The 56,199-nt window shown below is 68.6% G+C and carries 49 protein-coding genes, 1 tRNA gene and 1 CRISPR repeat array (2 of these 51 running past the window's edge); of the genes, 23 read left to right on the top strand and 27 right to left on the bottom strand.

The features are described from left to right. Positions 1-229, top strand: partial view of a hypothetical protein gene (locus JUB11_RS02750; RefSeq protein WP_207455957.1) — the 3' portion only. It extends 26 nt beyond the left edge of the window; 229 of the gene's 255 nt are visible here — the last part of the coding sequence; its start codon lies off the left edge, out of view; its stop codon occupies positions 227-229. A gap of 152 nt (positions 230-381) precedes the next feature. Here the strand turns inward: JUB11_RS02750 and JUB11_RS02745 are convergent, their stop codons facing one another. The 3 genes from JUB11_RS02745 to ybaK form a co-directional block, all read right to left on the bottom strand. Further along, positions 382-1,329 carry a replication protein RepA gene (locus JUB11_RS02745; RefSeq protein ID WP_207455955.1) on the bottom strand — a complete coding sequence of 316 codons (948 nt, stop codon included), beginning with the start codon at positions 1,327-1,329 and terminating at the stop codon, positions 382-384. Positions 1,330-2,253: 924 nt separating this feature from the next. Next, complete coding sequence (locus JUB11_RS02740; RefSeq protein WP_207455954.1) at positions 2,254-2,640, bottom strand: response regulator; 387 nt, start codon at positions 2,638-2,640, stop codon at positions 2,254-2,256. Positions 2,641-2,783: 143 nt separating this feature from the next. Continuing rightward, positions 2,784-3,266 carry a Cys-tRNA(Pro) deacylase gene (gene ybaK, locus JUB11_RS02735; RefSeq protein WP_207455953.1) on the bottom strand — a complete coding sequence of 161 codons (483 nt, stop codon included), beginning with the start codon at positions 3,264-3,266 and terminating at the stop codon, positions 2,784-2,786. Between the two features lie 206 nt (positions 3,267-3,472). Between ybaK and JUB11_RS02730 the strand changes: the two genes are divergently transcribed. Beyond that, the gene (locus JUB11_RS02730) at positions 3,473-4,198 is read left to right on the top strand and encodes a helix-turn-helix domain-containing protein (RefSeq protein WP_247886788.1); all 726 of its coding nucleotides are present in this window, start codon (positions 3,473-3,475) and stop codon (positions 4,196-4,198) included. 15 nt (positions 4,199-4,213) lie between these two features. Here the strand turns inward: JUB11_RS02730 and folE are convergent, their stop codons facing one another. After that, positions 4,214-4,831: a GTP cyclohydrolase I FolE gene (gene folE / locus JUB11_RS02725; protein ID WP_207456013.1), complete on the bottom strand. Its 618-nt coding sequence runs from the start codon at positions 4,829-4,831 to the stop codon at positions 4,214-4,216. Between the two features lie 290 nt (positions 4,832-5,121). Beyond that, entirely contained in the window at positions 5,122-5,514 is a 393-nt protein-coding gene (gene apaG, locus JUB11_RS02720) for a Co2+/Mg2+ efflux protein ApaG (RefSeq protein WP_207455951.1), read from the bottom strand. Between the two features lie 418 nt (positions 5,515-5,932). Between apaG and JUB11_RS02715 the strand changes: the two genes are divergently transcribed. Continuing rightward, positions 5,933-6,541 carry an N-acetyltransferase gene (locus tag JUB11_RS02715; protein WP_207455950.1) on the top strand — a complete coding sequence of 203 codons (609 nt, stop codon included), beginning with the start codon at positions 5,933-5,935 and terminating at the stop codon, positions 6,539-6,541. A gap of 97 nt (positions 6,542-6,638) precedes the next feature. Then, positions 6,639-6,712 (top strand) — tRNA-Gly (locus JUB11_RS02710). Positions 6,713-6,836: 124 nt separating this feature from the next. Here JUB11_RS02710 and JUB11_RS02705 read toward each other — a convergent pair. The 5 genes from JUB11_RS02705 to JUB11_RS02685 form a co-directional block, all read right to left on the bottom strand. Beyond that, on the bottom strand, positions 6,837-7,193 hold the full coding sequence (locus tag JUB11_RS02705) for a type II toxin-antitoxin system PemK/MazF family toxin (RefSeq protein ID WP_207455948.1): 357 nt from the start codon (positions 7,191-7,193) through the stop codon (positions 6,837-6,839). Then, the gene (locus JUB11_RS02700; protein WP_207455947.1) at positions 7,190-7,432 is read right to left on the bottom strand and encodes a DUF2281 domain-containing protein; all 243 of its coding nucleotides are present in this window, start codon (positions 7,430-7,432) and stop codon (positions 7,190-7,192) included. The genes JUB11_RS02705 and JUB11_RS02700 overlap by 4 nt, the downstream gene beginning before the upstream one ends. A 245-nt stretch (positions 7,433-7,677) precedes the next feature. After that, a complete protein-coding gene (locus JUB11_RS02695) occupies positions 7,678-8,058 on the bottom strand; it encodes a HEPN domain-containing protein (RefSeq protein ID WP_207455946.1) in 381 nt (126 codons plus the stop codon). Then, positions 8,045-8,377 carry a nucleotidyltransferase domain-containing protein gene (locus JUB11_RS02690; RefSeq protein WP_207455945.1) on the bottom strand — a complete coding sequence of 111 codons (333 nt, stop codon included), beginning with the start codon at positions 8,375-8,377 and terminating at the stop codon, positions 8,045-8,047. Before JUB11_RS02690 ends, JUB11_RS02695 begins: the two co-directional genes overlap by 14 nt. An 81-nt stretch (positions 8,378-8,458) precedes the next feature. After that, positions 8,459-9,547, bottom strand: a complete 1,089-nt coding sequence (locus tag JUB11_RS02685; RefSeq protein ID WP_207455944.1) for an asparaginase domain-containing protein — start codon at positions 9,545-9,547, stop codon at positions 8,459-8,461. 233 nt (positions 9,548-9,780) lie between these two features. Between JUB11_RS02685 and cas3 the strand changes: the two genes are divergently transcribed. The 7 genes from cas3 (at position 9,781) to cas2 (ending at position 18,122) form a co-directional block, all read left to right on the top strand. Then, positions 9,781-12,075 (top strand): CRISPR-associated helicase Cas3', encoded by a 2,295-nt coding sequence (gene cas3 / locus JUB11_RS02680; protein ID WP_207455943.1) that lies wholly within the window; start codon positions 9,781-9,783, stop codon positions 12,073-12,075. A 478-nt stretch (positions 12,076-12,553) separates the two neighbouring features. After that, positions 12,554-13,258, top strand: coding sequence for a type I-C CRISPR-associated protein Cas5c (cas5c, locus tag JUB11_RS02675; protein ID WP_207455941.1), 705 nt, complete (start codon positions 12,554-12,556; stop codon positions 13,256-13,258). Further along, positions 13,255-15,162 (top strand): type I-C CRISPR-associated protein Cas8c/Csd1, encoded by a 1,908-nt coding sequence (cas8c, locus tag JUB11_RS02670; RefSeq protein ID WP_207455940.1) that lies wholly within the window; start codon positions 13,255-13,257, stop codon positions 15,160-15,162. The genes cas5c and cas8c overlap by 4 nt, the downstream gene beginning before the upstream one ends. A gap of 3 nt (positions 15,163-15,165) precedes the next feature. Beyond that, positions 15,166-16,113, top strand: a complete 948-nt coding sequence (cas7c, locus tag JUB11_RS02665; RefSeq protein ID WP_207455939.1) for a type I-C CRISPR-associated protein Cas7/Csd2 — start codon at positions 15,166-15,168, stop codon at positions 16,111-16,113. A 39-nt stretch (positions 16,114-16,152) separates the two neighbouring features. Further along, complete coding sequence (gene cas4 / locus JUB11_RS02660; protein ID WP_207455938.1) at positions 16,153-16,773, top strand: CRISPR-associated protein Cas4; 621 nt, start codon at positions 16,153-16,155, stop codon at positions 16,771-16,773. Positions 16,774-16,777: 4 nt separating this feature from the next. Then, positions 16,778-17,818: a type I-C CRISPR-associated endonuclease Cas1c gene (gene cas1c / locus JUB11_RS02655; protein WP_207455937.1), complete on the top strand. Its 1,041-nt coding sequence runs from the start codon at positions 16,778-16,780 to the stop codon at positions 17,816-17,818. Positions 17,819-17,831: 13 nt separating this feature from the next. After that, positions 17,832-18,122, top strand: coding sequence for a CRISPR-associated endonuclease Cas2 (gene cas2, locus JUB11_RS02650; RefSeq protein WP_207455936.1), 291 nt, complete (start codon positions 17,832-17,834; stop codon positions 18,120-18,122). A 211-nt stretch (positions 18,123-18,333) separates the two neighbouring features. Beyond that, positions 18,334-21,310: a CRISPR direct-repeat array (repeat unit 31 nt; unit sequence GTCGCTCCTTCACGGGAGCGTGGATTGAAAC). Positions 21,311-21,448: 138 nt separating this feature from the next. Here the strand turns inward: cas2 and JUB11_RS02645 are convergent. Further along, complete coding sequence (locus JUB11_RS02645) at positions 21,449-22,039, bottom strand: RNA methyltransferase (RefSeq protein ID WP_207455934.1); 591 nt, start codon at positions 22,037-22,039, stop codon at positions 21,449-21,451. 112 nt (positions 22,040-22,151) lie between these two features. Between JUB11_RS02645 and JUB11_RS02640 the strand changes: the two genes are divergently transcribed. Both JUB11_RS02640 and JUB11_RS02635 read left to right on the top strand, forming a co-directional pair. Further along, positions 22,152-23,288 (top strand): asparaginase, encoded by a 1,137-nt coding sequence (locus JUB11_RS02640; protein ID WP_207455933.1) that lies wholly within the window; start codon positions 22,152-22,154, stop codon positions 23,286-23,288. 90 nt (positions 23,289-23,378) lie between these two features. Then, positions 23,379-24,605: a class I SAM-dependent methyltransferase gene (locus JUB11_RS02635; protein ID WP_207455932.1), complete on the top strand. Its 1,227-nt coding sequence runs from the start codon at positions 23,379-23,381 to the stop codon at positions 24,603-24,605. 146 nt (positions 24,606-24,751) lie between these two features. On the opposite strand, the gene JUB11_RS02630 is transcribed toward JUB11_RS02635, so the two are convergent. After that, positions 24,752-26,086 carry an ammonium transporter gene (locus JUB11_RS02630; protein ID WP_207455931.1) on the bottom strand — a complete coding sequence of 445 codons (1,335 nt, stop codon included), beginning with the start codon at positions 26,084-26,086 and terminating at the stop codon, positions 24,752-24,754. 614 nt (positions 26,087-26,700) lie between these two features. Here JUB11_RS02630 and glgC point away from each other — a divergent pair. Beyond that, positions 26,701-27,966 carry a glucose-1-phosphate adenylyltransferase gene (gene glgC, locus JUB11_RS02625; protein ID WP_207455930.1) on the top strand — a complete coding sequence of 422 codons (1,266 nt, stop codon included), beginning with the start codon at positions 26,701-26,703 and terminating at the stop codon, positions 27,964-27,966. Positions 27,967-28,032: 66 nt separating this feature from the next. Then, on the top strand, positions 28,033-29,511 hold the full coding sequence (gene glgA, locus JUB11_RS02620; RefSeq protein WP_207455929.1) for a glycogen synthase GlgA: 1,479 nt from the start codon (positions 28,033-28,035) through the stop codon (positions 29,509-29,511). A 143-nt stretch (positions 29,512-29,654) separates the two neighbouring features. Here the strand turns inward: glgA and JUB11_RS02615 are convergent, their stop codons facing one another. Beyond that, positions 29,655-30,710 (bottom strand): hypothetical protein, encoded by a 1,056-nt coding sequence (locus JUB11_RS02615; RefSeq protein WP_207455928.1) that lies wholly within the window; start codon positions 30,708-30,710, stop codon positions 29,655-29,657. A gap of 153 nt (positions 30,711-30,863) precedes the next feature. Here JUB11_RS02615 and lepA point away from each other — a divergent pair, with 153 nt between their 5' ends. After that, positions 30,864-32,666, top strand: coding sequence for a translation elongation factor 4 (gene lepA / locus JUB11_RS02610; RefSeq protein WP_207455927.1), 1,803 nt, complete (start codon positions 30,864-30,866; stop codon positions 32,664-32,666). Positions 32,667-32,895: 229 nt separating this feature from the next. Here the strand turns inward: lepA and JUB11_RS02605 are convergent, their stop codons facing one another. Beyond that, positions 32,896-33,312: a hypothetical protein gene (locus tag JUB11_RS02605; protein ID WP_207455926.1), complete on the bottom strand. Its 417-nt coding sequence runs from the start codon at positions 33,310-33,312 to the stop codon at positions 32,896-32,898. A 194-nt stretch (positions 33,313-33,506) separates the two neighbouring features. On the opposite strand from JUB11_RS02605, the gene JUB11_RS02600 reads away from it, so the two are divergent. Continuing rightward, entirely contained in the window at positions 33,507-33,857 is a 351-nt protein-coding gene (locus JUB11_RS02600; RefSeq protein ID WP_247886787.1) for an SH3 domain-containing protein, read from the top strand. 7 nt (positions 33,858-33,864) lie between these two features. Here the strand turns inward: JUB11_RS02600 and JUB11_RS02595 are convergent, their stop codons facing one another. The 9 genes from JUB11_RS02595 to JUB11_RS02555 all read right to left on the bottom strand — a co-directional run bounded on the left by JUB11_RS02595 (position 33,865) and on the right by JUB11_RS02555 (position 44,348). Beyond that, positions 33,865-34,242 (bottom strand): response regulator, encoded by a 378-nt coding sequence (locus tag JUB11_RS02595; RefSeq protein WP_348771340.1) that lies wholly within the window; start codon positions 34,240-34,242, stop codon positions 33,865-33,867. A gap of 560 nt (positions 34,243-34,802) precedes the next feature. Then, a complete protein-coding gene (gene pheT / locus JUB11_RS02590) occupies positions 34,803-37,214 on the bottom strand; it encodes a phenylalanine--tRNA ligase subunit beta (protein ID WP_207455922.1) in 2,412 nt (803 codons plus the stop codon). Between the two features lie 13 nt (positions 37,215-37,227). Beyond that, positions 37,228-38,310: a phenylalanine--tRNA ligase subunit alpha gene (gene pheS / locus JUB11_RS02585; protein ID WP_207455920.1), complete on the bottom strand. Its 1,083-nt coding sequence runs from the start codon at positions 38,308-38,310 to the stop codon at positions 37,228-37,230. 130 nt (positions 38,311-38,440) lie between these two features. Further along, positions 38,441-38,812 (bottom strand): 50S ribosomal protein L20, encoded by a 372-nt coding sequence (gene rplT, locus JUB11_RS02580; protein ID WP_207455919.1) that lies wholly within the window; start codon positions 38,810-38,812, stop codon positions 38,441-38,443. A 17-nt stretch (positions 38,813-38,829) separates the two neighbouring features. Continuing rightward, positions 38,830-39,030: a 50S ribosomal protein L35 gene (gene rpmI, locus JUB11_RS02575; protein ID WP_207455918.1), complete on the bottom strand. Its 201-nt coding sequence runs from the start codon at positions 39,028-39,030 to the stop codon at positions 38,830-38,832. A gap of 174 nt (positions 39,031-39,204) precedes the next feature. Then, the gene (locus tag JUB11_RS02570) at positions 39,205-41,430 is read right to left on the bottom strand and encodes a HAMP domain-containing methyl-accepting chemotaxis protein (protein WP_207455917.1); all 2,226 of its coding nucleotides are present in this window, start codon (positions 41,428-41,430) and stop codon (positions 39,205-39,207) included. Positions 41,431-41,533: 103 nt separating this feature from the next. Further along, positions 41,534-42,499 carry a prolyl aminopeptidase gene (gene pip / locus JUB11_RS02565; RefSeq protein ID WP_207455916.1) on the bottom strand — a complete coding sequence of 322 codons (966 nt, stop codon included), beginning with the start codon at positions 42,497-42,499 and terminating at the stop codon, positions 41,534-41,536. Positions 42,500-42,579: 80 nt separating this feature from the next. Further along, positions 42,580-43,425, bottom strand: a complete 846-nt coding sequence (locus JUB11_RS02560) for a cytochrome c (protein ID WP_207455915.1) — start codon at positions 43,423-43,425, stop codon at positions 42,580-42,582. Next, positions 43,422-44,348 (bottom strand): thermonuclease family protein, encoded by a 927-nt coding sequence (locus tag JUB11_RS02555; RefSeq protein ID WP_348771339.1) that lies wholly within the window; start codon positions 44,346-44,348, stop codon positions 43,422-43,424. Before JUB11_RS02555 ends, JUB11_RS02560 begins: the two co-directional genes overlap by 4 nt. Before the next feature lie 182 nt (positions 44,349-44,530). Between JUB11_RS02555 and JUB11_RS02550 the strand changes: the two genes are divergently transcribed. Continuing rightward, complete coding sequence (locus JUB11_RS02550) at positions 44,531-46,423, top strand: adenylate/guanylate cyclase domain-containing protein (protein WP_207455912.1); 1,893 nt, start codon at positions 44,531-44,533, stop codon at positions 46,421-46,423. A 66-nt stretch (positions 46,424-46,489) separates the two neighbouring features. On the opposite strand, the gene JUB11_RS02545 is transcribed toward JUB11_RS02550, so the two are convergent. From JUB11_RS02545 to fdxA, 4 genes are all read right to left on the bottom strand, one after another. Further along, positions 46,490-47,392, bottom strand: coding sequence for an RNA polymerase factor sigma-32 (locus JUB11_RS02545; RefSeq protein WP_207455910.1), 903 nt, complete (start codon positions 47,390-47,392; stop codon positions 46,490-46,492). Between the two features lie 467 nt (positions 47,393-47,859). Continuing rightward, on the bottom strand, positions 47,860-48,678 hold the full coding sequence (locus JUB11_RS02540) for a hypothetical protein (protein WP_207455909.1): 819 nt from the start codon (positions 48,676-48,678) through the stop codon (positions 47,860-47,862). A gap of 150 nt (positions 48,679-48,828) precedes the next feature. Further along, entirely contained in the window at positions 48,829-49,329 is a 501-nt protein-coding gene (locus JUB11_RS02535; RefSeq protein WP_207455908.1) for a CarD family transcriptional regulator, read from the bottom strand. Positions 49,330-49,658: 329 nt separating this feature from the next. Continuing rightward, a complete protein-coding gene (fdxA, locus tag JUB11_RS02530) occupies positions 49,659-49,997 on the bottom strand; it encodes a ferredoxin FdxA (protein WP_207455907.1) in 339 nt (112 codons plus the stop codon). Positions 49,998-50,349: 352 nt separating this feature from the next. Here fdxA and JUB11_RS02525 point away from each other — a divergent pair, with 352 nt between their 5' ends. The 5 genes from JUB11_RS02525 to pstA form a co-directional block, all read left to right on the top strand. After that, positions 50,350-50,979, top strand: a complete 630-nt coding sequence (locus JUB11_RS02525; RefSeq protein ID WP_207455906.1) for a DUF938 domain-containing protein — start codon at positions 50,350-50,352, stop codon at positions 50,977-50,979. 123 nt (positions 50,980-51,102) lie between these two features. After that, positions 51,103-52,641 carry an ATP-binding protein gene (locus JUB11_RS02520; protein ID WP_207455905.1) on the top strand — a complete coding sequence of 513 codons (1,539 nt, stop codon included), beginning with the start codon at positions 51,103-51,105 and terminating at the stop codon, positions 52,639-52,641. Positions 52,642-52,857: 216 nt separating this feature from the next. Then, entirely contained in the window at positions 52,858-53,901 is a 1,044-nt protein-coding gene (locus JUB11_RS02515) for a substrate-binding domain-containing protein (RefSeq protein ID WP_207455903.1), read from the top strand. Between the two features lie 156 nt (positions 53,902-54,057). Next, the gene (gene pstC, locus JUB11_RS02510; RefSeq protein ID WP_207455901.1) at positions 54,058-55,440 is read left to right on the top strand and encodes a phosphate ABC transporter permease subunit PstC; all 1,383 of its coding nucleotides are present in this window, start codon (positions 54,058-54,060) and stop codon (positions 55,438-55,440) included. A 25-nt stretch (positions 55,441-55,465) separates the two neighbouring features. Beyond that, positions 55,466-56,199 carry the 5' portion of a phosphate ABC transporter permease PstA gene (gene pstA, locus JUB11_RS02505; protein WP_247886802.1) on the top strand. Its footprint extends 532 nt past the window's final position, so the window shows 734 of its 1,266 coding nt (coding positions 1-734); its start codon is at positions 55,466-55,468; the stop codon falls past the right edge of the window.

Below are 56,199 nucleotides of genomic sequence, written 5' to 3'. Positions count from 1 at the left end.
CCGCCCGCCGGAAGGCCGGGCCACCGTGACCGCCATCCCCGAGGAAAAGACCCAGGAGTCCCTGGCCGCCCTGCGCAGCCTCAGCCGCTCCGGCTGCGTCGTGAAGCCCCTCGGCGACGTCCAGCTCTCCTTCATCCGGCGCTCCGAAGCGCAGATCAAGCTTGAGCTGGTCGTCCGCAACATGTTCGCCGCCTCCAGCTACAAGCCGCCGGTGTCCATCGTCTGGTGACGGCCGCGTGGTGAGGACGGCCCGGAACGGCCATTCCTGCCCGGCAGATTTTTCCCGCCAAGGCAAAGCTTGCCGGGCCGGGTTTGGAGTTTGGCGACGCCCGGCTGCGCGCCGATGCCTTTTGGAGATCGGCGACAGCCAATCCCGGCCCCTCACCCCGCGATGGCCCGCCGCACGGCCGGGCGCTCCTCGATGGGCGGGGGGGACGGCCTCAGGATGATTTCCTTGTCGGAGAGGTCCACCTTCGCCTCGGGGTAGGCGGACAGGGCGAGCTGGAGGTTGTCGAGGAACTTCGGGCGGAAATGGGCCAGCCGCTTGTAGCCGGCGCCGAACTGTTCGTAGGCCGACGCGATGCTGACGCGCATGGGGGCTTCCAGCACATGCAGCCGGTAGGCGAGCCAGACATAGAGGTCCAGCCCCAGCGAGTGCTGCGACAGGTGGCGAAGCGCGCTCTCGCGCACCGGCATGGGGTGGGCGTGCAGGGCGGAATAGAACTCCTCGCTCAGCACCACCGGCTCTTCGAACATGTCGGACTGGCGCCCGTCCACGTTGGCGATCTCCAGCCCTTTGACGAAATTGGTCTTTTCGAACTTGATGGTGCGCTTGCCCTTGGCCTCCCAGTCGAAGTTCAGGCCGCAGGCCTCGATGCGGCGGCACTGCTCGCGGATCGACTTGAAGGTCTGGCCGCCGACGCTGAGCCCCATGGTCTGGAGCCAGTTGTTCATGGAACGCCCGAGCCGGATCTCGCGGGATTCGGTCTTGATCGCCTGGCTCTGGATGTAGAACAGGATCATCCGCGCCCGCGCGCCGTAGGGCACGCCGTACTTCACGTTCTGGCGCTGCGGGCCGGTCGGCAGATAGCCGGGGGTGAGGGTCAGGCGCGCGCTGCCGTACCAGCGCTCCCAGATCTCGTCGGGGCCGAGGTCGCTGTGCGGCAGGCTGGTCATGCAGAAGCCGGTGAAGGTGTAGGAGGCGCTCTCCCGCTCCTCCGCCAGCATCTCGGCGACGATGTCCACCATGCGCCGTTCCTGCTTGGTCGCGACCATCTCCGCCGCGCGCTCCCGGCCATGCTGCACCACCAGTTCGACGATCTTCGACATGCCCTGCCCTCCGCCCCGTCACCGCATCCAACCATGGCCGCCAGGGTGGTCGGCGGGGGGTGCCCTGTCAATTTGGAGATCGGCGACGGAGCTATTTGAAACCCCTATTTGATTCTTTCTATTTGTATGGCCGCCAGTCTCCTGTGGACAAACCGAGTCGGACGGCGCTTTTCCGTGAAGTGCCCGTCGCCGATCTCCAAGGTGATTGTCGCCGATCTCCTGTTCGAACATTTGAATGGTGCCTCCGAATCGGCTTTTCGGCCCCGATCGTCGCCGTTCTCCAGGGGATGGATGGCCGTTCTTCTTGCGGATCGCCGAATCGGTTGGCCGGCTTTCCTGTGGCGCGGAGATGCCGCGATTCGGGGTTATGCGGCCTGTCGCCAATCTCCAAATCCGGAATCGGGAAGCGACTCACGAGTCGTTTCCACAAGCTGATGCGACTCGACCCGAATCGGAGATACTAGATGTAGAAGCTGACAGCCGAGTCGGCGGGGCGCCGTCGCCGATCTCCAAATGCCGGAACGCCCCACGCGGGGGTGTCGCCGATCTCCAAACCGGCACCGGAAGGCCGGCGCTGTCGCCGATCTCCAAATGCGGATGCGGATGCTTCCCCCTCGCCCAGGGTGATTTTCACACGGCACCTGTCCGTCATCCCTGCGCAAGCGCTAGGGGGCTACATACCTCGCATAACGCTAACACGCTGATGAGTAGGTGTTTTTTCGTCATCCCCGCGAAAGCGGGGATCCAGATGTTCGCACAACGGACGCCATGGAAGAGTCCTGGCCCCCCGCTTTCGCGGGGGTGACGGTTCAGTGATGGGCTCGGATGTTGTTGCTGCTACGAAATGGACTTTCCAGCGGCCGCCCCCGTCGCCGATCTCCAAATCCGGGAGGCCGCTTTTGGAGATCGGCGACAGCCGGGCCCTCAGCCTTCCATGGCCTTGCGGACGGCCTGTTCGATGCTGGTCATGCTGTAGGGCTTGGGCAGGATCACCGCACCCTCCCCGCCCTGCCCGGCCAGGGCGGAATCGCCGTAGCCCGAGGCGAAGATCACGCGGAGCGCGGGGTGAAGGCGGCGGGCGTCCTTGGCCAGCTCGACGCCGGAGCGGCCGGGCAGGCTGACATCGGTGAAGAGGAGGTCGAAGCCCCCGGCCTCCAGCTCCCGCAGCGCCTCCTCGGCGTCGGAGGCGGCCGTCACGGCATGGCCGAGTTCCTGAAGCATCTCCGCCGTCGAGAACTGGATGATCATGTCGTCTTCGACGAACAGGACGCGCAGGGCGCTGCCGGCGCCGTCGGTGGTCGGTGTCGTCATGATGCGGGCGATCTGTCCTTGAGTGCGGTCGGGACACCGCGGTCCGGTCTGGCGGCCCCCAGGATGGAGGATGGCCTTTCCGGTGTAGCCGGAGGCGGCGGGCGCGGCAAGCGCCGGAACGGCCTTCCGGCCCGACTGCGGCGTCACGCCACCGCCAGCGGAAGGACCGTCGCCTTCAGGGCGCGCGCGAGATCGCCGGGGGCGATGGCGATCTGCAGGCCGCGCCGCCCGCCGTTGACGACGATCTCCGCCCGGCCCTCGGCGCTGGCGTCGAGGAAGACGGGGAGCTGCTTGCGCTGGCCGAGCGGGCTGATGCCGCCGACGCTGTAGCCGGTCGTCCGCTCCGCCAGGGCGGGGTCGGCGAGATCGGCCTTCTTGGCCCGGGCGGCGGCAGCGATGGCCTTGAGGTCGAGCTTGGCCGCGACGGGGATGACGGCGCAGGCCAGCGCCTTCGGCTCGAGCTGGACGATCAGCGTCTTGTAGACCACCGCGGGATCGAGCCCGAGCGACTGGGCGGCGTGCAGACCGATGGCGTCGGCGGACGGGTCGTATTCGTATTCCATCAGACGGAAATCCAGCCCCGCCGCCTTCGCCGCGTTGACCGCCGGTGTGCCCTTCGCCGCCATGACGCCCCGCCCCGTTTCCATCCCTTTTGCCGGGAATCCTAGCAGAGGCCGGCCGCCGCGCGGAAGGGCCGGCCACCACTTTCGGCGTCACATTTCCGCCCAATTTGCTCCCGGCCTCATGCGAACGCGCCTTGGACAGGATGGCCCCCGATCATGATCCTTGCCGACGCCGAGCCACCCCCTTCCCGCCCCCTTCAGAGAGAGCCATGGCCGTCCGCACGCTGCTCATCGTTGACGACGATCCGGCGCTGGGCCGGCTGGTGCAGGAGGCCCTGCCCATCTGCCGCGTCCTGTCCGCCGGGGCGGAGGGCGGCGTGATGGAGGCCCTGCGCCGGCACCGCCCGGCGGTGGTGGCGCTGCCGGTGAAGGACGGCCCGGCGGACGGGAACGGGACGGCCGCCGGGCTTTCCACCGCCGCCAGCCTGATCGGCGGCGTCCTGGACGGCGTTCCGAGCGGCGCCGTGGAGGGCGCCACCAACGGCGCCGTGGACGGTAGCGCCGGCGGCACGGGAACCGGCGACGGGACCGGGCCGGACGGGAGCGGCGGGCTGTCGGCCCTGACCCGCATCCTGGCGGAGGCGCCCTCGACCAAGGTGATCGCCCTGGCGCCGGAGGGAAAACGCCAACTCGCGGTGCGGGCGGTGGCGCGCGGGGCGCATGAGGTGTGCCGGCTGCCGCTCGACCCGGGCGAGTTCAGCCAGGTGGTCGAGCGGGCCTTCTACCGGTCGGAACTGGAGCGGGAGGGGCGCCGGCTCGGCCCCGGCGACGCGCCCCCGACCCTGCGCGTGCTGCGCGACGAGGCGGAACGGCGCGCCCTGCTGGACGCGATGGCGCGCTCCGGCGGCAACCTGTCGGCCACCGCGCGGATGCTCGGCGTCAGCCGGCCGACGCTCTACAGCCTGTTGCGCCAGCACGGGGTGCGGGCGGAGTAGGCCGCTTCGAAGGGCTCACTCCATCCCGCGCGAGGCGGGATTGCCGATCATGGTCAGGAACTCGCGCCGGGTCGAGGGGTCGGACCGGAAGGCGCCGAGCATGCGGCTGGTCACCATGCTGACGCCCGTGTGGTGGACGCCGCGGGTTGTCATGCACTGGTGCGAGGCCTCGATCACCACGGCGACGCCCTCCGGCTGGAGGATCTCGTCGATGGTGTTGGCGATCTGCGCCGTCATCTTCTCCTGGATCTGGAGCCGCTTGCCGTAGGCCTCGACCAGGCGGGCGAGCTTGGAGATGCCGACGACGCGGCGGCGCGGCAGGTAGGCGACATGCGCCTTGCCGACGATCGGCACCATGTGGTGCTCGCAGTAGGACTCCACGCGGATGTCGCGCAGCACGACCATCTCGTCATAGCCCTCGATCTCCTCGAAGGTGCGCTTCAGGATCTCGGTGGGATCGACGGCGTAGCCGGCGAAGAACTCCTCGTAGGAGCGGACGACGCGGTCCGGGGTGCCGAGCAGGCCCTCGCGCAGGGGATCGTCGCCGGCCCAGCGGATCAGCGTCCGCACCGCCTCTTCGGCTTCCGCGCGGGTGGGGCGCGGGAGCGGGGAATGGCCGGGGCCGCGGACGATGTTGTCGGCGAGCGGGTGCTTGGGAGCCGTCACGGGAACAGAACCTTTCCTAACCGAACGGCCCGCCGCCCCGGAGCCCTCGCGCGCCGGGACGATCAAGGCCGATGAAAACTGCGGGCTTTCCGGCGGAGCCCGGCGCACGCGCCGCCCCCGATCCTCCCTCGCCCAGTTGGCGACAGCTTTACCACTTTCAAGACGGCGGTCCAAAGGAATGAGTCGGCGCGGCGGGACCGCGATGGCGCGGGCGCCGCCCCTCTCCTTTCCGGCCGGGTGTCCCGGTCCGGGGACGCTCAGTTCAATTGCCGGGGCTGGTGCGGGCTGTCCAGGGAGAAGGCGGGGATGACGACGTCGAAGGTCTCCCCGTTCTCCGCCTCCATCTGATAGCTGCCGGCCATGATGCCCGACGGGGTGGGGAGCGGGGTGCCGCTGGTGTATTCGAAGCTGGCGCCCGGCTCCAGCACCGGCTGTTCGCCGACCACGCCGGGGCCGCGGACCTCCTGCACGCGGCCGAGCGCGTCGGTGATGCGCCAGTGTCGGGTGCGGAGCTGGACCGTCGTCTCCCCCTCATTCTCGAGCCGGACATGGTAGGCCCACACGAAGTGGTTGTCGGCCGGCGCCGACTGCTCTTCCAGATAGACCGGGTTGACGGTGACGCGGATGGAACGGGTGGTCTGCGTGTACATGATGGCTCTCCCGAGGGCAGAGAATAGGTGCGCCATCCGCCCCCGTCCAGGGCCGCCGTGGGGTGATCCCACGCTGCGGGAGGGGTGCCGCGGCGTCCGGCCCCCATCCCGGTCCTATGCGCGATGGGCGGGCCAGTGATGATTCCTGGGTAACCGCCCCCACTCTCTTGCGGTGGGGCGGGTGCGATGATATATGCGTTCCCGTCCGAAACGGCCGATGAGCCCACCCCATGTCCCGTCCGCAATCCTTGCGTCTCCGACGACGGAGCCAGGCGCCGCATTTCGCGCGCGCGGCCGTCCTTGGATCGCTTGCGGGCGCCATGGTTTTCCTCCGGGTCTGATCCCGGGCAAGGGGATCCACGGCGGCGGCGGCGGTCCGCCCCCTCTGATACCTCTTTCACGGAAAGACCTCGGCCCCATGATCATCACCCTGGAAGAGACGCGGCACGCCCAGCCCATCGAGGCTCTGCTCGACCGCGCCTTCGGCCCCGACCGTTTCAAGAAGACCGCCTACAAGCTGCGCGAGGGCATCGCCCCCCTGCCCGAGCTGGGCTTCGTCGCCATCGAGCACGACGAGCACGGCAACGAGGTTCTGGAGGGCACGATCCGCTACTGGCCCGTGGAGGTCGGCGGCAATCCTTCGCTGCTGCTCGGCCCCATCGCGGTGTCGGAGCGGCTCCAGGGCGCTGGCCTCGGCAGCAAGCTGATCCGCATGAGCCTGAACAAGGCCGCCGCCATGGGCCACCGGTCGGTGATCCTGGTCGGCGACGCGCCCTACTACGCGCGCTTCGGCTTCTCGCGGTCGCTGACGCTGGACATGCAGCTGCCCGGCCCGGTGGACCTCGACCGTTTCCTGGGCCTGGAGCTGGTCCCCGGTGCGCTCGCCGGGGTCTCGGGCATGGTCACCGCCCCCGCGGCGGCCCCGTCCGCCGCCCTGGCCGTCGTCCCGCCCCTGTCCCTCTCCTCCCCCCTGATGGCCGTCGGCGAGCTGCCGCAGCCGGCCCTCTGGTTCGCCCGGACGGCCTGACCGTCCGGCAGGCTCCGCGCGGGGGTCCTCCCCATCGGAGCAGCCCCCAACGGAACGCTTGCGCCGGGCGTGAGCGTCGCCTATAAACAGGGGCGTCGCGGGTGTAGCTCAATGGTAGAGCAGAAGCTTCCCAAGCTTACGACGAGGGTTCGATTCCCTTCACCCGCTCCAACGATCTCAGACGGCCAGGGCGCCTTGCATCCAACCGGAATGCATGGCGCTCTAATTTTTTGTCCATCGAGCCGCTTCACGCTTCAGGCCGTTCCGGCTTTTCATGATCATTCCTGCCCCAGGATCAGCTCTCGCACGGCTCGGCAAGCCAAGCCGCGAGGCGGCGGCGTAGCCGGCCCAGGCGTTCGGCGTCGATCTCGCCGATACGGCCGACCAGCAAGGCCCCATCGACCACCGCCAGCCGGCTCAGCCGCACCACGCTGGCGGCCTTGAGACCGCTTCGGGCGAAATCGGCGTCCTCCGGGGCGATGATCTCGTCGAGGTTCGGTTCAGCTTGCCGAAGCTGCGATGAAACCATGCAGACAAGCCAATCGTCGAAACGCGCGGACGCCGGACGCAGCAGCAGGACCGGGCGCAGCTTGCCGCCGCTCAGGTCGGTGTAGGGAAAAGGGACGAGGCCGATCTGCCCGGCCCGCTTCACTGCCAGCTTTCCCGCAGATCGTCGTGGCTGTAGACGACGGGATCCTCGTCCAAACCCCGCAATGCTTGGCCCAAGCCGAAGGTGCCGAACTCGGCGTCTTCCCAGTCCTCCGTGTCGCGCCTGTCGGCCATGCCGGGAGAGGCGAAACGGCTGGTGAGGAACTCGACGAAATCGAAGACCTCGGCGCGTTTGTCCTCGGGCAACGCCTGAAGCTTCTTGATCAGTTCGGCATACCCCATGGCCGCTCTCCATCCTTTGATCGCCGAGGCCCCTGGTCTCAGTGTACCAGCGCCATGACAACCGCGTAACACCCTGTCGGTGCCGTCCTCCAGCAGGCCTTCCTGACATGGCTGCGCTCTGGTTCGGCGTCCTTCACCATCCAGATAGCTTGCCCGGTACCGTCGAGGAGGCTGTCGAGCGGCATGGCTGGCGGCAGCGGTCTTCGTCGGCGATTCCGCCCCAGGCTTTCACCCCACCGGCAGCGTCAACTCGCCCGCCAAGATCGGTCCCCATCAGCCGCTTCCCTGGACGGAGGCGGTGACTCGTCTTCCGGTGGATATCGGTATTCCGTTGCCCAGGACGTGAACGGGCGGCAGCGGTCGAGATCAGCGGCCAGCGCGGGATACAGTGGGGCAGCGATGCTCGCCAGTTCATCGAGGTCATGAATTTTGCGAAAGCCGACACCGGCGGCGACCAGCAATCCTTCCATGGTCTTTTCCGCTGTCTGCTGACAGTGATAGGCCGCGATCCCCGGTGAGGGCGGGTCCATGGAGAGGCAAGCCCTGGCCACCCACAAGTCGTCCGCCGCGACGGCCCACCACCGACGCGCCTCGACCAGCCTCTGCGCCCGATCAATGGCGCTCATAGACGACGACGCCTTCCTGGTCGGCCGTATGGGAGAGCGATCCGACAAGGCCGCGCTTGCGCTCGAACACCGACTCGCGGCAGGTGACGATGTCCACCGCCCGGTGAAAGCTTCTGCGCGCCTCGTACTTGCCGCGCCAATCGAGCCGTTCGGGCGGCGTGTCGTCGTCCACCACGACGAAAAGGTCGAAGTCGCTGTCGCCGCCGGCCTCTTCGCGCGCCTGAGAACCGAAGAGGATCACCTTGCGCGGCCGATAATAGGCAACGACCGGACCCAACAGATCGTCCGGCACGATGTGTCCAGAAGCTTGGCCCTTCATGATGATTGCCGCCTGTTGCCCATCCTCCGACAAAGCCCATCGTCGCCTGTTTCGTGCATCACGCCAACAGCCGATGGAGCTTTACAGGAGCAACGGATCGACCGGCACCGTCAGCTCCCCCGCCAGATCGGTCCCCATCAGCCGCTTCACCTCCTCCGGCGCCAGTCCCCGGCTGAACAGCGCCACGAGCTTCGCGAAGGACGCCGCGGGCGTCATGTCCTGGGCGCCGACGGTGCCGGCGCGCGCGAGGCCGGTGGCGTAGGCGCCGCTGTCCACGGCGCCGGTCAGGGCCTGCGTGTTGTCCATCAGCACGATGCCCCGCGCGTCCGCCCGGGACAGCACCTCCAGGAAGTCCGCGCCGGACGGGCCGTTGCCGGCGCCGTAGGCCTGGATCACCACCCCGGCGACCGGCGGCTGGGTGCCGGCGAGCATCGCCTCCACCGTGCCGGGCCGGATGCCCGGATAGAGCGTCAGCAGCACGACCGAGAAGCCCTCGGCCGCCCGCGCCTGTTCGGCCAGCCGGGCGCGCAGGGCCTGGAGGTTCGCCGGCACCGACAGCGACACCGAGGGATCGGGGGCCGGCCGCACCAGCGCCCGGTTGACCGTGACGCCGATCCCGACCGTGGCGAGGTTCGGCAGGTTCGGCGAGGCGAAGGCCGCGAACTGGTTCGTGCTGACCTTCACCGCCCGGTTCCCGCGCATCAGCCGGCTGTCGAAATACACGCAGCATTCCGGGATGGCCTGCGTCCCCGCCAGCAGGATGGCCCCGGTCAGGTTGGCGAGCGCGTCGTTCGGCGTCACCGACAGGGGCACCTGCGACCCGGTGACGATCACCGGCTTGGACAGGCCCGGCAGCAGGAAGGACAGGGCCGAGGCCGTGTAGCCCATCGTGTCGGTGCCGTGCAGCACGACGAAGCCGTCATAGTCCGCGTAATGCTCCAGCAGCCGGCCCGCGATGGCGAACCAGTCCGGCGGCCCCATGTCGGAGCTGTCGAGCGTCCGCTCGAACCAGTCCATCCGGTAGGACACCGGCTGCCCCGTCACCCGCCCGTCCGCCAGGCCGGGCATGGAGCCGGCCAGCGCCTGGAAGTCCGGCCCGGACACCGGGGCCAGCGGGGTGCCGGCGGAGCCGATCGTTCCCCCGGTGTAGAGCACATAGACCTTGAACATGAATCCTCTCCGATGCGCGGCTGGGCCGTTCCGGCCCGGGCAGGGATGCGCCTGACCTTTGCCGGGATGATACCGCGCCGGCCCCGTCTGGAAAGGGAGAGATGCGCTGCCCTGTGCGCCCGTGCGGGCGCCGTGCCGACCTGTGTCCGGGCGTCGGCGGAAAGCGCTTGCCACCTCTGGATTACCACCATAGGCTTCAGAGAAGGACGCACTTCTCTCCCCTGGAGATCAGGATGCCGCCACTCTACGCTCATTCCGGCAACTCCGGCGACGGGTCCGACTGGGAACCCCTGATCCGCCATTTGCTCGGCGTGGCCGAGCGGGCAGCCGGATTCGCCGCGATCCTCAAGATGGAAAGCGCGGCCTGGGTGATGGGTGCGCTCCATGATGCCGGAAAGACCAACCCGGCCTATCAGCGCTACATCAAGGGCGATGGGCCGAGCCCCGACCATTCCACGGCCGGCGCCTGCATCGCCGCCAACCTCTACGGCGACAAGTGGGGCCGGATCCTCGCTTTCGCCATCGCCGGACACCACGCCGGCCTGACCAACGGCGAGGGCGACGGCCCGCTGACTCCGCTGGTCGAACGGCTCCGCCGCTTCAAGGGCGACACCACGCCTCCCGCCGGTGTGACGCTGCCCGACCTCAAGGGGATGAAGCCGCCGATCAAGCTCAGCGCGCGGGACGGCTTCAAGAGCGCCCTGCTGATCCGCATGCTGTTTTCCACCCTGATCGACGCCGACCGGCTGGCGACTGAGGAGTTCTATGCCGGCCTGAACGGCAAACCCGTCGAGCGCGGCTACGACAAACTCTCGCTTGAGCAATTGCGCGACCGGCTCATGGCGCATCTCGACGGAGTCGCCGCCAAGGCCGCGGAGGATGTGAAGCGCGATCCGGCGCTCGGTCCCGTCACCAAGGTTCGGAAGGAGGTCCTGGACCATCTGCTGAAGCAGGCCGGCGAGGAACCGGGGCTGTTCTCCCTGACCGTGCCGACCGGCGGCGGCAAGACGCTGGCCTCACTCGCCTTCGCGCTGAACCATGCCGTCAGGCACGAAAAGCGGCGGGTCATCTACGTCATCCCCTTCACCTCGATCATCGAGCAGACCGCCGACGTGTTCCGCAAGGCGCTGGGTGACGAGGACGCGGTGCTGGAGCATCACAGCGGCTTCGATCCCGAACGGGACACGGACGGCAAGGACAAGGGCACCGACGACGAGGACCGGGACGGCGGCCGCAAGGCGCGGCTGGCGGCGGAGAACTGGGACCGGCCGGTGGTGGTGACCACCGCCGTGCAGTTCTTCGAAAGCCTCTTCTCCAACCGCCCCGGCCGCTGCCGCAAGCTGCACAACATCGCCGGCTCGGTCATCGTGCTGGACGAGGCCCAGACCCTGCCCCGCCCCTTCCTGCGCCCCTGCCTGAAGGCCATCGAGGCGCTGAAGCGCGATTACGGCTGCACCCTCGTCCTCTGCACCGCGACCCAGCCAGCCTTGCGGAAGGAGGACGGGTTCGAGGATGGCCTGGAGGACGTCCGTGAACTGGCGCCCGACCCAGAGTGCCTTCAGCAGCAATTGAAGCGGGTCCGGGTGGAGATGATGCCCGGTCAGCCGAAGGTGGAAATGCTGGCCGAGGCGATGACCGACGTTACGCAATCCATGACCATCGTCAACAGCCGGCGCCACGCGCTGGACCTGTTCGCCGCCTTGAGGAAGGAAGAGGTCGAGGGCGCGCGGCTGCTGACCACCGGCCTATGCGCCGCGCACCGCCGGACCGTCCTCGCCGCCGTGCGGGAAGACCTGAGAAATGGGCTACCGGTGCGGCTGGTCGCGACGTCCCTGGTCGAGGCCGGCGTGGACATCAGCTTCCCGCTGGTGCTGCGGGCCATGGCCGGGCTGGACAGCGTGGCCCAGGCGGCCGGGCGCTGCAACCGCGACGGCGCGCTGGGGCCGGAGGGCGGAACGCTGCTGCTGTTCGATCCGGCGGAAAACCCGGACCACAAGCCGCCGCCCGAACTGGAACAGCTCGCCGCCACGGCCAAGACGCTGGTGGAACGCGCCAACGACCCGCTGGGGCTGGAGGCCATCCGCGCCTCCTTCCAGGAGGTCTACTGGGCGCAGGAACTGCACGGAAAGCTGGATGCCAAGGGCATCCTGGCCGAGTTGGACGCTCGCGCCGACACGCTTTTGTTCCCCTTCGCCACCATCGCCGAGCAGTTCCGCCTGATTGAGGACCGGCAGGCGCCGGTGATCATCCCCTACGAGCCGGCCAAGGCGAAGATTGAAGGGTTGCTGCGCGACCTGGAGTTCGTGCCGTCGCCGGGCGCCGTCGCGCGCAAGCTACAGCCCTTCATCGTCCAGATCCCTCGCAGCGCCCGCGCCGCACTGGTTGAAGCTCAAGCTGCGGAACTGGTTCAACCGAAGAAGTTCGGGGATCAGTTCGTGAAGCTGGTGAACGAGGACCTGTACGACCGGCAAGCCGGGCTGCGCTGGGATGATCCGACCTATAGAAGCATCGAGCGTGATATATTATGAAACAAGAAAATATTATCAGGCATTATGGGAGTGTGAAGGGCAGAGAAACCCCTGCCCTTCAACGATTTTTGGAAGCCCCTTCAGAGCCAAGTTTCAATTCACGGCTTTTTCTGCCGACAGTCACTTTGAAAGCTCTTCAACGGCAGCGCCTTGCGATAGCAGGGCGCTGCCGCCACTCAATGAGTCTAGATTTCGAGACTCAAAGCACTGATAATAAGAGTCGGGTCTGCCACACCGTGAATCTCACCTCCCTTCGTGCAGCTGGGCGGTTGACGCGTTGGCGCCTTAAGAACGCTCCGGTCATGCCCGACCGGAGCGTTTTTCATTTAAGGCCTACTATCCCTAACCCTCGCTCGCGCTTCGGTCAAGCGCTTTTCCCTTTCAGTGCCAAGAAGGCTGGCCTAGGGAGGTGGCTCAGGGTAGAATGTGACTCCCACGCGACCAAACGATTTGCGACCCGTTGCACTGGGAGTTTTACATGACATACGGTGTGAAATTGCGCGTGCAGGGATCCTTCGCCTGCTTCTCCCGGCCGGAGATGAAGGTCGAAAGGGTGTCCTATGATGTGATCACCCCCTCGGCAGCACGCGGCATACTCAGCGCAATCCACTGGAAACCGGCCATCACCTGGGTGATCGACCGCATCCATGTGCTAAAGCCAATCTGCTTCCAGTCGATCCGCCGCAACGAGGTAGCGTCCAAGATCCCCGTGTCCAAGGTCAAAAGCGCGATGAAGTCCGGTGACGTCACCGACCTTTACCTGCGCGCCGACCAGGACCGGCAGCAGCGCGCCTCCACCCTGCTGCGCGACGTCGATTACATCATCGAGGCGCATTTCGACATGACAGACCGCGCCGGTCCGGACGACAACCCCGGCAAGCACCTGGACACCTTCAATCGCCGCGCCGCCGCCGGCCAATGCTTTCAGCAGCCCTGCTTCGGCGCCCGCGAGTTCCCGGCGGACTTCACGCTGTGGACGGAGCCGGTGCCGCCGCACGCCCTGCCGGACGACCAGGCCGACAAGGACCTGGGCTGGATGCTGCTGGACATCGACCATCACCGGGACGCGCCGGGCCAGGGCCACCGCTGCGACGCGCGCTGCGTGCCCCTGTTCTTCCCGGCCCGGCTCGCGAAGGGCGTGCTGACGGTCCCGCCCCGCGACGGACAGGAGGTGCGGTCATGACGGTTCTGGCGGCGCTGAACCGCCATTACGACCGGCTCCTGGCTGAAAAAAAGGCACCGCCATTCGGCTTTTCCACCGAAGGCATCGGCTTCTGTATCGTGCTGCATCCCGACGGAACGCCGTCCCGCCCGCCGGTGGATTTGCGTGACCCCGACAACAAGAAGCGTCCGCCGGCCTCGCTGCCGGTGCCGGCCAGCTTCAAGCGGCCGGGAGTGACGCCGCGCGCCTTCTTCCTGTGGGACAACAGCAAGTTTGTGCTGGGGCTGGGGCGCGACAAGGAAAGCGGCGGCATCCAGCCCTTTCCTGCCCACCTCGCGGCCTTCCGCGAGAAGCACGAGGTGGCTCTGGCCGACACCGAGGACTCGGGGCTGGGCGCTCTGCTGGGCTTCCTTAGCGGCTGGAACCCGGAGCGCTTCCCCGAGACGGGCTGGAGCGAGGACATGCTCGACCAGAACATCGTCTTCGCGCTGGAGGAGGACTTCGCCAAACGCCGTTTCCTGCACGACCGTCCGGCGGCCCAGGCGCTGTGGCGGCGGGAGCTGGCGGCGGCGAGCGGCGAGCGGCAGATGTGCCTGGTGACGGGCGAGTCCGCTCCGGCCGTCCGGCTGCACCCCGCCATCAAGGGCGTCTGGGGCGCGCAGACCTCCGGCGCCTCGCTGGTGTCCTTCAACCTCGACGCCTTCACCTCCTACGGGAAGGAGCAGGGTGCCAACGCCCCGGTGTCAGAGGCGGCGAGTTTCGGCTATGGCACGGCGCTGAACATCCTGCTGGCGAAGGGAAGCGCTAACCGGGTTCAGGTCGGCGACGCCTCCGTCGTCTTTTGGGCCGACGCCTCGCAGATCGAAGCCGCCCGCGAAGCGGAGCGGCAGGCTGCGGCGATGCTGAACCCGCGCAGCGGCGAGGAGGCGGAGGAAGACGAAGAGGAAGACGACGAGGCGCCGACCGACGCGCAGGAGACGCGCAAGCTGCGCGACCGGGTGGAAGATTTGGGGGCCGGTCGGCCAGTCGAGAGTCCCGTCCCGGCCGTGGACCGGCACACGCGTTTCTACCTTCTGGGCCTCGCGCCCAACGCCGCGCGGCTGTCCGTGCGATTCTGGCACGAGACCACCATGGGCCGCTTCGCCGAGGCACTGCGGCAGCACTGGCACGACCTGCACCTGGAGCCGCCCGCCTGGAAGGGCGAGCCGAAGATGCAGGCCCTGCTCTACCCCGCCGCCCTGAGGGGCAAGGCGGAGAACATCCCGCCCCTGCTGGGCGGCGAACTGATGCGTGCCGTCCTGGAGCCGAACCGCCCCTACCCGCGGGCGCTGATGGCGGCGGTGATCGGCCGCATCCGGGCCGGCGACGAGAACGACAAGCCGTACGTAATGGCCGCCCGCGCCGCCGTCTGCAAGGCTTGGCTGGTCCGCGACGCCCGCCTCAAAAAGACGCCTGCCGCGCAAGAGAAAAAGGAGACCCTGTACGTGAGCCTGGACCGAGAGGAAACGAACCCCGCCTATCGGCTGGGCCGACTGTTCGCGATGCTGGAATCCATCCAGTACCGCGCCTTGAAAAGTGTCAACGCGAGTATCCGCGACCGCTATTTCGGCGCGGCCTCGGCGACGCCGGCCAGCGTCTTCCCGCTGCTGCTGCGCGGGTCGAACCACCACCTGTCGGTGCTGCGCAAGCGGACGGAAACCCGCGACCTCGCGGGCTGGTTCGAGGGGCAGATCGGCGAGATCGTGGATGCCCTGCCCCCCGCCCTGCCCCGCCATTTCGGGCTGGAGGACCAAGGCCGCTTCGTCGTCGGCTACTACCACCAGCGCAGCGACCGCTCCAAGACGAAGGCCGAGGCCGGCATCGCCGAGCCGGACACCGCCACTGATACCAATACTGACACCGGCGCCACCGGCCAGGAGGACTGACCCATGACCGTTCTTGCCAACCGCTACGAGTTCGTCTTCCTGTTCGACGTCACCAACGGCAACCCCAACGGCGACCCGGACGCCGGCAACCTGCCCCGTCTGGATCCGGAGACCAATCATGGGCTGGTCACCGATGTCTGCCTGAAGCGCAAGATCCGCAACTTCGTCGGGATGTTCCATGACGGTGATCCCGGCATGAACATCTACGTCCAGGAAGGCGCCATCCTGAACGAGAAGCACCGGCAGGCCTACAAGGCGGTCCGCCCGGACGACAAGACCGTGGAAAGCGCCAAGAAGCTGTCGCCCAAGACCGACGCCGAGGAAAAGGCCGTCCGCCAGTTCATGTGCGACAACTTCTTCGACGTCCGCACCTTCGGCGCCGTGATGGGCACCGGCATCAATTGCGGACAGGTGCGCGGGCCGGTGCAGCTCAACTTCGCCCAGTCGGTCGAGCCGGTGCTGCCGCTGGAAATCTCCATCACCCGCATGGCCGCCACGACGGAGGGCGAGGCCAAGGAAAAGAAGGAGGGGGAGGACGAGCGGCGCGAGAACCGCACCATGGGCCGCAAGCACATCATCCCCTACGGCCTCTACCGCGCCCACGGCTACGTCTCGGCCAAGCTGGCGGAGAAGACCGGCTTCACCGAGGACGATCTGGAGCGGCTGTGGACGGCGCTGGAGCAGATGTTCGACCATGACCGCTCCGCCGCCCGCGGCGAGATGGGCAGCCGCCGGCTGATCCTGTTCAAGCACGCCTGCGCGCTCGGCAACGCGCCGGCGCCGAAACTGTTCGACCGCGTCACCGTGTCCCGCCGCTTCGAGGGCGAGGAGTATCCGCTGGACGGCTCCTACCGCGGCAACCTGCCCCCGGCGCGCCGCTTCTCCGACTACGCCGTCCATGTCCGGCGCGACGGGCTGGAGAGCGGTGTGGAGATCCTGGAAAGGCTCTGAGCGCGCTTCCGGACGGTGTCAGAAAGGGAGGGCCGGCGCATGGGCGAGGACGAACCGACACCCCTGTCGGCCCTTCAGCATCACCTGTTCTGCCCGCGCCAATGCGCGCTGATCCACGTGGAGCGGCAGTGGGCGGAGAACGCCGCCACCGCCGAGGGCCGTGTCCTGCACGAGCGGGTGGACCAGCCCGGCCGGTCGCGCCGGGCCGATGTGCGGACCCTGCGCGCCCTGCCGCTCCATTGCCGCCGCCTCAACCTCGCCGGGGTGGCGGACGTGGTGGAGCTGCACGGGAAGGACGGCCAGCCCTTCCCGGTGGAATACAAGCGCGGCCGGCCGAAGGCGCACCGGGCCGACGAGGTGCAGCTCTGCGCCCAGGCCCTGTGCCTGGAGGAGATGTTCGGCCGGCCGGTGCCGGCGGGTGCCCTCTATTACGGCGAGGCGCGGCGCCGCACCGACGTGGCCTTCGACGCGGAGCTGCGCGCCCTGACCGAACGAGTGGCGTCGGAGGTCGCGGTGATGATCCGCGCCGGGACCACGCCCCCGCCCGTGCACGAGCCGCGCAAGTGCGGCCAATGCTCCCTGGCCGAGCTGTGCCAGCCGCGCCGCCTGTCCCAACCCCCGGCGGTGGCCGAATGGCTGCGCCGGCATCTGCGGGAATGATTCCGTGCGCCAGCACCTCAACACCCTCTTCGTCACCACCGACGGCGCCTGGCTGCGCAAGGACGGCGCCAACATCGTGGTCGAGCTGGACGGGGCCGAGCGTGGCCGCGTGCCGGCCCACCTCATGGGCGGGGTGGTCTGTTTCGGCCATGTCGCCATGTCGCCGCCGCTGATGGGCTTCTGCGCCGAACAGGGCATCGGCGTCAGCTTCCTGACGGAACACGGGCGTTTCATCGCCAGGGTGGAGGGGGCGCAGAGCGGCAACGTGCTGCTGCGCCGCAACCAGTACCGGCTCGCCGACGACCCCGCCGGCACCGCCGCCGTCGCGGCCTCCATGGCGGCGGCGAAGCTCGCCAACCAACGCACGGTGCTGCGCCGGGCCTTGCGCGACCATGGACCGTCGATGGAGCCGGACGCCCAGGCAGGGATCGACGACGCCCAGCGCCGCCTGGGCGACGCCGCGCGGCTCGCCGCCGCCGCGTCGGACGTGGACACGGTGCGCGGCCACGAGGGCGACGGTGCCAGCGCCTATTTCGGCGTGTTCGACCGGCTGATCCGCGCCGAGGACCCCGGACTGCGCTTCAAGGGCCGGTCGCGCCGGCCGCCGCTGGACGCGCCCAACGCCCTGCTCTCCTTCCTCTACGCGCTGCTGGGGCACGATTGCCGCTCGGCGTTGGAGGTGGTGGGGCTGGACCCGCAGGTGGGGTTCCTGCACCGCGACCGGCCCGGCCGCTCCGGCCTCGCGCTCGACCTGATGGAGGAGCTTCGCCCCCTGCTGGCCGACCGCGTGGCGCTCAGCCTGCTGAACCGGGGCCAGGTGACGGCGGAGGATTTCGAGCGGCGCGAGGGCGGGGCCGTCCTGCTGCGCGACGAGGCGCGCAAGGCCGTGCTGACCGCCTATCAGGAACGCAAGCGCGACGAGATCACCCACCCCTTCCTGGAGGAAAAGGTGACCGTCGGCCTCATCCCGCATCTCCAGGCCCGGCTGCTGGCCCGCCATCTGCGCGGCGACCTCGACGGCTACCCGCCCTTCCTGTGGAAGTGAGGGGAACGCGCCCATGCTGATGCTCATCACCTACGACGTGCGCACGGAGGACAGGGCCGGCCGCCGCCGCTTGCGCCGCGTGGCGAAGGCATGCCAGGATTTCGGCCAGCGTGTGCAGTTCTCCGTCTTCGAATGCGAAGTGGATCCGGCGCAGTGGGTGGCCCTGCGCGCCCGCCTGATCGGCGAGATCGACCCGGCGACCGACAGCCTGCGCTTCTACCACCTTGGCTCCAACCCCGCCCGCCGCATCGAGCATGTCGGCGCCAAGCCCGCCCAGGATTTCGACGCCCCGCTGATCTTCTGAACCCCCGCCACGGGACAGGACCGGCGAATCCGCGCGAACCCCAAGTGGACACGGAAATGCCGGGAGGTTCGCGCGGGGCGGTTTCCCATGCTTCTTCAACAGGTTGATGGATGGTGGAGGCGAACCACTCGGCCGTCTGGTAGGCTGCGCGCGGCAGGTTCGCGCAACAGCGGGAATTGCTCCTTCTTGGACAAGTGCATAGAAAGAGGCGGTCGCTCCTTCACGGGAGCGTGGATTGAAACTACTTCGCGGACAATGGCGACACTGTATTGCAGCGCGTCGCTCCTTCACGGGAGCGTGGATTGAAACAAGGTGCGCTTTCGCCGTCTCGGTATCGGGGTAAGTCGCTCCTTCACGGGAGCGTGGATTGAAACGCTGACCGAACGCGCCAAGGCGCTGCAAGCACTGGTCGCTCCTTCACGGGAGCGTGGATTGAAACCAGCTTGTCCGCGAGCGCGATCCGCGCTTTCACGGTCGCTCCTTCACGGGAGCGTGGATTGAAACGCCGGCCATGCCGGCCCCAGCCTGGATGCCGAACTGTCGCTCCTTCACGGGAGCGTGGATTGAAACGTGTTCAACATCGGCGCCGACGAGGACGCCGACGAGTCGCTCCTTCACGGGAGCGTGGATTGAAACTCGTCCCAGGAGTCCTCGCGGACGTAATAGCCGATGTCGCTCCTTCACGGGAGCGTGGATTGAAACACCACGTCGATGTTGGGGGGGATCGACAAGGCCAGTCGCTCCTTCACGGGAGCGTGGATTGAAACATGCTGGACTTCCAGGCGGCGTGTTCGGAGATCGGTCGCTCCTTCACGGGAGCGTGGATTGAAACACCTGGCGCGAAACCATGATGTACCACGCGATCAGGTCGCTCCTTCACGGGAGCGTGGATTGAAACGTGCCGGGCGCGGGGGACACGCCATGATGCCGCAGTCGCTCCTTCACGGGAGCGTGGATTGAAACATGCCCGAGCCTCGGGTGTGCCCTCGCTATTATGGTCGCTCCTTCACGGGAGCGTGGATTGAAACGGTCATACAGCCTCCCTCGGCGCAGGGCCGGTGCGTCGCTCCTTCACGGGAGCGTGGATTGAAACACGAGCGGCGGCAGCTGGCTCCTTGGCTCGGCTTGTCGCTCCTTCACGGGAGCGTGGATTGAAACCACCATCGCCAGCCGCTCGATGAACGGGGCATAGAGTCGCTCCTTCACGGGAGCGTGGATTGAAACGGAGGCTCAAGCGCTGCCCGCAAGGTCCTGCTCAAGGTCGCTCCTTCACGGGAGCGTGGATTGAAACAACGGCACCCAGTACCGGCTGAACGGCCATCACCGTCGCTCCTTCACGGGAGCGTGGATTGAAACCTTCCACTCCTCTAGCTCAAGACTGCCGCTCGTGTGTCGCTCCTTCACGGGAGCGTGGATTGAAACGAGCGTCGAGACGACCTTTTCGGCCCTGTCGACCGTCGCTCCTTCACGGGAGCGTGGATTGAAACATCGTAAGCCTCGTTCTCCCAGGCCAGCGGGCATGTCGTCGCTCCTTCACGGGAGCGTGGATTGAAACCCTTCATCAATCCACACAACCATAGCCTTCTGATGGTCGCTCCTTCACGGGAGCGTGGATTGAAACCCTCGCCTTGCGCGTCGGTGACGATCACCTCGCAGGTCGCTCCTTCACGGGAGCGTGGATTGAAACGTCTGTGCGACCATTTCGACGGTGGGTGTGGCCCTGTCGCTCCTTCACGGGAGCGTGGATTGAAACACCGCGAGCCGGCAGAACTCGCACCGGTCGGCGGTCGCTCCTTCACGGGAGCGTGGATTGAAACGCGATACCGGCACCGCCCTGAAGAGGGGAAACCGTCGCTCTTTCACGGGAGCGTGGATTGAAACGTTCTGGTTGCTACCCAGGCCGCGCAGCCATACGGGTCGCTCCTTCACGGGAGCGTGGATTGAAACCTCGCCTTGGCTTGGCGGCACTCAGGCGAGCAGGGTCGCTCCTTCACGGGAGCGTGGATTGAAACCTTGAGCATCACGCCCCAGCGGGCGCAGACGGGAGGTCGCTCCTTCACGGGAGCGTGGATTGAAACATCCCGGACCGGCCGGGCACCATCGTGTCCAACGGGTCGCTCCTTCACGGGAGCGTGGATTGAAACGCTTTTCGGGTGGCGTAGGGAGGTTCCTGCCCACGTCGCTCCTTCACGGGAGCGTGGATTGAAACGTCGCGAATAGCCCAGCGTAATTCAGGTAGACGGGTCGCTCCTTCACGGGAGCGTGGATTGAAACCCCTCGATTGGATGAGGTTTGAAATGCTTTGTGCGTCGCTCCTTCACGGGAGCGTGGATTGAAACAGCTTGGCGAAGCGGTAGCCGTATTCGACCGCCGGTCGCTCCTTCACGGGAGCGTGGATTGAAACCTCGCTGGTTCCGTTGAACACCATCACGAAGTCGGGTCGCTCCTTCACGGGAGCGTGGATTGAAACCCGCAGATGATCGGCGACTCCGACAAGACCAGCGTCGCTCCTTCACGGGAGCGTGGATTGAAACTTCCAGCCGGCCCGGAAATCGTCGGTGCCGAAGGTCGCTCCTTCACGGGAGCGTGGATTGAAACCAGCCCGCCGGTGCCGAGATACGTCTCGGTCAGCGTCGCTCCTTCACGGGAGCGTGGATTGAAACGATTGGGATGAGCTGAAAACGGCCTACAACGGCCGGTCGCTCCTTCACGGGAGCGTGGATTGAAACTCAGCGTGAGTTGGCTGACCGCATCGGTGTTCATTGTCGCTCCTTCACGGGAGCGTGGATTGAAACGACACCGACACCCAGGTCCGCCGCCTGATCCTCAGTCGCTCCTTCACGGGAGCGTGGATTGAAACTGCTCGGCCCAGCGGGCGATCTTGCGTTCGTGGTTGTCGCTCCTTCACGGGAGCGTGGATTGAAACTCCACGAACGGGACGGCAAGATAGGTCCGGTCGCGTCGCTCCTTCACGGGAGCGTGGATTGAAACATGGCGGCGAAGCGGGTCAGTTCCTCAGCCTCGGTGTCGCTCCTTCACGGGAGCGTGGATTGAAACTTGATCGTGCGGCCGGAAATCGTGACGTCCACCTTGTCGCTCCTTCACGGGAGCGTGGATTGAAACCAGTCGTCGAGCAGCTGGAGGCTGGGCAGGGCTGGTCGCTCCTTCACGGGAGCGTGGATTGGAACTGGATCTCCATCCCCTTGCCGTTCCAGGCTGAGGAGTGCTCCTCCCTAGGAACGTGGATGCTCCCTCACCGCCCAAGCCGCAATGGCTCTCCCCCTTCCACACGGGGAAAAGCCACTCCGCCAAAAGCCCCCCGCCCCCTACTCGTCCGCGTCCAGGTCGATGACCACCGGCTTCTGGATCCCGGCCAGGCGCCGGCGGCGGTCCGGGTTGCGCATGCGCTGCTTGCCGTGCTTGTGGTCGGCCAGGGTTTCCACCGGGCCGCCGGCGCGCACCGGACGTTCGGCGAAGCGGCCGAGGCTGATCATGCGGTCGTACATCACCAGGGCGCCGGCGACGCCCACGTTGATGCAGAACTTCATCGGGATCTTCACGACATGGTCGCAGCGCTCCAGCAGGGCGGGCGACAGGCTGCCGCGCTCGGGCCCCAGCACATAGGCGGCGCGCAGGGGGTGGCGGAAGCTCGGCAGTTCCACCGCGTCCTCGGTCAGCTCCACCCCGACCAGCGCGCAGTCCTTGGGCAGGGTCAGGTCGGCCACCCGGTCGTGGACGTAGAAGGGCAGATGCACCGCCGCACCCGACGTGTCCACGAAGCGCATCTCGCGCAGGTCGGGCTCCGGGTCGATGGCGAAGAAGAAGGACGCCCCGAAGGCGTGGGCGGAGCGGACCAGGTTGCCGACATTGCCGGGCTTGCTGATGCGCTCGACACCCATGGCGAAATATCCACGCATGGTCCAACATCGTTGCTGCGCCGCCCGCCCGCCGGGGGAATCGGCGGGACGCGGCGGCTGTGAGGCCGGCGGCACCTTGCCTTGGGCGGGCCGCGAGGGCAAGTTTCCTCGCATGACGCACGACCACTCCTCCTGCTGCGGCGGCCACGGGCATTCCCACGGCCACGCGCACCACCACGACCACAACCACGCCCCCCATGCCGGCCCGGCCGAGGCCCACGCCGACCTGTCCGGCGCGCCCGAGGCGCCGATCCTCGTCGAGGTGACGCGCGGCGGCATGGTGGAATCCGTCCACCGCGGCCGCGCCTGCATCGTCGATGCGGGCGGGCGCGTGCTCGCCCGCTGGGGCGACATCGAAAGCCCGGTCTACCCGCGCTCGGCCATCAAGTCGCTCCAGGCGATCCCGCTGGTGGAGACCGGCGCGCTGGACGCCTTCGGGCTGGGCGACGCGGAGCTGGCGCTCGCCTGCTCCTCCCACAACGGGGAAACCGCCCACACCAGCCTCGCCGAGAGCTGGCTCGCCCGCGTCGGCCTGAGCGTCGCGGATTACGAATGCGGGGAACAGGTCCCCTACGATCCCGGCACGGCGGAGGACATGGTCCGCGCGGGCGAGGCGCCGACCGCCTTCCACAACAACTGCTCGGGCAAGCACGCGGGCTTCCTCACCACCGCGCGCCACAAGGGCGAGCCGACGAAGGGCTATGTCCGCCGCGACCATCCGGTGCAGCAGCGCATCCTCGGCGTGATGGAGCAGATGACCGGCACCGACCTGTCGAACGCCCCCTGGGGCATCGACGGCTGCTCGATCCCCACCTTCGGCATCCCGCTCGGCAACATCGCGCTCGCCATGGCGCGCATCGCCGACCCGTCCGACCTGCCCGACGCGCGGGCCGAGGCGGTGACCCGAATCGCGAAGGCCTGGGCCGCCCACCCCTACCTGATCGGCGGGCGCGACACCTTCGACACCGCCATGATGGAGGCGGCCGACGGGCTGGTCCTCACCAAGGTCGGGGCGGAGGGGGTGGGCTGCGCCCTGCTGCCCGGCCAGGGCATCGGCATCGCCCTGAAGATCGAGGACGGCACCTCCCGCGCCCGCGAGGTCGCCATGGCGGCGCTGATCCGCGCCACCCGCACGCTGTCCGACGTGCACTGGTCGCGCGCCGCCGCCCTGCTGCGCACGCCGATCGCCAGCCGCCGGGGGGCCGAGGTCGGCGAGATCCGCACGGCGGCCGGCTGGCCGGGGCTGTAACCCGGCGCCGCAACGGCGGGCGGGCGCGGAGCCATCCCCGCGCCCGCCCTTCCTCTTTTTCCCCATCCTCTCTGCCCGAGTGCCCGTTTCATGAGCATCGACGACCTGCGCGCCCAGTACGAGGCCTACCCCTACCCGGCGCGCGACCCCGCCGACGAACGGAAGCGGCTGATCACCGGCTCGCCCAGCCACCTGGACGAGGTGGCGCATTACGTCTTCGGCGGGCGGCTCGACCATGGGCGGCCCCTGCGGGTGCTGGTGGCGGGCGGCGGCACGGGCGACGGGACGATCATGATCGCCCAGCAGATGGCCGATGCCGGCAACCCCGGCACCGTCACCTACCTGGACCTGTCCGACGCCTCGCGCGCCATCGCCGAGGCGCGGGCCAAGGCGCGCGGCCTGACCAACATCACGTTCCGGCGCGGCTCGCTCCTGGAGCTGGAGGGGCTGGGTCCCTTCGACTACATCGACTGCTGCGGCGTGCTGCACCATCTGGACGAACCGCTCGCCGGGCTGCGCTCGCTGGCCGGGGCGCTGGATCCTGGCGGCGGCATCGGCATGATGGTCTACGCGCCGCTGGGCCGCACCGGCGTCTACCCCATGCAGGCCGCCCTGCGGACGATGACCCGGGGCATGAGCCCGGAGGAGAAGGTGGCGACCGCCCGGCGGCTGATCGCCCATCTGCCGCGCGGCAACTGGCTGCTGAACAACCCCTTCGTCGGCGACCACCGGCAGGCCGACGCCAACCTCTACGACCTGCTGCTGCATTCCCGCGACCGGCCCTTCACCGTGCCGGAGCTGGCCGACCTCGCCGCCGGGGCCGGCATGGCGATCTCCGCCCTGGTGGAGCCGGCGCGCTACGACCCGGCGGTCTGGGTCAAGGACCCGCGCCTGCTGAAGCGGCTGGAAGGGCTGTCCCCGCTGGAGCGCGCCGCCTGGACCGAGCAGGCCTGCGGCAGCATGACCAAGCACATCGCCTATCTCGTGCGGCCGGACCGGCTGAATGACGCCGTCGCCCGCCCCGACGGGCCGGACGCCGTGCCGGTGCTGCGCGATCTCGACGCGGCGGAGCTGGCCCGCGCCATCCCGCCGGGCGGCGTGCTGGAGGCGGAGCTGATGGGCCAGGCGGTCAAGCTGGCCCTGCCCCGCCTGACCGCGCCCATCCTGACGCGGGTGGACGGCAAGAGGACGCTCGGCGCCATCCACGAGGCGGTGGCCGCCGTCGCCGGCCCCCTGCCCTGGGAGACCTTCCACGCCCAGTTCCTCCAGCTCTTCACCGCGCTGAACGGCATCGGGAAGATGCACCTGCGCCGGTAGCCGCGAGCGCACGCCCACATGCAAGAAAGGCCGCCGCGTTCATTCGCGGCGGCCTTCTTCTTTTCCCGATCCCGCCCAAAAAGAAACCGCCGCCGGGTGGGGCCCGGCGGCGGCAGGAGGGAGGACTTGGCTGGCGCGGAAGGCGCTTAGTGGATCGTCTCGCCGTGCAGGGCCAGGTCCAGGCCGTCGCGCTCGACGTCCTCGTCGACGCGCAGGCCCATGACCACGTCGATCACCTTCAGCAGGATGAAGGAGCCGATGGCCGAGTACACGATGGTGGCGACGATGCCGTAGATCTGCGTCACGACCTGGCCGGCGTTGCCTTCCAGCAGGCCGGCGGTGCCGCCGATGGCTTCCTGGGCGAAGACGCCGGTCAGGACCGCGCCGACGATGCCGCCCAGCCCGTGCACGCCGAAGGCGTCGAGCGAGTCGTCATAGCCGAGCGCGCGCTTCAGGCCGGTGGCGCCCCAGTAGCAGATGATGCCGGAGACCAGGCCGATGACCAGCGCGCCGACCGGACCGACGAAGCCCGAGGCCGGGGTGATGGCGACCAGGCCGGCGACGGCGCCGGAGATGATGCCGAGGATCGAGGGCTTGCCCTTGGCGACCCACTCGACGATCAGCCAGGACATGCCGCCCGTGGCGGCGGCGATCTGCGTGACCAGCATGGCCATGCCCGCACGGCCGTCGGCGGCCAGCGCCGAGCCGGCGTTGAAGCCGAACCAGCCCACCCACAGCATCGAGGCGCCGACGAGGCTCAGCACCAGGTTGTGCGGGGCGAAGTTCTCGTTCGGGTAGCCCTTGCGCTTGCCGATGACCATGGCGGCGACGAGGCCGGCGACGCCCGCGTTGATGTGGACGACCGTGCCGCCGGCATAGTCGAGCACGCCGTCACCCAGCAGGTAGCCGCCCGGACCCCAGACCCAGTGGGTGACGGGGGCGTAGATCAGCAGCGACCAGAAGCCCATGAACACCAGCATGGAGGAGAACTTCATGCGGTCGGCGAAGGCGCCGGCGATCAGGGCGGGGGTGATGATCGCGAAGGTCATCTGGAAGGTGATGAAGACCGTCTCCGGGATCACGCCGGACAGGCTGTCCTTGGTGACGCCGGCCAGCAGCATCTTGTCGAGGCTGCCGAAGAAGGGGGTGCCCTCGGTGAAGGCGATGCTGTAGCCGGCGACGACCCAGATGATCGAGGCGAGGCAGCAGATCGCGAAGCTCTGCATCACGGTGGCCAGCACGTTCATCTTGCGGACCATGCCGCCGTAGAACAGGGCCAGGCCCGGGATGGTCATGAACAGGACCAGGGCGGTCGCCGTGATGACCCAGGCGGTGTCGCCGGCGCTGAGCGTCGGCGCGGCGGCGGCGGCGGCTTCGGCGGCGGGCGCGGCGGCGTCCTGCGCCAGTGCCGCGACCGGCAGGCCCGCCAGGCCGAGGGCACCCGCCACCAGCGGCGCGGCGAGAAGGAACAGACGGCTCATCGAGGCTCCTCTTTCTCCAAATTCTTTTCCCGGCCCCCGCCGGCCCTCCCCTCCGGACAGGGCCTTCGCCATGGCTGGCGGCGGGCCTCTCCGGACGGAGGGGGCGGCGGGAGCAACCCCGTCCCGGCCGCCCCTTCCCCGGCGAAGGCGGGGCGGCGGGCGGGACCATGGACTGCCCCCTTCCTTACAAGTTCCGTGCCAACCAAAAGGGCTAAGGGAATCCCGGCCCCGCTGCCGCTCCGCTGACCAGAGATTGCGCCGCAGCCGGGGTTCCAAGGGGTGTTTGCACATTTTTCAGGCAGGCCTTCCGGTTCCCTGGCGCAAAGGGATAGGGGCGGATTTCTGCGGCCGCCGGTGGGGCCGCACCGGCCGACGAGGGGGAAAGAAGCTGCCGATGAGGGCAAACGGGACATGTCTGCCCAATTTTTGGGCTGATTTCCGGGCAGCGGATCCGGCGGAACGGCCTATTCCCGCGCCTGTCCCCTAGGGCCTATTGGCCCTTCCGGGGGAATGTGGCACGGTCGGACCTAAGCGGTTCGTGGCAGGGGGCTCTACCCTCCTGGCGAGCAGGACCGGACGGGTCGACGAAAAGAAGAACGGATAGAGGATCGCTCATGCTCGACAAGCGGGATTTGCGTCTGGCCCCGAGGCGCGCCGTGGCATTGGTGCTGGCCGGGGGACGCGGCAGCCGTCTGAAGCAGCTCACCGACCGGCGCGCCAAGCCCGCCACCTATTTCGGCGGGAAGTTCCGGATCATCGATTTCGCCCTGTCCAACTGCATCAATTCGGGATTCCGCCGCATCGGCGTGCTGACGCAGTACAAGTCCCACAGCCTGCTGCGCCACATGCAGCGCGGCTGGAACTTCCTGCGCGGCGAGATGAACGAGTTCTGCGACCTGCTGCCCGCCCAGCAGCGCATCAGCGAGACCGCCTGGTACCAGGGCACGGCCGACGCCGTGTACCAGAACCTCGACATCCTGCGCGACCACGAGCCGGAATATGTGCTGATCCTCGCGGGCGACCACATCTACAAGATGGATTACGGCGCCCTGCTGCTCGACCACATCGCCCGCGGGGCCGACGTGACCGTGCCCTGCGTCGAGGTGCCGCGCATGCAGGCGACCGGCTTCGGCGTCATGCATGTGGACGAGAACAACCGCGTCATCGACTTCGTGGAGAAGCCGGCCGACCCGCCCGCCATCCCCGGCAAGCCGGACAAGGCGCTGGCCAGCATGGGCATCTACGTCTTCAACGCCCAGTTCCTGTACGAGCAGCTCGACCGCGACGCCGCCGACGCCGGTTCCAGCCGCGACTTCGGCAAGGACATCATCCCCTACCTGGTCGCCAAGGGCGCCCGCGTCATGGCGCACGACTTCGCCGAATCGGCGGTGCACGGCCCCGAATCGGCCCCCTACTGGCGCGACGTCGGCACCATCGACGCCTATTGGGAGGCCAACCTGGACCTCTGCCACGTCACGCCGCAGCTCAACATGTACGACCGCGACTGGCCGATCTTCACCTACCAGGAGCAGCTTCCGCCCGCGAAGTTCGTCTTCGACGATGAGGACCGGCGCGGCATGGCGGTGGACAGCCTGGTGTCGGGCGGCTGCATCATCTCCGGGTCCTCGGTCCGGCGGTCGCTGCTCTTCAGCTCGGTCCGCGTCAACTCCTTCAGCGAGCTGCACGAGGCCGTCGTCCTGCCGGACGTCGACATCGGGCGGAACTGCCGCCTGAAGAAGGTCGTCATCGACCGCGGCGTGGAGATCCCCAACGGCCTCGTCGTCGGCGAGGATCCGGAGGAGGACGCCAAGCGCTTCTACCGCAGCGAGGGCGGCGTCAGCCTCATCACCCGCGAGATGATCGAGCGGCTGAAGGCCTGATCCCCGACCGAGCGGCCGCCCCAAGACGTCCGTCCAAGAAAAACAAGAAGCCGAGCCCGCCCCCAGATGCGCGTCCTCTACGTCACGCCGGAATGCTACCCCCTGGTCAAGACCGGGGGGCTGGCCGACGTTTCGGCGGCCCTTCCCCCCGCCCTCAACGCCATCGGCGCCGACATGCGCCTGCTGATGCCGGGCTACCCGGCGGTGCTGAACGGCCTGTCCAACCTGCACGAGGTGGGCGAGCTGATCACCGACCTGCCGGGCTGCGACCGCGCCCGGCTGCTGATCGGCAGCCTGCCCGACGGGGTCCTGTGCTACGTGCTGGACGCGCCGTCCCTCTACAACCGGCCGGGCAACCCCTATCTGGGGCCGGACGGCCAAGACTGGCCGGACAACGACCTGCGCTTCGCCGCCCTGTCCTGGGCGGCGGCCGGCTTCTGCGGGATCGAGCCCTACGATCCCTGGTGGCAGCCCGACGTGCTGCACGGGCACGACTGGCAGGCCGGCCTCATGCCGGCCTACATCGCGCTGCGCCCGGACCGCTTCGGCGGCCCGGTCCGCCCGGCGACCGTCCTGACCATCCACAACATCGCCTACCAGGGCCGCTTCGGCGCCTGGATGATGGGCGACATCGGCCTGCCCTCCTCCTCCTTCCGGGTCGAGGGCGTCGAGTATTACGGCGGCATCGGCTATCTCAAGGCCGGCTGCTACTACGCCGACCGCCTCACCACGGTCAGCCCCAGCTACGCCAACGAGATCCAGACGGCCGAGCACGGCAACGGGCTGGAAGGGCTGCTCGCCAGCCGCGCCGACAATGTCAGCGGCATCCTGAACGGCGTCGATTACGGCATCTGGGACCCCGCCCGCGATCCGCACATCCCCGCCCAGTACGGCCCCGACGATCTCGGCGGCAAGGACCTGTGCAAGGCGGAACTCCAGGCCCGCTTCGGGCTGGAGCGCCGCCCCGACGCCCCCATCGCCTGCGTGATCAGCCGGCTGACCTGGCACAAGGGCCTGGACCTCGTGCTGGAGGCGGCCGGCCAGTGGGTCGGCTGGGGCGGGCAGCTCGTCGTGCTCGGCACCGGCGATCCCGGCAGCGAGACCGGCTTCCGCAACCTCGCCGCCTGGCATCCGGGTGCGGTCGGCGTCCACATCGGCTACGACGAGGCGCTGTCCCACCACGTGCAGGCCGGGTCGGACCTGATCCTCGTGCCCTCGCGGTCGGAGCCCTGCGGCCTGACCCAGCTCTACGGGCTGCGCTACGGCACCCTGCCGCTGGTCCGCCGCACCGGCGGGCTGGCCGACACCATCGTCGACGCCAACCCCGCCGCCACCATCGACGGCAGCGCCACCGGCTTCCAGTTCGTCAATGCCTCGGTCCAGGAGATGCTCTGGGCTCTGCGCCGCGCCATCGCCCTCTACCGCCGCCCCGAACGCTGGCAGGCCATGCAGCAGCGCGCCATGACCCGCGACTTCGGCTGGCACCGCCCGGCCGAGGAGTACATGGAGCTGTACCGCAACGCCATCCCCGGCCTGTCGGTATAGGGGTGAGAGCATCTGTAGTATGCCCGGAGCATATTATGAGTTTGGTCATAACTAGACCAAAGCTAGCCGGGCAGCCTCTAGAAGACTATCCCGGCCCTACACTTGAGTCGTCCGAGATTAAGGGATTAAAAATAGATCTACTTTTATTCTCTGAGATGTTTTACTACTGAGGTAATGTGGTGATTTATGGCAGCGGATATCCAGGTTGTTTGGTTTCTTGAGATCAAACCCCGGGCACATTCCATGATATGTGAATCACCCCATGAAAAGCTAACACCTTTGTAGTTTTCATCCTCAACAATCATTCTACATAGATTGCTGTAAACATCTGGATCCTGAATTTTAATCTTGGGACCGAAGGGAAAAATTAGCCCGTGATCTGTTGTATACCGAACCGCTTTTCGGCCTCCTGTGATAGAACGCCCATTAACCAACGGGAAAACCGTATGGTCAGAAAAGCACACATTTGTTATTTCTGGAAATATCATTTCTGCATTTCTTACATGTTCATACCTTCGGAATTCAATGCAGCCTACGCCATAGGATTTATCGCACATGTTTATTGAAGGTATCGAAGTGCCGGATAGAACCAGGCCTTTCTCTGATGACATCTTGTTTCTCGTGATGCTTTGATACAATTTCAATAGCCCTGAACAGACCAAAAAGTCATTAGCAGACTGCTCGAAATCGACAATTGAATAAGGAGCTTTTACAATATATTCTTCAACCCTATTTCTTACCACTCCAAAAAGAACTTGCGGGAAAGCGTTTCTGCAAAAACGCAGAGATACACCGTCGTATTTTTCACTGAAAAAATGAAACAGTTTTTCGACTGAATAAAAATCACCGCTCAAGGTCAGTACAGGCTTAACCGGCAACCCCAAAGCCCACGGACTAAGTACTTCTAATATGTGTGGAATATGCTCCGGCATCGCCCGCTTCAGCAACTCCGTGAAATCCAAGAGTATTTCTGGACATTGCAAGCTCCCACGCCGAATGTAACCGGCCACCCTTTCAGCATTTTCTATGGCATCTTCCGGCTCTTCATAGAAATTCCAAAAATAGCTATCAACCAATCCTAATATTAATATAGGAATAACCTGAGAGGCTTCCTGCGTGCCTAGCTTCGAGAGCGCATCGATGTCGCTTTTTCTTCCACGAAGGATTGGAAAATATCTATTATCTTTGCAAGCCAACATCTTGCTACCCCATAGCCTTTGCACTCCAAAAAAAGCATAGCACGAGCGTGGCTATATTTTGCGGCCGAGACCAACTTTCGGCATCCGCAGACCGTCGTTGCGCCAAACGCCCCTACGCCCTATGTTCCGGGCAAACCAGGGCTCCGGGCACCGATGACTGACATCTCGCACATCCGCAACTTCTCCATCATCGCGCACATCGACCACGGCAAGTCCACGCTCGCCGACCGGCTGATCCAGCAGTGCGGAGGCCTGGACACGCGCGAGATGCGCGAGCAGGTGCTCGACAGCATGGACATCGAGCGCGAGCGCGGCATCACCATCAAGGCGCAGACCGTCCGCCTGCTCTACAAGGCCAGGGACGGGCGGCAGTACACGCTGAACCTGATGGACACGCCGGGCCACGTCGACTTCGCCTACGAGGTCTCGCGCTCGCTGGCCGCCTGCGAGGGTTCGATCCTCGTGGTGGACGCCTCCCAGGGCGTGGAGGCGCAGACGCTCGCCAACGTCTACCAGGCGATCGACAACAACCACGAGATCATCCCCGTCCTCAACAAGATCGACCTGCCGGCCGCCGAGCCCGACCGCGTGAAGCAGCAGATCGAGGACGTCATCGGGCTCGACGCCTCGGACGCGGTGGAGATCTCCGCCAAGACCGGCCTGAACATCGACGCCGTGCTGGAAGCCGTCGTGCAGCGGCTGCCCCCGCCCAAGGGCGACGCCGAGGCGCCGCTGAAGGCCCTGCTGGTGGACAGCTGGTACGACCCCTATCTCGGCGTCGTCATTCTCGTGCGCGTCGTGGACGGCCGGCTGAAGGCCGGCCAGAAGGTCCGCTTCATGGCCGGCGGCACCACCCACGAGGTCGAGCGCGTCGGCGTGTTCACGCCCAAGGCGCTGCTGACCGGCGAGCTGGGGCCGGGCGAGATGGGCTTCATCACCGCCGCCATCAAGGACATCACCCACACCAAGGTCGGCGACACCATCACCGAGGAGCGCCGGCTGGCCGCCGAGCCGCTGTCCGGCTTCAAGCCCTCCATCCCCGTGGTGTGGTGCGGCCTCTTCCCCGTGGACGCCAGCGACTTCGAGCGGCTGCGCGACAGCCTCGGCAAGCTGAAGCTGAACGACGCCAGCTTCCACTACGAGGCCGAGACCTCGGCGGCGCTCGGCTTCGGCTTCCGCTGCGGCTTCCTCGGCCTGCTGCACCTGGAGATCATCCAGGAGCGGCTGGAGCGCGAGTTCGACCTCGACCTCATCACCACCGCCCCCTCGGTCGTCTACAAGCTCTACATGACGGACGGCAGCGTGCAGGACCTGCACAACCCCGCCGACATGCCCGACGTGATGAAGATCGATCACATCGAGGAGCCCTGGATCAAGGCGACCATCATGCTGCCCGACGAGTATCTCGGCGGCATCCTCCAGCTCTGCACGGAGCGGCGCGGCCAGCAGATCGAGCTGACCTACGCCGGCAGCCGCGCCATGCTTGTCTACCGCCTGCCGCTCAACGAGGTGGTCTTCGACTTCTACGACCGGCTGAAGTCGATCAGCCGCGGCTACGCCAGCTTCGACTACCAGATGGACGGCTACGAGGAAGGCGACCTCGTGAAGATGTCCATCATGGTCAACGCCGAGCCGGTGGACGCGCTCTCCATGATCGTCCACCGCAGCCAGTCCGAACGCCGCGGGCGCCAGTTCTGCGAGCGGCTGAAGGACCTGATCCCCCGCCAGCTCTTCAAGATCGCCGTCCAGGCCGCCATCGGCGGCCGCATCATCGCCCGCGAGACCATCTCGGCGATGCGCAAGGACGTGCTGGCCAAGTGCTACGGCGGCGACATCAGCCGCAAGCGCAAGCTGCTCGACAAGCAGAAGGAAGGCAAGAAGCGCATGCGCCAGTTCGGCCAGGTCGAAATCCCGCAGAGCGCCTTCATCGCCGCCCTGAAGATGAGCGACGACTGACGAGCGTTTGGGATTGCTGCGCAAGGAAAAGGGGGCCGCCGGCCCCCTTTTCCATGTCCCCCGGCCAGGGCCGGAAGGCCCTGGACCGTTTTGTGGGTTCTCATACCGGGCTCGGAAAATTCCGACCTCCGAGCCCGGTATAGGGCCGCGACTGCGGCCCCGCGCCCCCTGGCGAGGAAGTCGTGGCGCGGAAGTCCTGACCACAGGTCAGGACGTCATGAAAATCGTATCAGCCGCCGTGGAAGCCCTTCAGCCGTTCCTCGCCGTCGGTCGGCGGGAAGTCGGCGGATTTCGCGGTGGCGACGACCTGCGCCAGGAAGGCCTGATAGGGATCGGTCCGGTTCTCCGTTCCCTCGGGCTTCTGGATCGGGCCGCCGTAGTTGCGGTCCTGGGTGAACTGCTCCTGTTCGGCCGCCGGCAGGAAGGGGCAGACGAACAGCGAATGGGTCGGGGCCGGGACCTCGCCGACATGGCGGTTCGCCCGCATCACGTCGAAGTTGCCCTCGCCGTCCGGCGCGGACAGGATCTTCAGCCCGTGATGGACCGTGTTCTTGTCCTGGGCGTTCCGCCGCGCCTCTTCCTCGTAGGCGTCGCGGGGATAGACCCGCTCCAGGCTCGACAGATCGTTGACGTTGGCCTTCTCCATGCTGCTCTCCTGTTCCGGTGGGCGCCATTCTTCTTGGTTCGCCTTGCAGATTGAGGAAAACGCGGACGGCCGCCCCCCGTTCCCGAGCCGGCCCGGCCTTCCCGAGGGGCGGGAAAGCCCCTGTTGCCCCGCCCCGCCCCTCCGGGGCACAATGCCTAGAGGGCACGATGGCGGCCCGTTCGATGAGGCTGTTCATGGCAAGCTGGTCTGCTGCTCCCGCTCTGACCCTGGCGCTCGCGCTGCTCTGGACCGGTGCCGCGCCCTTCTCAGCGCCGGCCTGGGCGCAGAACCCCGTCATCCTCGGCGGTCCGCTGACCGGCGAGGTCGTGCTGAACCGCGACGTCGAGGTCCGGATCGGCCCGAGCGAGAACGCGCGCATCCTGCGCACCATGAAGAAGGGCGCGGCGCTGAACGCGCTGGGCACGCCGCGCGGCACGAGCTGGACCGAGGTCGCGATCGGCGGGCGCCCCATCGGCTATGTGCCGGCGGACTCCCTCGACCCGGCCCTGCTCGCCCCGCCGCCACCCGCCAGCCCGCGCCGCTGACCGGCCTCTAGGCCTGGCCCTGGCCCTGGCCCGCCCCCTTGCCCATGGCCTTATCCACGGCATCGCGCAGGGGCGCCACCTGCACCGGCTTGTGCAGCAGGCCGCAGCCGCGCGCCGACGCCTCGGCGAGCCGTTCCGGCGCCGTGTCGCCGGTCAGGATGATCGCGGGAACGGGCGCCCCGGCGTGCCGCCGCACCATCTCCACCGCCTCGATCCCGGAGCCGCCCTGCGGCAGGAAATGGTCGGCCAGCACGAGCCCCGGCACCTCCCGGATGGCCGGCAGCCGCTGGGCCAGCTCGTCGATGGATTGCGCGGCGACCACCTCGTAGCCCCACCCCTTCAGCAGCAGCGACAACCCTTCGACGATGAAGGGTTCGTCGTCCACGACGACGACCAAACGGCTGCCCCCGGCGGCGGGTAAGGGTCCCCCCTCCGCCGCATCCCCTGCGTCGTCGGCTCCCCCGTCACCGAGGAGCGCGTGCGGGACGATTGCCCCTCCGGAGGCCCTGTTCGCTGCTTGCCACATGGTCGTTCCAGCCCTGTTCTTTGTGGTTTTTCGTTCCGAAAGGCTCGCTTTCCCCCACGGTCCATTGCCGAAGGGAAACGGGCCGTTCTGGAATGCCAGTCGAAAGAATGCCAGAAACCGCAGGGGTGCGCTTCGAACACCCCTCAACAGATCGCAACAGACCACCCAAGGAAAGCGTCGGCACCAAAGTGAGGCTCCACCTTTGGGCAGAGCCGCGCTTGTTCTGATTTCGGTCTTAATTCAGCCTAATGTAAAGCCAAAAGCCTTCTCAACTCCCCAAAAACGCATAGAGGATGATGGCTAAGCCGTCCAGGACGGCCGCCCCGGACGGCGCCCGCCGAAGGAAGGCGGGCAAAGAAAAAGGCCCCCGCCCTGAAGCGGGAGCCCTCCTCCGGATAGGGAATGCGGCCGGGAGCCGGTCAGCCCCTCAGCGCCCCGCCCGTCGCCTTGACCACGGCGGCGACGATCTTCTGGCCGACGGCCTCGATCTCCTCGTCGGTCAGGGTGCGGTCGGCCGGCTGGTAGGTGACGGAGACCGCCACAGACTTGGCCCCCTCCTCGACACCCGGCCCCTGGTAGACGTCGAACACCGTCACGTCGCGGACCAGCGCCTTGTCGGCACCCTTGGCGGCGCGGACGATCTTGTCGGCCTCAACCGAACGCGCGACGACGAAGGCGAAGTCGCGCTCCACCGGCTGGAAGTTGGAGAGCTGGACCATCGGCTTGGCCGTGCCGCCCTTCTTCTTGGGCAGCGGGATGGCGTCCAGCATCACCTCGAAGCCGACGACCGGTCCCTTGACGCCGAGCGCCTCCAGCACCGACGGGTGGATCTCGCCGAAGCGCCCCATCACGGTCGGGCCGAGCCGCAGCACGCCGGAGCGGCCGGGGTGGTACCAGACCGGCGCGTCCGTCGTCACCTGCAGGTTGGCGGTCGGAGCGCCCGCCGCCTCCAGCACCGCCATGGCGTCGGCCTTGGCATCGAAGACGTCCACGCCCCGCGCCTTCTCCGCCCAGTGGCGCGGCACGGCCTGACCGGCGCGCAAGCCCGCCGCCACCGTGTCCTGCCCGTCGGGGGCCGGCGTGCGGAAGGCGGCACCCAGCTCGAACAGCCGGACGTCGGCGATGCCGCGGTCGGCGTTGCGGCCGGCCGCCTGGATCAGGTTGCCGAGGATCGACGGGCGCATGACGTCCAGGTCGGCGCTGATCGGGTTGACCAGCCGCAGCCCCTCGTTCACGCCGCCGAACAGCGCGGCCACGGCGGCCGAGGTGAAGGACCAGGTCACCGCCTCGTTCAGGCCGCGCGCCGCCAGCGTGCGGCGGGCAAGCCCGACCCGGCGCTGCCTGGCGGTCAGGGCCGGGCGGGTCAGCACCGTGTCGCAGGGCAGCGGCGTCACCGGGATGGCGTCGAAGCCATGGACGCGCAGCACCTCCTCGACGAGGTCCGCCTCGCCATGCACGTCGGCGCGCCAGGAAGGGACGGCGATGCGCAGGGTGCCGTCGGCCTCCTCCCGCTCCACCGCGAAGCCCAGCGCCTTCAGGATGCGGATCTGCGCGTCGATGGCGAGGTCCACCCCGCCCAGATGCTTCACGCGGTTCGGGCGCAGGGGCAGGCTGCGCTGCCACTCCGGCTCACGGCCGGCGACGGTCAGCTCCGACGGCTCGCCGCCGCACAGCTCCAGGATCAGGCGCGTGGCGCGCTCCATCCCCTGGAAGACGGCGGCCGGGTCGAGACCGCGTTCGAAGCGGTAGCGCGCGTCGGACTCCGCCCCCAGCCGCCGGCCGGTCTGGGCCGTGCGCACCGGGTCGAACAGCGCCGCTTCCACGAAGACGGTGCTGGTCGCCTCGGTGCAGCCGGACTCCTCGCCGCCGACGATGCCGGCCAGCGACTCGACGCCGTTGGAGGCGGCGATCACCGTCATCTCGCCGTCCAGCGCGTATTCCTTGCCGTTCAGCGCCTTGAGCGTCTCGCCCCCGCGCCCCATGCGCACCGTGATGCCGCCCGTCACCTTGTCGGCGTCGAAGACGTGCAGCGGGCGCGCAACGTCGAAGGTCATGTAGTTGGTGATATCCACCAGCGCCGAGATCGGGCGCAGCCCGATGGCGATCAGCTTGTCCTGCAGCCACTTCGGGCTGGGGCCGTTCTTCACGCCGCGGATGACGCGCCCGACGAACAGCGGGCAGGCGTCCGGCCGCTCGACCGTGACGCTGACCGGGCACGGGAACGCGCCCTTCACCGGCTCGGACTCCAGACGGCCGCCCGACAAGGGCTTCAGCGTGCCGAGCCCGGCGGCGGCGAGGTCGCGCGCGATGCCGCGCACGCCGGCGCAGTCGGCGCGGTCCGGCGTCAGGTTGATGTCGATGACCGGGTCGTTCAGCCCCGCGAAGTCGGCGAAGGAGGCGCCGACCGGCGCGTCGTCCGGCAGCTCGATGATGCCGTTGTGCTCGTCCGACAGGGTCAGCTCGCGCTCCGAGCACATCATCCCGTTCGACTCGACGCCGCGGATGACGCCCTTCTTCAGCGTGATGTCGGAGCCGGGCACATAGGTGCCGACCGGCGCGAAGACGCCCTTCATGCCGGCGCGCGCGTTCGGCGCGCCGCAGACGACCTGCAGCGTCCCGGACCCGGTGTCCACCGTCAGGACGCGCAGCTTGTCCGCGTCCGGGTGCTTCTCCGCCGTGACGACATGGGCGATGCGGAAGGGCGCCAGCTCCGCCGAACGGTCCTTGATCCCCTCCACCTCCAGCCCGAGGCTGGTGAGCTTTTCGGTGATCCGGTCGAGCGTGGCGTCGGTTTCCAGATGGTCCTTCAGCCAGGACAGCGTGAACTTCATGGGTCCGGCTCCTTTAGCGCGTCAGGCCCTGGGCCATGCTGGGAACGTCGAGGGGAACGAAGCCGTAATGCTTCAGCCAGCGCAGGTCCGCCTCGAAGAAGGTGCGCAGGTCGGGGATGCCGTATTTCAGCATCGCGACGCGCTCGATCCCCATGCCGAAGGCGAAGCCCTGGTAGCGCGTGCTGTCGATGCCGCAGGCTTCCAGCACGTTCGGGTGGACCATGCCGCAGCCCAGGATCTCCAGCCAGTCGCCGTGGTTGCCGAGCTTCAGCTCGCCGCCCTTGCGCGAACAGCCGATGTCCACCTCCGCCGAGGGCTCGGTGAAGGGGAAGAAGCTCGGACGGAAGCGCAACGGCAGGTCGTCCACGTCGAAGAAGGCGCGGCAGAACTCGATCAGGCAGCCCTTCAGGTGCCCCATGTTGGTCGCCTCGTCGATGACCAGCCCCTCGATCTGGTGGAACATCGGGGTGTGCGTCATGTCGTAGTCGGACCGGTAGGTGCGGCCCGGCGCGATGATGCGGATCGGCGGCTTCTTGTTCAGCATGGTGCGGACCTGCACCGGGCTGGTGTGGGTGCGCAGCAGCATCTTCTTGTCGGCGCCATTTTCCGAGGGCGCGTCCGGCAGATAGAAGGTGTCGTGCATGTCGCGGGCCGGGTGGCCCGGCGGGAAGTTCAGGGCGGTGAAGTTGTGGAAGTCGTCCTCGACGTCCGGCCCTTCGGCGACCGTGAAGCCCATCTCGGCGAAGATGGCGACCATCTCGTCGATGGTCTGGCTGATCGGGTGGATGCGCCCCTCGGCCTCGGGGCGGACCGGCAGGGTGACGTCGATGCGCTCGGCCTCGAGCCGCGCTTCCAGATGCGCGCGGGCAAGCTCCGCCTTGCGGGCGTCGATTGCCGAGGCGATCTCGTCCTTCAGCACGTTCAGCGCCTGGCCGCGCTCGCGGCGCTCATCCGGCGACAGGCCGCCCAGCTCCTTCATGAGGCCGGTGATGCGGCCCTTCTTGCCGAGCGCGGTCACCCGCACCTCTTCCAGCGCGGCGAGGTCCGCGGCGGCCTCGACCTGCGACAGGAGTTCGTTCTTCAGCGCGTCCGACATGGCTCTTCCCGCTGCACTGGAGGAATTCGCGAATTGAAATCGGGTCCTGAACGACAAAAAGGGAGCCGGACCCAGAGGCCCGGCTCCCTTCATGCTGTCTGGCGCCCGGGGCCCCGCCTGGAAGCGGAGATCAGGCGGCCTTCTTGGAGTCCAGAGCGGCCTGGGCCTGGTCGACCAGGATCTTGAAGGACTCCGGCTCGCGGCCGGCCAGGTCGGACAGGACCTTGCGGTCGATCTCGATGCCGGCCAGCTTGATGCCGTTCATGAAGCGCGAGTAGGTCAGGCCATACTGGCGGACGCCGGCGTTGATGCGCTGGATCCACAGGCCGCGGAAATTGCGCTTCTTGTTGCGGCGGTCGCGGTAGGCGTATTGAAGCGCCTTTTCGACCTTCTCGATCGCGATCCGGAAGTTCTTGGAGTTCCGGCCCCGGTAGCCCTTGGCGAGCTTCAGGATCTTGCGGTGACGGGCGTGGGTGGTAACGCCGCGCTTAACACGTGCCATTTATCAATTCCTCCGGATCAAGCGTTGCGCAGCCAGTTCTTCAGCACGATGCGCGCGTCCTGGTCGGAAAGCGTCATCATGCCGCGCGCACTGCGCTTCATGTCCGGGCTCTTGTTTTCCAGGCAGTGGCGCTTGTAGGCGGCACCGGCACGGACCTTACCGGAAGCGGTCACCTTGAAGCGCTTCTTGGCGCCGCTCTTGGTCTTCAGCTTGGGCATTTCAAATCCTTGGGTTTGAACGTTCCGACTTGGCGGTTGGGCATGCCCGGGGCTTTCGGCCCGGCCTCGCCGCCGTTGGAGCGCAGCCTTATACGCGGATGCCCGGCCCGGCGCAAGGGGCCACGGGCGCCGAAACCGGCATGCGCGCGCATTTTTACGGGCCTTATCCCTCCCTCACCGCCGCGCGCTGTGCCGGGCGAGGTGGGTTTCCAAGGTCTCCGACTGTCGGGCCAGCGCGCCGGACGCCGCCAGCAGCTCCTCGGCCATGGCGCTTGCCGCGCGGGCGCGTTCGCTGACGCCGCGCATCAGCCCGTCGCTGTCGGCGGTCTGGCGGGCGATGTCGGTGACGGCCTGGGCGATCTCGGCGGAGGTGGCGTTCTGCTGCTCCACGGCTTCGGCGATGGAGCCCTGGAGCGTCACCACCTGCTCGACCGAGGCGCGGATGCCGGCGAAGCCCTGGACCGTCTCGGACAGGCTGTCGCGGATCAGCCCGACCGAATCGCCGATGCGGAGCGTGGCGCTCTCCGTCTCGGTGGCGAGCTTCTTGACCTCGGCGGCGACGACGGCGAAGCCCTTGCCGGCCTCGCCGGCGCGGGCCGCCTCGATGGTGGCGTTGAGCGCCAGCAGCTTGGTCTGCTCGGCGATGCTCGTGACCATGGTGACGATGCCGTCGATCTGGCGGGCCGCCTGCTCCAGCCGCTCGACCTTGCCGTTGGCCTCGGCGAGGTCCTGGCCGGCGCGGTCGGCCTTGGCCGCCGCCTCCTCGGCCCGCGCGCTGACCGAGCGCAGGGAGGCGGTCAGCTCCTCCGTCGCGGCGGCCACCGTGTTGGCCCCGGCGCTGCTCGCCGCGATGCGGTCGCCGACGGCGCCCGCCCCCTCGATGGTGGCGCGGGACTGGTCGTGCAGCCGGCCCGACAGCCCGTCCAGCCCGCGCGCCTCCGCCCCGATCGAGGCCGCGACCTCGCGCACCTGCTCCATGAGGGCGGCGGCGAAGCGCGCCTGGGCCGCCTGCTCGGTCACGTCGGTCCAGGTCAGCGTCACCGCCGCCAGCGCGCCCGACGCGTCGCGCACCGGGTCGAGCTGGATGTCGAGCAGCCGGCCCGCGACCTCCACCTCGCTCATCCGGAAGGGCAGCCCCGCCGGGTCGGCCAGCGCGCCGCGCAGGTCCGCGGCCTCCCCGAACAGGTCGAGGCTGCCGCAGGCCAGCCCGTAGGCCTCGCAATGGGCGCGGGCGGCGGCGTTGGTGAAGGTGATCTCGCCATCCACCACCAGCGCGGTCGGGGTCGGGCTCGCCTCCACCATCGCCTTCAGCCGCATGACCTGGCGCACGCTCTCGCGCAGCCCCAGCACGGCACCGGCGATGGCGCCCAGCTCGTCCCGGCCGGTGCGCGGCACCTCCACCTCGGTGTCGCCGGCGGCGATGCGGGCGATGGCCGCCGACAGGGTCTTGAGCCGGCTCAGGACCGCGTTCTGGAGCAGCAGCACCCCCAGCAGCGCCACGGCGGCCAGCACGCCCAGCACCATGGCGATGGCCCGGTTGCGCAATTGCACCTCGCGCGCCTGGAAGGGGCCGATGTCGCGCGTCAGGGTCGCGGTCGCCCAGGGCGTGCCGGCGCGGTCGGTCACCGTCAGGCTGGTGGTGTCGAGCACGGCGCCCGTCCCGCCGGGCTTCTCGTCCTGAAGCGTTTCGTACAGAACGGCGCCGTCCGCGCCGAGGATGCGCAGGTCGCCGCCCAGCGCCGTGCCCATGCCGTCCAGCAGGTGCAGCGGGTCGGAGACCACCTCCATGAAGCCCTGCACGCGGAAGCCGCCGACCGGCAGGATCACGCTGTGCAGGGGCTCGCCCCGCTCGTTACGCCAGAGATAGGCGGCCTTGGTGCGCTGCTTTTCCAGCGGGCGCGCCTTCAGCTCCGCCAGCACGGCGGCGCGCGCGGTGACCGTGTCCGGGCCGCCCTTGGCGGAGCTGGCCAGCGGCGTCATGTCCGGCAGGAACAGATGCACCGCCTTCAGCCGGATCTGCCCTTCCATGGCGGCCGGCCGGGTGTAGGGCTGGTCGGCGGCGATGACGGCCTTGGCGGCGTCCTTCTCGGCGACATACTGGACCACCGTCTCCATCCGCCCCCACTGGTCGAGTTCGGGGGCGATGCGGTCCAGATACTCCTTGGTGACGCGCTCGCGCACCAGGAAGGAGGCGGTGGAGGCGGCCGATCCGTTCAGCGTCTCCTGCGCGAAATCGTGGTAGAGCCGCGACGTCCAGAGATGGCTGCCGACGAAGGCCACCGAGGAGAGCAGCCCCACCCCCACCAGCACCCGCCGCAAGGTCCACATCAGTGGCTTGATCCGGGGCACGCCCGCGCCCACACCCACACCTGCGCCCACGTCCGCCGCGCTGCCCGCCATGTCGCACCCCGTCCAGCCGTTATCGTTCGAGATAACTCAAACGATTAGTTTGGAGGGGTAAGAATGTTTCGGCAACACCGCCATAATGTATTTGACGAAAAGCCTAAGTGGTTGAGCCGGAGCCAAGACCTTTGAACCGCTCCGTCGCCTGGACCAGCGCCGCGCGGATGCCCGGCTCCATCGCGGAATGGCCGGCGTCGGGGATGACCCGGTACTCCGCCTCGGGCCAGGCGCGGCGCAGGGCGTCGGCGGTGACCGGTGGGCAGACGATGTCGTAGCGTCCCTGCACGATGACCGCCGGCAGGTGGCGGATGCGCTCGACGCCGCGCAGCAGCCGGTCGTCCGGGGTGAAGCGGTTGGAGCGGAAGTAATGCGCCTCGATCCGGGCGAGGCCGAGCGCGTGGTTGTCCTCCCCGCTCGCGGCGACGAGGTCGGGCGAGGGCAGCAGCGAGGAGCAGGCGCCCTCATACATGCTCCAGGCCTTGGCGGCGGCCATGCGCACCGCCGGGTCGGGGGAGTCCAGCCGCTTCCAGTAGGCTTCCAGCAGGTCGCCCCGCTCCTCCTCCGGGATGTGGGAGACGAAGCCGGCCCAGGCCTCGGGGAAGATGACGCCCATGGAGTTCAGGAACCAGTCGATCTCCGTTCCGCGCATCAGGAAGATGCCCCGCAGCACCAGCCCCAGGCATTGGTCGGGTCGCGCCTGCGCGTAGGCCAGCGCCAGGGTCGATCCCCAGGAACCGCCGAACAGCAGCCAGCGCCGGATCCCCAGATGCCCGCGCAGCCGCTCCAGATCCTCGATCAGATGCTCGGTCGTGTTGCGCCGGATCTCGCCGAGCGGCCGCGACCGCCCGGCCCCGCGCTGGTCCATGATGACGATGCGGTAATGGGCGGGATCGAAGAAGCGCCGGTGCGTCGGCGAGGCCCCGGCCCCCGGTCCCCCGTGCAGGAACAGGACCGGCACGCCCTGCGGGTTGCCCGACTGCTCCCAGTAGAGGGAGTGGATCTCGTCCGCCGGCAGGTAGCCGGTCTCGTACGGGTCGATGGGCGGAAAAAGCTCGCTGCGGGGCATGCTGTGGAATCCTCTTGCGCCGGGCACTCTCTGCAAGGCCGGTTCACTGTAGGCCGGGGCTCCCGGAACGCGCCAGACGGTTATCGCGCCTTCCGGTTCGACATGTGCCCGAGATAGGCGACGATCCGGTCGATCTCCGCGTCGCTCAGCGACTCGGGCGGAAAGCCCGGCATCGACTGGCCGGGCCAGCTCCGCACCGAACGCGGGTCGCGGATCAGCCGCCTCAACCCGTCGGACCGCATGTACTCGACGGGGTTCATGGGCAGGTTCAGGTCCGGCCCCATGGTCGCGGAGCCGCCCCCGTTCATGGTGTGGCAGGCCATGCATTGCGTGATGAACAGCTCCTGCCCCGCCCGCTCGGGCGCCTGGGGCGGCAGCGCCGGGTCGACGGCGATCTGCGGCCAGCGCCGGACCGGGCTTTCCGCCTCGCCGATCCGCGCGACCTGGTAGGGCCATTGCTCGCTGCGCACGCCCGAGGCGGCCGGGTTGGTCCAGACGAGATAGAAGGGGCCGGCCGACAGCTCCTTGCCGGGCAGCGGCGGCCAGGGCGCGCCGGAGGGCTCGACGGCAAGGAAGGCCCTGGCGCCGCGCGGGTCCGCCGAAAGCGCCAGCGCCGCCGGGATCTGTGCCGCGAAGCCATCCGTGGCGACGAACTCCAGCATGCCGCCGGGCGGCCGCTCGCCCTGCAGAAGCGATGCCAGCGGCACCGCGCGGTAGCGCATCGCCCGCCCGCCATAGGCGACGTCCCGCGGGATCTCCACCGTCACCGCGTCCGCGCGCGCCAGCAGGGCCTCGCGGCCGAGCCGCGTCTCGGCGCCGCCGGTCGACAGGACCAGTTCGGGATCGGCCGCCATCGCGGGCTGGGGGCGAGCGGGGCCGAGAAGCCCAAGAGCCAACATCAAGGCGGCCAGCGCGCGGCGGATCATTCGGATGCCTCCTCATCGGCGGGGTCTGGTCCGGGTCCGGGTCCGGGCTCGGGCATCGGCTCTGGGACCGGGGCGCAGCACCCGTCCGGCGCGGGCGGAGCCTGGCCGAGCAGTTCGATCTGCTCGGGGTGGCTGGCCTCGATCATCGGCCCGTTGCGCAGCCCGACCCAGCCGCGCACGCGCACCGCCCGCCCCTGGAAGGCCAGCGGGTCCACCCCCGCCCGCGCGAAGAGCCGCAGGGCGGCAGGGGCGATCCGGACGGTGACGTCCGTCCGCCGGTCCGCCCCGAAATTCAGGTAGGCCGCACCCCCGGCAAGGGCGGCGGCGAGCACGCGCCCCTCCACGATCTGGAAGCTGTCGCGGTGCCGGTGCAGCAGGTCGGGATCGGCCGGGCGGACGGCGTAGCCGGCGGACCGCCAGAGGCCCCGTCCGGCGCCGCGCGCCTCCGCCTCGGCGGCCAGCAATTCGGCCGCGCGCTCGCGGGCGTCGGGCCGGGTCTGCACGCGGACATGCCCCCCGGAAACCAGCGCCTGCTGGATCCACAGCCCATCGTCGCGGACCAGTTGCGTCAACAGCCGGCCATGCCGGTCGGTCGGCGCCAGGCCGGCCGGACTCACCGCGCGCCCCTGCGCCAGGGCCCGCAACGCCGCCGTCGCCGAGTCGGCGAGCCGTCTTTCCCCGCTGCCGGGGTCCCCGGCCGCCACGGCTTTCGGGGCCAGGATGCCGGCGAGCCGGACGCGCCGCCCGTCCGCCAGTTCCAGCGTGTCACCATCGATCACCGCCGCCACCCTGACCGGCGCCGCCTCGGCCGGAGCCGCCTGCGCGCGGGACGGCCCCGACGCCTCCGCCGCAGCCGGCGCGCAGGCGAGGAGTGCCGCGCCAAGCGAGAGCGCGGAATGGAGGAGCGCAGGGCGGCACGTCACGCGGGCGTTGCTCCTCTCGGATTGGGTCCGGTTCCGGTATGCCCTGCCCGCCGCCTCCTGGCAAGCCGCTGCCCCCGACGTCGGCATGACGACGTCCATGAGGACAAAGCCTGTATGACAAGGACCGGGCTTGGCCCCCTGCCCCGTTGCCGAGGGCCGCCGGCCCCGGTACCCTGCCGCGCATGGCCGATCCAACGCCGAATCCGTCGCCGAAAAAGCCCGCCCGCCGGTTCCTGCCGCGCCTGCACCTGTCCGTCGCGACGGTGCTGGTGGCCGGATTCGGCTCGCTGATGCTTCTGGCGGTGGCGAGCGTGCTGGTGCTCGGGCTGGTCAGCGCCGGGCGCAACACCATCACGCTTGGCAACGACAAGGCCGACCTCGCGCTGGCCGGCGTGGAGGTGCGGGTCCGCAACCAGCTCAACCCCGCGCGCGACATGGCGAAGTTCATCGCGGAGATGGTGGAGCGGGGCGAGCTGGCCCCGGACGGTGGGGAACGGGTGCTCGACACCCTGCGCGGCTCGCTCGCCGCCGTGCCCCAGGTCACGGGCCTGGCGCTCATCGGTCCGGAACTGACGGGGGTGCAGGTCGGCCGCCAGGACGGCTCCCTGCGCACGAAGGCGCTCGACCTGCGCGGCGAGCCCGACCTGCCGCCCGAGATGACGGACGCCGCCGACCGCACCGCGCCGAGCTGGGCCGACCCGCTCTGGTCGAAGGAGGCGGGGACGAGCTTCGTCACCCTCTTCCACCCGATCCACCGCGACGGCCGCTATCTCGGGCAGGTGATGGTGGGCGTCTCGCTCGGCGACCTGTCGCGCTTCCTGTCGAACCTCTATGTCGAGCAGGGGATCAATGCCTTCGTCCTGTTCGACCGGGGCCATGTGCTGGCCCACCCGTCGCTGGAGGCGCTGAAGTTCGATTTCACAGGCAAGACCGACGGGCCGCCGCTGCCGCGCGTGGACCAGCTCGACGATCCGCCCCTGGCGGCGCTCTGGAACACGCAGGACGCCGGGGTGACGCTGACCAAGCGCATCCTCAGCCGGATCGTCACGGTGGCCGGCGAGGAGTACCTGTTCCTGCTGCGGCCCATGCCCGGCTACGGCAAGCAGGACTGGACCATCGGCATCCGCTTCCGCGAGCAGGAGGTGGACACCGAGATACGGCGGCTGCGCGACACCGCGCTGGCCGGCTTCGCCATCCTGCTGGTGTCGGTCGCGGCGGCGCTTGTCGTCGGGCGGCGCATCAGCCGCCAGGTGGCGCGGCTGGCCGAGGCGGCCGACCGCGTGCGCGCCTTCGACTTCAACGGCATCCAGGAGCTGCCCGACTCGCGCCTGCGCGAGCTGTCGCGCGCCGCCGCCGCCTTCAACGCGATGGTCGCGGGCCTGCGCTGGTTCGAGACCTATGTGCCCAAGGCCCTGGTGCTGCGGCTCATGCACCGGAGCGGCGACGGCGCCGCCTTCGGGTCGGAGGAGCGCGACGTCACGGTGATGTTCACGGACATCCGCGGCTTCTCCCAGCTCGCCGAGCATCTCGGCGCCGCCGACACCGCCGCCCTGCTGAACGAGCATTTCACCCAGCTCGCCGACTGCATCGAGGCGGAGGGCGGCACGGTGGACAAGTTCATCGGCGATTCGATCATGGCCTTCTGGAACGCGCCGGAGGAGCAGGAGGACCACGCCGCCCGCGCGCTCCGCGCCGCCCATGCCATCACCCGTGCGGTCGGGGAGAACAATCGTCGCCGCGAGGCGGCCGGGCTGGCGCCGATCCGCGTCCGCGTCGGCCTGCATTCCGGCCCGGTGGTCGTCGGCAACATCGGCTCGGCCAGCCGGATCAACTACACCATCGTCGGGGAGACGGTGAACATCGCCGCCCGCATGTCGGAGCTGGCGTCGGCACTCCAGGGCCAGTCCGAGGTGATCGTGCTGACCAGCGCCGCGACCGCCGCGCAGGGGATCGGCGCCGCTCCGCTGGCCCGCGTGGGTGGCCGCTCCCTGCGCGGCCGCACCGACACGACGGAGGTCTGGCGCATGGAGCTGGAGGGCGAGGCCGCCCCGGCGGAGGCGCGGGCCGAGGCCTGAAAAGGCGAAGGGCGCCCACATGGGGCGCCCTCGACGGTGCTCTGAAGGAAGGGGATGGGCTGGCGGTCAGGCGTCGGCGAGCAGATCCTCGTGGCCGTCGACGCGCTTCAGCATCGACTGGCGCAGCTTCAGCAGGGCGCGGTGTTCGAGCTGGCGCACGCGTTCCTTGCTGACGCCGAGTTCGCGGCCCAGCTCCTCCAGCGTGGCGCCCTCCTCGCGCAGGCGGCGCTCCCGGATGATGGTGCGCTCGCGCGGCGACAGCTCGCCCAGCGCCTCGGCCAGCCATTGCGAGCGCGTGGAGGAGTCGCGCATCCCGATGACGACCTCCTCGGGCGAGGGGCGCTGGTCGGCGAGGAAGTCCTGCCAGTCGTCGTCCGACCCGTCCGCCACCGGCGCGTTCAGCGACTGGTCCGACGCGGACAGCCGCATCTCCATCGCCTCGACCTCGCTGACGTCCACCTGAAGCTCGGTGGCGATCCACTCCCGGTTCTCCTTGGTGAGGCTGCCGGTCCGGGGAAGGTTGCCGCCGTTGGCGCTCTCGATCTTGGCGCGCAGCCGGCGCAGGTTGAAGAACAGGGACTTCTGCGCAGCGGTTGTTCCGGTCCGCACGATCGACCAGTTGCGCAGGATGTAGTCCTGCATCGCCGAGCGGATCCACCAGGCGGCGTAGGTGGAGAAGCGCACCTCGCGCGCGGGCTCGAACCGGCTCGCGGCCTGCATCAGCCCGACATTGCCCTCCTGCACGAGGTCGCCCATGGGAAGGCCGTAGTTGCGGAAGCGCGCCGCGGTGGCGACGACCAGCCGGGTGTAGGCGCGCACCAGCTCATGCAGCGCCTGCTCGTCGCCGACCTCCCGCCATTTGCGGGCGAGATCGAATTCGTGGTCGCGAGTCAGCAGCGGCTCGCGCATGGAGGCCTTGATGAAGCTCAGGTTCGCGCGCTGCGTCTCAGGGTCATCGATATATGCCATCCGTCCCTTCCTTCCCGTCTGGGCGGCCGTCATTCTGGCGCTGTGATTCTGGTGCCGTGATTCTTGGCGGTCTTCCCGAGTTCGTTCCCGGTCCTCTTCTCGTTCCCGGCTCCGTTTCGCCCACGGAAAACTGCGGGTCCGGATGCCTCTTTTCAGGAACCGTGTGCTCAGGACAACAGCCGTCGCCCGCCCCTGTTGCATGCAATACGCACAAGGGGCGCCGGTCGGATCACCGCTCCCGGGGTGATTCGCATGCGGTGATCGGGCGAAATGGGATTAGGGACGCCGAAGAGGTAAGGCGGGCGCGAGAGGGCGGAGGCACGCGCCATCGGCTGGTTTTCCGCCCCCTGGATCGCCGGGGCGGGGCTTCGGCGGCCGGGGCCGGACCGCAAGACGGCGGCCCATGGTCCGCCCATGGACCATACGCGCGCACGAAAACGTGATGGGTGCCGTCCTGGATCTGAAACCTAGATCTGGAACAGGTCGAGCATCTCGCCGGACGCGTCCATGCAGCCGCAGACGAGATGGCCGCCGAAACCGCAGCCGCCGTCCAGCGTGGCGGTGGCCTCGTCCACCCGCACCCCCTGCCGGGCCGGGTCGAAGCCGCGGGCGACGCGCCGGAAGCCGCCGAAGGGGCCGGCGAGGCGGGCGAAGCCGCTCCCGCCCCACCAGAAGCTGTCGCCCTGATTGGCGAAGGGCCGGGCGGGGTCGATGCCGGCGCTGACCAGCAGCAGCCCGCCGCCCGTGCCGTCTTCGGGATTGCCGGTGTAGGCGGCGCGGCGCAGGGAATTGAACAGTGTCTCGTGGCCGGGATGCGCCCTCATGCCCTGGCGCAGGCCCTGCGTCCAGCGGCTGAGCGCCACGGCGCCGCCGCGCGCGGCGGCCATGCCCTGTTCGGCCGAACCGCCATAGGCGGCCAGCGTGACGCCCGCCCCCTGGCGGAGCATCCAGTCGAGGACCTGGCGCGGGTCGGGCGCGAAATGGAGCTGGAGCAGCTTCTGCCACATCTCCTCCTGCGCGCCGCGCAGATAGACGATGTCGCCGGCGAGCAGGCCGGGCATGCAGAGGAGCGCCCGGCGGAAGGCGAGCAGCGCCTCCACCGTCTCGGCGACGCGCTCCCCCCATCCGATCATGTTTCCGAGATAGACCAGCCGGTCGCCCGGCCGGAAGCTCGCGCCGATCACCTCGTGCATGGCGTGCAGCCGGTCGGGGTCGGCATGGACCGCACCGATGGCCCAGACGCGCCGGGGGCGGCCGAGATCGGCGAATTTCTGCGATTCAGCCATGGACGCGCGCGCGCTCACTCCGGCCCGATGTTTTCCGGGCCGGAGTGTAGGCGCCGCACGCGGCGGAAGAAAGGCGAAATCGTTTCAAAAGCCGGGGCATTCCCGCCCCCGGATAGCCGGGGCGCACGCGCCCCGGTGGGAAGGCGCGCCTCAGGCGGCCTTCTTCAGCACCTGCTCCAGACGCTCGGTGGCCTTCAGCTCGTCGATCTTCTCGACGGCGGCCAGCTCGCGGGCGAGGCGCTCGAGGGCGGCCTGGTAGATCTGCCGCTCGCTGTAGGACTGGTCCGACTGGTCGGCGCCGCGGTAGAGGTCGCGCACCACCTCGGCGATGGAAACGGGGTCGCCGGAGTTGATCTTGGCCTCATACTCCTGGGCGCGGCGGCTCCACATCGTGCGGCGCACGCGCGAACGGCCCTGGAGCGTCTCCAGCGCGGCCTTGATCCGGTCCTTGGTGCTCAGCCGGCGCAGGCCGGAATTGCGGGCCTTGGTGACCGGCACCTTCAGGGTCATGCGCTCTTTTTCGAAGGTGATCGCGTAAAGCTGAACTTCCATGCCAGCGATGCTGTGGGTCTCGATACCCTCGACACGGCCGACGCCGTGGGCGGGGTAGACGACGAAGTCACCGGTTTCGAAGTCAAGCTTGTTCGACATCTTTTGCTCTCACTTCTCGCGATCACGCCATGTTTGCCGCCCCGCTGACGCGGGACGAAAAGGCCCGACGACAGCCATGCGCCGCTGAGGGAAGTCAAAGCGGCGGGCACGGTTGTCATTGAGCCTTAATGCGACGGGAAGACCGGCAATGGCGCTTGGGGGCCGGCTTCGGGCGCGCAGTATAGCGATGTTACGGGTGAGTTACAAAGGTTACACGCGGGCGGCGGCCCGGAAACGGCCACCGCCCGCCGATGGCGGACCCGATGATTTTGCATGACGGCCTGTGCCGCGCGCCCGTTGCGGACGCTTCCGCTGCTCTGCCTACAGCGTCACTTCCCGGTGCCCGGCGCCGGCGAGAAGTACTTCTCGAACTTCCCGGCCTCGCCCTTGTGGGCGTCGGCCTCGGGCAGCGCGTCCTTCTTGCGGGTCAGGTTGGGCCACTTGGTGGCGTACTCGCGGTTCATCTCCATCCACTTCTCCGACTTGGCGTCGGTGTCCGGGATGATGGCCTCGGCGGGGCATTCCGGCTCGCACACACCGCAGTCGATGCATTCGTCGGGATGGATGACCAGCATGTTCTCGCCCTCGTAGAAGCAATCCACGGGGCACACCTCGACGCAGTCGGTGTACTTGCACTTGATGCAGTCATCGGTGACGACGTAAGGCATATTCGTTCTCCGGTGTTCACGCCTGTTCCGGCGCTGTTCACGTCGCCGGTTCCGAGTCGCGTCGGATCTGCTCCGGCAAGGTTCCCACGCACCAGACCCCCGCACGTCAATCAGATCGACGATTCCGCCTCCGTAGCACGCCCCGTCCGGCCCGTTCAACCCTGTCTGATGCAAAAGCCGCTCCGCCCGCGCCCTGTCCTGAAAATGCCTGGACGCACACCATAGTAATAAGGTGAGCAACAGGAGGCCCGGTGGGCGCCGCCAGGGTCGGGGGCGCCGCCGCCGCGCCGGCCTGCCCCCTTGGCGCCGCCCCTGTTGCAGGGATACCCCGAGGCCGGATAGCCTCCACGCCATGAGCTATTTCGAACCGACCGGCCCGGCCGACCCCCGCCGCCACGCCCCCGCCGCGGAGCGCAACGGCGCCCCCATCCTGGAGGTGCTGCGCCGCGCCCTCCCCGCTTCGGGCACGGTGCTGGAGGTGGCGAGCGGCACGGGCCAGCACGCCGTCCTTTTCGCGGGCGCGCTGCCGCGTCTGGACTGGCAGCCGAGCGACGCCGACCCGGAGCTGCGCGCCAGCATCGAGGCCTGGCGCGCCGGGGCGGCGCTGCCCAACCTGCGCGCGCCCCTGGCGCTGGACGCCGCCGCGGACGGCTGGCCGCTGGACCGGGCCGACGCGCTGGTCTGCATCAACATGATCCACATCGCCCCCTGGGACGCGGCACTCGGCCTGTTCCGGGGCGCCGCGCGCCTGCTGCCGGCCGGAGCGCCCCTGCTGCTCTACGGCCCCTTCAAGCGCGGGGGGCGGCACACGGCGGACAGCAACGCCGCCTTCGACGCCAGCCTGCGCGCGCGCGACCCGGCCTGGGGCGTGCGCGGCCTGGAGGAGGTCGAGCGCGCGGCCCGGGGCTTCACCCTGGCGGAGGCCGTCGAGATGCCGGCCAACAACCTCACCCTCCTGTTCCGCCGGGACGCCCGGGCCTGAGGGGTGCGGGCATGGATGCGCAGGCGCACAGGATGAATCTTTTGTGAAGTCTGCCCGGCCGGGTGGCGCTTGATGTAGAATCGACGGCCCGCACGCGCCCTCGCACCGGAGACCGCCCCCGCCATGCCGCCCAAGGTGACGCCGCCGCCCCGGCTTATGCTGGCCCTCTTCCTGCTGGTGGCGCCGCTCGGCCTGGCGCTGGCGCTCCTGGCGGCGGAGGGCAGCCTCACGCCGGCCGGCGCCGTCGGCGGGCTGGTGCTGGCGCTCGGGGGGGCCGGGCTGATTCTGCGGATCTATCTCCACGACCTGCGCATGGTGGGGGGCTATGTCAGCCGCCTGACCGAGGAGGAGGAGTTCGTTCCCCCGCCCGACGGCGGGTCCGACGCGGCGCGGGCGGTCAATGGCGCCGTGGCCCGGCTGCACCGGGCCTTCGCCCGCCGGTCGGAGCGCGCGGTGGCGCGGTCGGAAGCCAACGATTCCATCGTCGAGGCGCTGCACGACGCCCTGCTGCTGGTCGATGCCGGGCGGCAGGTGGTGCGCGCCAACCAGACGGCGCGGACCCTGTTCGGCGACCGGCTGCTCCAGCGCGACCTCGCCGCCTCGCTGCGCACCCCGGTCGTGCTGGAGGCGGTGGACGCCGTGCTGGGCGGGGCCGCCTCCCGCACGGTCGAGTTCAGCCTGCCGCTGCCGGTGGAGCGCACCTTCGAGGCGCGCGTGACGCCCTTCCGTCCCCCCCTGCCGGTGAGCGCCGGTTTCGACCCCGGGGACGGCGGACCGGCGCCCGCCGCGATGGCCATCCTCACCCTGAACGACATCACGGCGCTGCGCCGGTCCGAGCAGATGCGCGCGGACTTCATCGCCAACGCCAGCCACGAGCTGCGCACCCCGCTCTCCTCGCTGCTCGGCTTCATCGAGACGCTGCGCGGCCCGGCCCGCGATGATACCGAAGCGCAGGAACGCTTCCTCGGCATCATGCAGGACCAGGCCAGCCGGATGAGCCGGCTGGTCAACGACCTCTTGTCCCTGTCGCGCATCGAGCAGGACGAGCACATGCCCCCGTCCGACCGGGTGGACGTGCTGGACAGCCTGCAGGGCGTGCTCGACGCCTTGGAGCTGAAGGCGGCGGAGCGCCGCATCCGCCTGACGCTGGAGGTGCCGCCCGGTCCGCCGCCGATGGTCACCGGCGACGAGGACCAGCTGACGCAGGTCTTCCAGAACCTCGTCAGCAACGCCATCAAATACACGCGCGAGGACACGGAGGTGACCGTCTCCGTGACACTCGCCGACCCCGCGGCCCGGGCGCCCGTCCCCAATTCCGCTCCCGGGACCGCCTCGGGAGCGCGCGAGGCCGCCCGCCTGTCCGGCCGCGCCACCGGCCGCCCCATGGTCGCGGTGTCCGTGCGCGACCGCGGCGACGGCATCGCCCGCACCCACCTGCCCCGCCTGACCGAACGCTTCTACCGGGTGGACGCCGCGCGCTCGCGCGCCATGGGGGGGACCGGCCTCGGCCTCGCCATCGTCAAGCACATCGTGAACCGCCACCGCGGCCGGCTGACCATCGAGAGCGAGGTCGGGACGGGCAGCACCTTCACGGTCCAGCTTCCGGTCGCGGCGGAGGAGACGCAGCCGGCCGGGGCACGGCGGCAGGCCGGTGCGCTGTGAGCCCCGGAGATCCGCATGGTTCGGACGGCGACCGGCGGACACCGTGACCGGACGTGGACATCGTCATGAAACTGTCATAAAACTGCAATCATCGCGTCGCGGTCCCCGACTAAGTTCCGGCCCAACGCGGACGGGCTAAACCGACCGCGCAGCGGCGCGGGTTACAGCTTGTTCCCCGCCCCGGAAAAGGCATTCGGTTCAATCGGAGGAACAACCGTGTTCAGCAAGACGCTCGTCCTTGGCGCCGCCGCCGCCGTGGCCCTCTCCGCCGGTCTCGCCGGCACCGCCAACGCCCAGTCGCGTGACCAGATCCGCGTCGTCGGTTCCTCGACGGTGTTCCCCTTCACGACCGCGGTCGCCGAAGCCTTCGGCCGCGGCGGCAAGTTCAAGACCCCGGTGGTCGAGTCCACGGGCACGGGCGGCGGCATGAAGCTGTTCTGCGCCGGCGTCGGCCCGGCCCACCCGGACCTGACCAACGCCTCGCGCCGGATCAAGAAGTCCGAGGTCGAGCAGTGCGCCGCCAACGGCGTCACGCAGATCACCGAGCTGAAGGTCGGCTTCGACGGCGTCGTGATCGCCAACGCCAAGGGCGGCCCGGCCGCCGACTTCAAGCTGGAGCACCTCTGGAAGGCGCTCGCCAAGGAAGTCCCGGTCAACGGCAAGATGGTTGCCAACCCCTACAAGAAGTGGTCCGACGTCGACCCGAGCCTGCCGAACGAGGAGATCGAGCTGATCGGCCCGCCCCCGACGTCCGGCACGCGTGACTCGCTGAACGAGCTGGTCATGGAAGCCGGCTGCCACAAGGTCGCCGAGGTGAAGCAGATCATCACCGACGCCAAGGCCCTGTCGACCGCCTGCATGTCGGTCCGCGAGGACGGCGCCTACGTCGAGGCCGGCGAGAACGACAACCTGATCGTCCAGAAGCTGACCGCCAACCCGGCCGCCTTCGGCGCCTTCGGCTACAGCTTCTACGACCAGAACCGCGACAAGCTGAAGACCGCCAAGGTCAACGGCGTCGAGGTCTCCCCGGAGACGGTCCAGGCCGGCAAGTACCCGATCTCGCGCATGCTCTACGTCTACGCCAAGAACGCCCATGTCGGCACCATCCCCGGCATGCGCGAGTTCCTGGCGGAATACACCTCCGAGCGCGCCATGGGCGACGAGGGCTATCTGGCCGACAAGGGCCTGATCCCCGAGCCGAAGGCGGAGCGCGACAACGTGCGCAGCTCGGTCACCAACCTGACCCCGCTGAAGATGTAAGTCCCGCGGCCACGGCCGGCGCCACCCCGTTTTCGGGGCGGCGCCGGCCTTGTGCCGTTCAGGCTTCTGGTGTTCTTAAGGGCGGGCCGCCCCCGGTCGATCCAACCGGACGACCGAGGGGCGCGCCGTCCTCGGCTTTTTTTCCGGCGGGTGCGCATGCAGCTCACGGTTCTCATCATAGTCCTCGCCCTCCTCACCATCGCCGGCTTCCAGCTGGGCCGGTCGCGCGCCGCCGCGACGGTGGGCGGGCGACTCGTCGAACTCCACTCGGTCCCCTCCTACCACGGGCTCTACGTGGCGCTCTGGGCCGGCGTTCCGGCGGTCCTCCTGCTCGCCTTCTGGACCGCGTCGGAGAGCTGGGTGGTCATGCAGCTCGTCCTGGCCGGCCTGCCCGACCAGTTCACGGCGGTCGACCCGCAGGCGTTGAGCCTGCTGCAGGCCGACATCCTGAACCTGGCGCACGGCATCAACGCCAGCCGGGAGCCGGCACCCGAGGTGCTCGCCGCGGCGGAACGCTACAACCGTCTGCACGCGCTCGGCGACTGGGCGCTGCTGGTGGTGGGCTCCTGCCTGGCGCTCGCCGGCCTGACCTGGGCGCGCGGCCGTCTCAGCCCCGACATGCGCGCCCGCAACCGGGTGGAGCGCGCGATCAACGTCGCGCTGATCATCTGCTCGCTGGTCGCGATCCTGACCACGGTCGGCATCGTGCTGTCGCTGCTGTTCGAGGCGATCCGCTTCTTCACGGTGATCTCGCCGGTCGAGTTCCTGTTCGGCCTGCACTGGAGCCCGCAGATGGCGATGCGCGCCGACCAGGTCGGCTCGTCGGGCGCCTTCGGAGCCATCCCGCTCTTCACGGGCACGCTGCTGATCACGGTCGTCGCCATGGCGGTCGCGGTGCCGGTCGGGCTGATGTCGGCCATCTACATGTCCGAATACGCCAACCCGCATCTGCGCACCTGGCTGAAGCCGATTCTGGAGATCCTGGCCGGCATCCCGACGGTGGTCTACGGCTTCTTCGCCGCCCTGACCATGGCGCCCTTCGTGCGCGACGTCGGCCAGTCGCTCGGTTTCGCGGTCAGCTCGGAATCGGCGCTCGCCGCCGGCTTCGTGATGGGGGTGATGATCATCCCCTTCGTCAGCTCGCTCTCCGACGACGTCATCAACGCGGTGCCGCAGGCACTGCGCGACGGCTCCTACGGGCTGGGCGCCACCAAGTCCGAGACGATCCGCCACGTGGTGCTGCCGGCGGCCCTGCCGGGCATCGTCGCCGCGATCATGCTGGCGGTCAGCCGCGCCATCGGCGAGACGATGATCGTCGTCATGGCCGCCGGCCTCGCCGCCAACCTGACGGCCAATCCCCTGGACGCGGTCACCACGGTGACGGCTCAGATCGCCTCGCTTCTCGTCGGCGACCAGGAGTTCGACAGCCCCAAGACGCTGTCGGCCTTCGGCCTCGGCCTCGTGCTCTTCCTCGTGACGCTGACGCTCAACGTGGTCGCCCTGCGGGTGGTCCAGAAATACCGAGAGAAGTATGACTGACATCATCGCGAGAGACAGACGGACCATGTCGGCGGGCAACTCCCGGTCGCTCTACCAGAGCGACGAATTCGCCACGCGGCTTCAGCGCCGCTACGCCGCCGAGCGGCGCTTCCGGATGATCGGCATCGCCGCCATCGGCATGGCCACCCTGATGCTGGTGGTGCTGCTCGGCTCCATCATCTCCAAGGGCTACACGGCCTTCCTGCAGACGGAGATGCGGGTCGAGGTGACCTTCGACCCGACGGACGTCCAGGAGCGGAACTACGCGGCGATCCTGCGCCGCGGGCTCTACGCCCAGTTCCCCGACGCCACCGACCGCGCCAGCCGCCGCGCGCTGAACGATCTGCTCAGCAGCGGCGCCCCTTTCGCGCTGGAGGACATGGTCCGCCAGGACCCGTCGCTCGTCGGCACGACCCGCACCGTGTGGGTGCTGGCCGACGACACGGTCGACCAGTTCATGAAGGGCGCCATCTCCCGCGACACGCCGGAGAGCCAGCGCCCGCTGACCGACGCCAAGATCGCGGCCATCGACGCGCTGTCCGCGTCGGGCGCGCTGTCCACCGGCTTCAACACGACGCTGTTCACGTCCGGCGACAGCCGCGAGCCGGAGCAGGCGGGCATCTGGGGCGCCATCGCCGGCTCCGCCATGACGCTGATCGTGACGATGCTGCTGTCGGTCCCCATCGGCGTCGCCGCCGCGATCTACCTGGAGGAGTTCGCGCCGAAGAACCGCTGGACGATGCTGATCGAGGTGAACAT

Origin of the sequence: Azospirillum sp. SYSU D00513, from assembly GCF_017356015.1 — a bacterium.
Classification (GTDB): Bacteria; Pseudomonadota; Alphaproteobacteria; order Azospirillales; family Azospirillaceae; genus Azospirillum.
Note: the sequence above shows the minus strand (reverse complement) of the source record. Positions and strands in the feature narration are given on the sequence as shown.

What these genes read in the sequence shown, in the direction of transcription:
- JUB11_RS02600 (WP_247886787.1), top strand. Translation starts at nt 33,507, where the DNA reads ATGGCAAGCTGGTCTGCTGCTCCCGCTCTGACCCTGGCGCTCGCGCTG.
- ybaK (WP_207455953.1), bottom strand. Translation starts at nt 3,266, where the DNA reads ATGGCGGCGAAGGGCACACCGGCGGTCAACGCGGCGAAGGCGGCGGGG.
- cas2 (WP_207455936.1), top strand. Translation starts at nt 17,832, where the DNA reads ATGCTGATGCTCATCACCTACGACGTGCGCACGGAGGACAGGGCCGGC.
- JUB11_RS02645 (WP_207455934.1), bottom strand. Translation starts at nt 22,039, where the DNA reads ATGCGTGGATATTTCGCCATGGGTGTCGAGCGCATCAGCAAGCCCGGC.
- JUB11_RS02640 (WP_207455933.1), top strand. Translation starts at nt 22,152, where the DNA reads ATGACGCACGACCACTCCTCCTGCTGCGGCGGCCACGGGCATTCCCAC.
- JUB11_RS02715 (WP_207455950.1), top strand. Translation starts at nt 5,933, where the DNA reads ATGATCATCACCCTGGAAGAGACGCGGCACGCCCAGCCCATCGAGGCT.
- JUB11_RS02560 (WP_207455915.1), bottom strand. Translation starts at nt 43,425, where the DNA reads ATGATCCGCCGCGCGCTGGCCGCCTTGATGTTGGCTCTTGGGCTTCTC.
- JUB11_RS02690 (WP_207455945.1), bottom strand. Translation starts at nt 8,377, where the DNA reads ATGAAGGGCCAAGCTTCTGGACACATCGTGCCGGACGATCTGTTGGGT.
- cas4 (WP_207455938.1), top strand. Translation starts at nt 16,153, where the DNA reads ATGGGCGAGGACGAACCGACACCCCTGTCGGCCCTTCAGCATCACCTG.
- JUB11_RS02700 (WP_207455947.1), bottom strand. Translation starts at nt 7,432, where the DNA reads ATGGGGTATGCCGAACTGATCAAGAAGCTTCAGGCGTTGCCCGAGGAC.
- JUB11_RS02615 (WP_207455928.1), bottom strand. Translation starts at nt 30,710, where the DNA reads ATGTTGGCTTGCAAAGATAATAGATATTTTCCAATCCTTCGTGGAAGA.
- cas3 (WP_207455943.1), top strand. Translation starts at nt 9,781, where the DNA reads ATGCCGCCACTCTACGCTCATTCCGGCAACTCCGGCGACGGGTCCGAC.
- cas8c (WP_207455940.1), top strand. Translation starts at nt 13,255, where the DNA reads ATGACGGTTCTGGCGGCGCTGAACCGCCATTACGACCGGCTCCTGGCT.
- JUB11_RS02545 (WP_207455910.1), bottom strand. Translation starts at nt 47,392, where the DNA reads ATGGCATATATCGATGACCCTGAGACGCAGCGCGCGAACCTGAGCTTC.
- JUB11_RS02605 (WP_207455926.1), bottom strand. Translation starts at nt 33,312, where the DNA reads ATGGAGAAGGCCAACGTCAACGATCTGTCGAGCCTGGAGCGGGTCTAT.
- JUB11_RS02695 (WP_207455946.1), bottom strand. Translation starts at nt 8,058, where the DNA reads ATGAGCGCCATTGATCGGGCGCAGAGGCTGGTCGAGGCGCGTCGGTGG.
- JUB11_RS02525 (WP_207455906.1), top strand. Translation starts at nt 50,350, where the DNA reads ATGAGCTATTTCGAACCGACCGGCCCGGCCGACCCCCGCCGCCACGCC.
- cas5c (WP_207455941.1), top strand. Translation starts at nt 12,554, where the DNA reads ATGACATACGGTGTGAAATTGCGCGTGCAGGGATCCTTCGCCTGCTTC.
- glgC (WP_207455930.1), top strand. Translation starts at nt 26,701, where the DNA reads ATGCTCGACAAGCGGGATTTGCGTCTGGCCCCGAGGCGCGCCGTGGCA.
- pip (WP_207455916.1), bottom strand. Translation starts at nt 42,499, where the DNA reads ATGCCCCGCAGCGAGCTTTTTCCGCCCATCGACCCGTACGAGACCGGC.
- pstC (WP_207455901.1), top strand. Translation starts at nt 54,058, where the DNA reads ATGCAGCTCACGGTTCTCATCATAGTCCTCGCCCTCCTCACCATCGCC.
- JUB11_RS02635 (WP_207455932.1), top strand. Translation starts at nt 23,379, where the DNA reads ATGAGCATCGACGACCTGCGCGCCCAGTACGAGGCCTACCCCTACCCG.
- JUB11_RS02730 (WP_247886788.1), top strand. Translation starts at nt 3,473, where the DNA reads ATGGCCGTCCGCACGCTGCTCATCGTTGACGACGATCCGGCGCTGGGC.
- glgA (WP_207455929.1), top strand. Translation starts at nt 28,033, where the DNA reads ATGCGCGTCCTCTACGTCACGCCGGAATGCTACCCCCTGGTCAAGACC.
- JUB11_RS02685 (WP_207455944.1), bottom strand. Translation starts at nt 9,547, where the DNA reads ATGTTCAAGGTCTATGTGCTCTACACCGGGGGAACGATCGGCTCCGCC.
- JUB11_RS02630 (WP_207455931.1), bottom strand. Translation starts at nt 26,086, where the DNA reads ATGAGCCGTCTGTTCCTTCTCGCCGCGCCGCTGGTGGCGGGTGCCCTC.
- cas7c (WP_207455939.1), top strand. Translation starts at nt 15,166, where the DNA reads ATGACCGTTCTTGCCAACCGCTACGAGTTCGTCTTCCTGTTCGACGTC.
- JUB11_RS02745 (WP_207455955.1), bottom strand. Translation starts at nt 1,329, where the DNA reads ATGTCGAAGATCGTCGAACTGGTGGTGCAGCATGGCCGGGAGCGCGCG.
- apaG (WP_207455951.1), bottom strand. Translation starts at nt 5,514, where the DNA reads ATGTACACGCAGACCACCCGTTCCATCCGCGTCACCGTCAACCCGGTC.
- fdxA (WP_207455907.1), bottom strand. Translation starts at nt 49,997, where the DNA reads ATGCCTTACGTCGTCACCGATGACTGCATCAAGTGCAAGTACACCGAC.
- rpmI (WP_207455918.1), bottom strand. Translation starts at nt 39,030, where the DNA reads ATGCCCAAGCTGAAGACCAAGAGCGGCGCCAAGAAGCGCTTCAAGGTG.
- JUB11_RS02540 (WP_207455909.1), bottom strand. Translation starts at nt 48,678, where the DNA reads ATGGCTGAATCGCAGAAATTCGCCGATCTCGGCCGCCCCCGGCGCGTC.
- JUB11_RS02740 (WP_207455954.1), bottom strand. Translation starts at nt 2,640, where the DNA reads ATGACGACACCGACCACCGACGGCGCCGGCAGCGCCCTGCGCGTCCTG.
- JUB11_RS02535 (WP_207455908.1), bottom strand. Translation starts at nt 49,329, where the DNA reads ATGTCGAACAAGCTTGACTTCGAAACCGGTGACTTCGTCGTCTACCCC.
- lepA (WP_207455927.1), top strand. Translation starts at nt 30,864, where the DNA reads ATGACTGACATCTCGCACATCCGCAACTTCTCCATCATCGCGCACATC.
- JUB11_RS02520 (WP_207455905.1), top strand. Translation starts at nt 51,103, where the DNA reads ATGCCGCCCAAGGTGACGCCGCCGCCCCGGCTTATGCTGGCCCTCTTC.
- JUB11_RS02550 (WP_207455912.1), top strand. Translation starts at nt 44,531, where the DNA reads ATGGCCGATCCAACGCCGAATCCGTCGCCGAAAAAGCCCGCCCGCCGG.
- rplT (WP_207455919.1), bottom strand. Translation starts at nt 38,812, where the DNA reads ATGGCACGTGTTAAGCGCGGCGTTACCACCCACGCCCGTCACCGCAAG.
- pheS (WP_207455920.1), bottom strand. Translation starts at nt 38,310, where the DNA reads ATGTCGGACGCGCTGAAGAACGAACTCCTGTCGCAGGTCGAGGCCGCC.
- pheT (WP_207455922.1), bottom strand. Translation starts at nt 37,214, where the DNA reads ATGAAGTTCACGCTGTCCTGGCTGAAGGACCATCTGGAAACCGACGCC.
- JUB11_RS02570 (WP_207455917.1), bottom strand. Translation starts at nt 41,430, where the DNA reads ATGGCGGGCAGCGCGGCGGACGTGGGCGCAGGTGTGGGTGTGGGCGCG.